The following is a 56,420-nucleotide window of genomic DNA, read 5'->3' on the forward strand; positions in this document are numbered from 1 at the left end:
CCCCGGACGCCGTCGGCGCGCGCCGGGTCGGGCACGGCCGCGGGGTCGAGAACGGCCGAATAGCGCCCGACCGCGTCCCGGGCCGCGGTCAGTTCGATCTCCGTGCCGCCCACGCCGCCGTGGCGCAGCAGCAGCACGACCTCCTGGAGCGGTCCCTCGGTGTGGGTGAGCCCCGCGGTGCCCGACAGACGCAGGCGGCCGTCGCTCCAGCGCGGCAGTGCGGGCGTCTGGTGCACGACGACGCGGGCGGCGGCCGGGACGTCGTGGCCGGCCGGGTAGTGGCAGACGCGGTCGACGGCGACGGTGACGCTCTCGCCGTCCGAGGGGGCGCTCCGGCGCAGGACGCAGGCTTCGCCGTCACCGGCGCTGCGGCCGTGCGCCTGGTCCGCGCCGCTGTCCTCGGCCGCCGCCACCAGGTGCTCCAGGGCGTCGGGGGCGAGGCGGTCGGCGGGGTCGAGGAGCAGGACGTACGCGCCCTGTGCGTGGCGGGACTCGTGCTCCTGCGCGGACTCCGTGACGACGCGTATCTGCGTCCGGTGCGGTGCGAGCGCGGTCACCCAGTCGGCGCCGGGGCCCTCGCCCCGTACGACGGCGACCACATCCACCTCTCGCGGCGCGAGCGTCTGGGCGAAGAGCGACGAGAAACAGCCGTCCAGCAGGGTGGGGTCCGCGTCGCCGGGCACCGGGACGATCACGCTGACACGAGGAGCCACAGAGCAACACCTTCCGAGGGCCGGGCCACCCTCGTACCGGTAGTGCGCGGGTCCGCCTTGGCGAAACATAAGGCCCGGAAGCCCCTGTTGAGGAGAGTTTTCGAACAATTGAGTTGCGGGCGTGCGGTCCGTGCGTGGGGTAGGGTGCGGCACATGTTCGCGCAGAAGACCCAGATCCAGAACTGGTGGTGGACCGCTCATCCGGCGGCCCACTGATCGCGCGTACATCCACTGACGCAGAGGCCGCCCCAGGAGGGCGGCCCTTTCTGTTTCCCGGCCGTTCCTCCGGCTCCACACCCGGAAGGAACCCCCGATGTCTCTCCCCCACTCCGTGCTGTCCCGTCTCCTCGACGACGACTGCCCGCCCTTCGCACTGCTGCGCCGCCGCACTCCCGGACGCGACCTGGACACCGTCGAGGTGCTCATCGGCGCGGTGCACGAGGCCCAGCGGCTCGCCGACCTGCCGACCGGTGAAGACGGGCGTCCGGTGCTGGCGCTGATCCCGTTCCGCCAGATCAGGGAGCGCGGTTTCGACGTGCGCAACGACGGGACGCCGCTGAGCGTGCTGGTCGCGGACGAGACGCACGAACTCCCCCTGGAGGACGTGCTGTCCGCGCTTCCCTCGCACCGGGTCCGGGTGGAGGACGGCGGCTTCGACGTCGCCGACGAGGAGTACGCGAGGATCGTTCAACGAGTCATCGATTCGGAGATCGGCAGCGGTGAAGGGGCGAACTTCGTCATCCGGCGCACCTACACCGGTGCGATCCCCGGCTTCGGCAGGGCGGACGCGCTGGCACTGTTCCGGCGGCTGCTGGACGGGGAGCGGGGCGCGTACTGGACGTACGTCGTGCACACGGGCGAGAGGGTGCTGGTGGGCGCGAGCCCCGAGGTGCATGTGCGGATGTCCGGCGGGACGGTCGTGATGAACCCCATCAGCGGCACCTACCGCTACCCGGCCGGTGGCCCCACCCCCGACGACCTGCTGGACTTCCTCGCCGACCCGAAGGAGACCGAGGAGCTCTCGATGGTCGTCGACGAGGAGCTGAAGATGATGTGCACCGTCGGCGACATGGGCGGTGTGGTCGTCGGCCCGCGCCTGAAGGAGATGGCCCACCTCGCGCACACCGAGTACGAGCTGCGCGGGCGCAGTTCCCTGGACGTGCGGGAGGTGCTGCGCGAGACGATGTTCGCCGCGACGGTGACCGGTTCGCCGGTGCAGAACGCGTGCCGGGTGATCGAACGGTACGAGCCCCTCGGGCCGGACGGTGTGGGGCGCGGCTACTACGCGGGGGCACTGGCGCTGCTGGACCGCGACGCCTCCGGGGCACAGACCCTGGATTCGCCGATCCTCATCCGTACCGCCGACATCTCCCCGGACGGCCGGCTGCGGGTGCCGGTCGGCGCCACGCTCGTACGGCACTCGGACCCCGCGTCGGAGGTGGCCGAGACGCACGCCAAGGCGGCGGGCGTGCTGACGGCTCTGGGGGTACGTCCCGGACGCCCCCGGGACGAGGCCGTGCGGCCCCTGCTGGCGGAGGACGCGCGGGTGCGGGCGGCGCTGGACGGGCGGCGGGCGGGGCTCTCGCCGTTCTGGCTGCGGATGCAGGAGCGGGAGCGGACGCTGACGGGGCACGCCCTGGTGGTGGACGCGGAGGACACCTTCACGGCGATGCTGGCGCACGTACTGCGCTCGTCGGGACTGGAGGTCACCGTGCGGCGCTTCGACGAACCGGGGCTGCGGGAGGCCGCGCTGGCGCACCGGGGGCCGGTGGTGCTCGGCCCCGGGCCCGGGAACCCGGAGGACGCGGCGGACCCGAAGATGCGGTTCCTGCGGGCGCTCACGGCGGACCTGCTGAGCGGGCATGCGCACGGGGTGCTCGGGGTGTGCCTGGGGCACGAGCTGATCGCGGCGGAGCTGGGGCTGCGCATCGCGCGCAAGGAGGTTCCGTACCAGGGGGCGCAGGAGCGGGTGGTGCTCTTCGGGGTGCCGGAGACGGTCGGGTTCTACAACAGCTTCACGGCGGTGTGCGACACGGCGGAGGCGACCGAGCTGGCGGCGCACGGGGTGGAGGTCTCCCGCAACCACGGCACCGGGGAACTGCACGCACTGCGGGGGCCCGGTTTCGCCTCCGTGCAGTTCCATCCGGAGTCGGTGCTCAGTCTGCGCGGTGCGGCAGTGGTGACACGGCTGCTGGAGGCGTTCGTGCCGACAGGGGTGTGAAGGCCGACAGGGGTGTGAAAGCCGACGGGGGTGCGAGACCGGCGCCCCCGCACACCCCGCTCAGTCCGAGGCGGCGGGCACCAGGACGTTGTCGCTGCGGCGGCCGGCCAGGAAGTCGCCGACGTTCTGCACGGTCGCGTCGATGATCTGCTCCAGGGCGTCGACCGTGTAGTACGCCTGGTGCGAGGTGACCAGGACGTTGGGGAAGGTAACCAGGCGGGCCAGGGTGTCGTCCTGGACGACCTCCAGGGACTTGTCGAGGAAGAACAGGCCCGCCTCCGCCTCGTACACATCCAGGCCCACCCCGGCGAAGCGCCCTGCGCGCAATTCGTTCACCAGGGCCTCCGTGTCGACGAGGCCGCCCCTGCTGGAGTTCACCAGGATCGCGTCGTCCTTCATGGCGCGCAGGGCGGAGGCGTCGATGAGGTGGCGGGTGCTGGGCAGCAGCGGCACGTGCAGGCTGATCAGGTCGGCGGAGGCGAGGAGGTCGTCCTTGTCGACGTACTCCATGCCCATGTCCACGCACTCCGGGTTCGGCGCCACGTCCCAGCCGAGCAGGTGCATGCCGAAACCGTGGGCGATCCGGGTGAACGCCTCGCCGATCTTGCCGGTGCCGACGACGCCGACGGTGCGCCCGCGCATGTCGCGGCCGAGGAGGCCGTCGAGACGGAAGTCGAAGTCGCGGGTGCGGCCCGCCGCGCGCACCACACGGCGGTTGACGGCCATCGCGAGGGTCCAGGCGAATTCGGCGACGGAGAAGGGCGAGTAGTACGAGACGCGGGCGACGGTGAGGCCCAGCTCGCGGGCCACGTCCAGGTCGATGTTGTTGAAGCCGGTGGAGCGCTGGGCGATCATCCAGGTGCCGCCTGCGGCAAGGGTGCGCAGGACGCGGGCGTTGAGGTCGGCGTTGACGCTGGTGCTGATGATCTCGTGCCCGGCGGCGATGGGGGCGGTGTCCTCGGTGAGGAAGACCTTGAGGCAGTGCGCCTCGCCCAGAGCGGCGTCCGTGAAGGCCTTCTCGATCAGCGGCTGCTCGTCGGCCTGCACGCCGAATGCCAGAATTTTCACTGAATTCCCCAGTCGCGAGTGACTTGGCACGGATTCAGCAAATATCGCCGATTCGGGCGCACCCAGCCACTCGCGGCCGCGCAGGGGGGCTACGCCACGCACGAGGTCCCGGCCGCGCACGGGCTCTCAGCCGAAGAAGACCTCCGCCTCCGCATACATCTCCGGCGGCACCGTCTTCAGCTTCGCCGTGGCCTCCCCGATCGGCACCCGCACGATGTCCGTGCCCCGGAGCGCCACCATCGTCCCGAAGTCCCCGTCGTGCACCGCGTCCACCGCGTGCAGCCCGAAGCGGGTGGCCAGCCACCGGTCGAAGGCGCTCGGCGTGCCGCCCCGCTGGACGTGCCCGAGGACGGTCGTGCGGGCCTCCTTGCCGGTGCGCTTCTCGATCTCCTTGGCGAGCCACTCCCCCACGCCCGACAGCCGTACGTGCCCGAAGGAGTCCAGGGTGCCGTCCTTGAGCACCATGTCCCCGTCGCGCGGCATCGCACCCTCCGCGACGACCACGATGGGAGCGTACGAGGAGCGGAAGCGCGAGGTGATCCAGCCGCACACCTCCTCGACGTCGAAGCGCCGCTCGGGCACCAGGATGACGTTGGCGCCTCCCGCCAGCCCCGAGTGCAGGGCGATCCACCCGGAGTGGCGCCCCATCACCTCCACCACCAGCACCCGCATGTGGGACTCGGCGGTGGTGTGCAGCCGGTCGATGGCCTCGGTGGCGATGGAGACGGCGGTGTCGAAGCCGAAGGTGTAGTCGGTGGCGGAGAGGTCGTTGTCGATGGTCTTGGGCACGCCGACGCACGGGATGCCGTATTCGCCGGACAGCCGGGCGGCGACCCCGAGGGTGTCCTCACCGCCTATGACGACGAGCGCCTCCACCCCGCGCCGGGCGAGGGTCTCCCTGATGCGCCGCACGCCCTCCTCGCCCTCGGCGAGGGGGTTGGTGCGGGAGGAGCCGAGGATGGTGCCGCCGCGGGGCAGGATGCCGCGCACGGCGGCGACGTCCAGGGTCATGGTGCGCTGGTCGTCGAGCACCCCGCGCCAGCCGTCCCTGAAGCCCACGAACTCGTACCCGTAGTCCCGCACTCCCTTGCGGACGGCGGCGCGGATGACCGCGTTGAGCCCGGGACAGTCGCCGCCCCCGGTCAGAACTCCGACTCGCATGACGTGTCCCTTCGCCGCTGCCGGGCACTGGAACACACCACGCTAGAGCGGGCCGCCGGGGGCGTCGAGAGTGCGTCCGATCCGTCTCAGGAGCCGTCGAGGCCGCGCTCTATGGCGTACCGCACCAGTTCCACCCGGTTGTGCAGCTGGAGCTTGCCGAGGGTGTTCTGCACGTGGTTCTGCACGGTGCGGTGCGAGATGACCAGCCGTTCCGCGATCTGCTTGTACGAGAGTCCCTTGGCGACCAGTCGCAGCACCTCCGTCTCCCGGTCGGTGAGCTGCGGGGCACGCGGCTCGTCCGGGGCGGCGGGCGCCGGGTCGGAGGCCAGCCGGCGGTATTCGCCGAGCACCAGCCCGGCGAGACCCGGGGTGAAAACCGGGTCACCGACGGCGGTGCGAGAAACGGCGTCCGTGAGCTCCTGCGTGGACGCCGACTTCAGCAGGTAGCCGGTGGCACCGGACTTCACCGCCTCCAGAACGTCGGCGTGCTCGCCGCTCGCGGAGAGCACCAGGACGCGCAGCTCCGGGTCGGCGCCCACCAGTTCGCGGCAGACCTGCACGCCCGGCATGCCCGGCAGGTTCAGATCGAGCACCAGCACCTGCGGCGAGACCGCCTGTGCGCGGCGCACGGCCTGCGGGCCGTCACCGGCGGTGGCGACCACGTCGAACCCGGCGGCGGCCAGGTCGCGGGCGACGGCGTCACGCCACATGGGGTGGTCGTCGACCACCATCACACGCACCGACTGCCTCTGTTCCTCTGTCACTTCAGTCGCTGCTTCCGTGCTCTGTTCGTTCATCGTTTCGCCTTCCCCCGTGGAACCTTCAGTTCTACTTCCGTGCCCTGTCCCGGGACCGAGAGCAGTTCGGCGCTCCCGCCCAGGTCCCGCAGCCTGCCGCGGATCGACAGGGCGACGCCGAGGCGTCCCTCCCCCTCGGCCTGCGCAAGCCTGCCCTCCGGGATGCCGGGACCGTCGTCCCGTACGGTCACGATCACTTCGCCCGGCTCGTCCTCGACCAGGATCCAGGCCTGGGCGCCGTCGCCGGCGTGCCTGCGCACATTGTCCAGGGCGGCGCTGACGGCCGCCGCGAGCTCCAGGGCGGCGGCGGGCGGCAGCAGCACCGGCGCGCCGGGCTCGGCGAAGGAGACCTTCGCCCCGGCGTGCGGGGCCAGCAGCGCGCGCAGATCCACCGGCCCGCTGTCCTCCCGTACGTCTCCTGCGCCGTCGGGGGCGTCCACCTCCACGACGCGTACCACCGCCCCCTGGGAGGCCTCCTCGGAGGCCCGCATGGTGGGCACCAGGCCGCTGGAGACGAGGGTGCGCAGGGCGACCTCCTGCTCGCCGGCCATGCGGCCCAGTTCGGCCGCCTCGCCGCCCAGCGCGGTGCCCCGGCGCTGCACCATGGCGAGCACCTGGAGGACGCTGTCGTGGATGTCGCGGGCGAGGCGCTCGCGCTCCCTGGTCGCGGCCTCGATCTCCAGGGCGCGCGCGAGGGTGGCCTCCGACGCACGGGCCACCTCGACGACGTAACCGATGGCGATGGAGGCGACCCACACCAGGAGCACGTTGTGCAGGGTGTCCCTGCTGGGCGTGCCGCGCTCCACCAGGTTGGCGGCAGCCACCAGGGAGGAGGCGAAGGCGGCCCAGCGCCAGCCGCCCTTGATGGCGTACGCGAGCACCGAGCCGGCGGTCCATATCGTCGGCAGGGTGGGCCCGTCGATCAGCTGCGCCTCGAAGTTGGCGAGCGGGGTGAGCAGGATGCCCACCAGGGCGACGGTGAGGTCGGCGACCAGGAAGCCCTTGGTGCAGCTGGCGGCGTTCGCCACCCTGGGGAGCGTGGCGAGCGTCCAGACGGCCATCACCGAGAGGTAGGAGATCGCCACCCAGGGGCGCTCGAACTCCTCCCGCGTGAAGACGTACAGCAGCACCGCGTACAGCATCGTCAGGACGCGGTAGCCGGTGAGCGCGCGCCACAGCGGCTGCTCGACCGACATCCGTACGACCCGCGAGCGCTGGGTCTTGGCCATTTTCCCCACCCCTGGACGGAAGACCTCTGCGCAGACCCCTGCGAAGAGGTCTGCGCAGAGGTCCTCGTGAACCTCTGCGCAGACTTTCCCACGGACGACGCCGTGGGCCCCCGGAACGTTCCCCGCTTACGCGGAACGTTCCTCCTTCGCAATCTTCTCGGCCTTCTGCGCCTTCTCCAGCTCCGCCTGGGCGGCCTTCTCGGCCTTTTCGAGTTCCGCCTTCTCCGCCTTGGCGGCCTTCTCGGCCTCGGCGATCTGCCGCTTGGCGGCGGTGGCGTAGATGTCGACGTACTCCTGGCCGGAGAGCTTCATGATCTCGTACATGACCTCGTCGGTCACCGAGCGCAGGATGAAGCGGTCGCCGTCCATGCCCTGGTAGCGGCTGAAGTCGAGCGGCTTGCCGATCCGGATGCCCGGGCGCATCAGCTTCGGGACGACCTTGCCGGGCGGCTGGATCTTCTCCGTGTCGATCATCGCGACGGGGATGACCGGGGCGCCGGTCGCCAGCGCCACGCGCGCGAGGCCGCCGGGCTTGCCGCGGTAGAGACGTCCGTCCGGGGAGCGGGTGCCCTCCGGGTAGATGCCGAAGAGGCCGCCGTTCTCGATGACCTCGATGCCCGCCTTGATCGCCGCGTCGCCGGCGCCGCGCGCACCGGAGCGGTCCACCGGGAGCTGGCCGACGCCCTTGAAGAAGGCTGCGGTGAGCTTGCCCTTCACACCGGGGGTGGTGAAGTACTCCGCCTTGGCGATGAAGGTGACCTTGCGGTCCAGCACGGCGGGCAGGAAGAAGGAGTCCGAGAACGACAGGTGGTTGCTCGCGAGGATCGCCGGCCCGTCGGCGGGAATGTTCTCCAGGCCCTCCACCCAGGGCCTGAAGGCGAGCTTCAGGGACCCTCCGATGGAGAACTTCATTGCGCCGTAGATCAACGTGTGCCTTCCCTTGTCTGTCGAAAAGACCATAACCCGCGTCCGGCCTGCGCTCTCGTGGGTGGGCCGGACGGCCGTCCCGGTGGCCCGTACGGCGCACGTCCTCTCCCGGTCGCAGGGGCGACGGATCTGGTCGGTGTCAGTCCGGTCGCGTACGGTGAAGTCACCCTCAGTACCCGTTGTGCGGTGCCCTCTCCCGGGGGCGCCGGTGGGTGCCCTTTCCCTCGGGGCGTCCGTTGTGCTTGCCGTCCCGTCCTTCCTCACGAACAGGAGACCCCGGTGCCGGTCCTCCCTGGAGCCGAGCCGTTCCACCACGAAGGCGGAGAGGTGGGCGTCCTCCTCTGCCACGGCTTCACCGGTTCCCCCCAGTCGCTGCGCCCCTGGGCCGACCACCTGGCGGAGCGGGGGCTGACGGTGTCCCTGCCGCTGCTGCCCGGCCACGGCACCCGCTGGGAGGACATGCAGGTCACCGGCTGGCAGGACTGGTACGCCGAGGTCGACCGCGAACTGCACGCCCTGCGCGAGCGGTGCTCGCAGGTCTTCGTCTTCGGCCTGTCCATGGGCGGCGCGCTCACGCTGCGCCTGGCCGCCAAGCACGGCGACGCGGTCAGCGGCATCGTCCTGGTCAACCCGGGCAACAAGGTGCACGGCCTGGCCGCCCACGCCCTGCCGGTGCTCCGGCACTTCGTACGGACGACCACGGGCGTGGCCGACGACATCGCGCTGGAGGGCGCGCACGAGGTCGGCTACACCAAGGTGCCGCTGCACGCCGCGCACTCCCTGCGGAATTTCTTCCGCCTGGTCGACGGTGAGCTGCCGCAGGTCACGCAGCCGATGCTGCTGCTGCACAGCCCGCAGGACCATGTGGTGCCGCCCGCGGACTCCGCCCGGATCCTCAGCCGGGTGTCGTCCACCGACGTCACCGAGATCCTGCTGGAACAGAGCTACCACGTGGCGACGTTGGACCATGACGCGGAGCGGATTTTCGACGAGAGTTACGCGTTCATCGGCCGCCTCGCTCCGAGCGTCGGGAAGAAGGGGAGCACTGCTGGTGGCTGAACACAACGCGGAGCGCGCGGACCGCGAGGAGGAGCGGGAGCCGGAAGCCGTCACGGAGGGCGTGAAGGACGACGCCGCCACTCCTCTGGACGAGGCCGCCGTCTGGGAGGCGATCGTGGCCGGTTACGGGGACGAGCCGCCGGACCCGCCGGGGGCCAAGCCCTTCAAGTCGGTGGACGATCTGGCGCGGCTGGAGGAGGGGGTGAACGGCGACCGGACCTCCTCGGACGCGGCGGACGTACGGCCGCTGGGCAGCTCGATCACCTTCGCCCCCGGTGTCGGCACGGCCGGGCCGCGGGACTTCGCTCCGGCGGAGCCCAAGGACGACGACCTGGACGACTCCGACGAGGGGCATTTCGTGCCGCCGGACCCGGAGCTTCCGGAGGCCGACGTCACGTCGAAGTTCGCCTGGCTCGCGGTGATCGGCGGGCCGGTGCTGATGCTGCTCGCGGTGCTGCTGGGGTGGGACATGACCTGGTGGCTCCAGGTCCTGGGCATCGGCGGCTTCCTGGGCGGGTTCGCGACGCTGGTGGGGCGGATGACACGGGACTCCGACGAGGAGGACGAGGACCCGGGGCGGGGCGCGGTGGTCTGACCCGCCCGCAGGCGTGCACGGCGAAGGGCCGTCCCCGGGACCGGGGGCGGCCCTTCAGGTGCTCGCGGGGATCCGCAGCGCCGCCAGTACCGGCAGGTGGTCCGTCGCCGCGCGGACGTCCGCGTCCGGGAGCGGTGGCACGCCGCAGCCCAGCACCTCCACCCCCCGCGTCGCGAAGATCGCGTCGATGCGCTGGTGCGGGGTCGCCGGTTCGGAGGTGTACTCGCCGCCCCACGGGGCCACCGCCCAGCAGTCCTGGAGCTCGCCCGCCAGCAGGCGGAAGGACGCGCCGTCCGGGCGGTCGTTCAGGTCGCCGCCCGCGATCGCGTGCGTGACGCCCATCCCGGCGAGCTGTTCCAGGAGCAGGCCCGCCTGGGTGCGGCGTTCGTCGCCCTGGAGGCTGAGGTGGCAGCTCAGCACCCCCAGGCGCGCACCCCCGACCCGTACGACCGCTGTCGCGAAGCCCCGCTGGTGCAGTCCCGGGGTGCGCGGCAGCAGCACGTCCTCGGTGCGTTCGACACTCGCCCGCAGGGAGCACATGAGGAGCGGGCCCGCCGCCGTGGCGCCGCCGCTCAGCAGCACCAGGTCGCTGTGGGCCGCCAGCCAGGCGGCCTTCTTGCGCCAGCGGAAGAAGCGGGGGGCCTCCTGGATCAGTACGAGGTCGGGCGCGCAGGCCCGGATCACGCGGGCCAGTGCCTCGCGGTCGTCGCGCATGGAGCGGATGTTGTAGCTGAGGACACGGACGACGGCCGAGCCGTCGGGCTCCGTACGGGACGGGGGCAGCGGGTCGATCACCGAGCGGTCCGAGGGAGACAGGGGGTCCGACTGAGACATGCGGGTCAACATAGACCGGTGCCCGCCGTGTCCTGAAGAGGACGCGGCGGGCACCGGGCACACGGAGCGGGGCTCAGCCCTGGCGGGCGAGGTCCGCAGCGCCGACCAGACCGGCCTTGTTGCCGAGCTGGGCCGCCAGCACCTGCGCGTGCGGCCGCCACTGGCCGCCGATCAGCCAGCGCCGGAAGGACTTGCGGATCGGGTCCAGGACGAGTTCGCCCTCGTCGGAGACGCCGCCGCCGACGATGAAGGCGGACGGGTCGAAGAGCGAGGCCAGGTCGGCCAGGCCCGCGCCGGCCCAGCGGGCCAGCTCGCGGAAGGAGTCGACCGCGACCGGGTCGCCCTGCCGGGCGGCGGCGCTGACGTGCTTGCCCTCGATGCCCTCGACGGTGCCGTCGCCGAGGGAGAGCAGGATTTCGGCGTTCTCGGGGGTCGCGTTGGCGCGCTGGCGGGCGTAGCGGACGAGCGCGCGCCCGGAGGCGTACTGCTCCCAGCAGCCCTGGCTGCCGCAGCCGCACAGCAGACCGTCCGGGACGACCCGGATGTGGCCGAACTCGGCGGCCACGCCGAAGCGTCCGCGGCGCAGCTTGTTGCCGATGATGATGCCGCCGCCGAGACCGGTGCCGAGCGTGATGCAGATGACGTCGTCGTGGCCCTTGCCCGCGCCGAACTTGTACTCGCCCCAGGCGGCCGCGTTGGCGTCGTTCTCGACGACGACCGGCAGGCTCACGCGCTGCTCGACCTTGTCCTTGAGCGGCTCGTGGCGCCAGTTGATGTTCGGGGCGAAGAGCACGGTGGCGCGCTTGTCGTCCACATACCCCGCGGCGCCGATGCCGACGGCCTCGATCTGGTGGTTCTTGCTGACCTCGGAGACCGCCTTGGAGATGGCGTCGACCATTTCCTCGGGCGTCTGCGGTGTCTTCACCTTGTACGTTTCGAGGATCTGTCCCTCTTCGTCGACCACTCCGGCCGCGATCTTCGTGCCGCCGATGTCGACGCCGATGGTGAGTCCCATGTGTCCCTCAGTTTTAGGTCGAGCCCTGCGCGGAGCCGGAGACAGGCTCCCTCGGCCACCGTACCCGAGGAGGGGTCTCAGTCGAGGTCGATGTGTTCACCTTTTGAACGGTCGTCAGGGTCATCCGGACCGGATTGCGACGACTTGGCCGAATTGTCAGTGCGGTTCGGGGTCTTCGCGGCGTCCGATGCGTTTTGGGTCCAACGCTGCTCGTGCCCGGCCACGACGGACCGGTAGGCGGCCAGAAGTTCGTTGCCTGCCGCCGCCAGATGGTCGAAGACCTGCGGATTGCGCTCCACCACCGGCTCGACCACTGCCTTCGCCTGCTGAACGAACTGGTTGGCCACGCTCTGGGCGGCCATCCCGAACAGCGGCGACTGGAGGGAGGAGACCTTGTCCGCGACCGCGTCCATCAGCCTGCGCAGCTCCTCGGCGGCGGAACCGGTCTGCGGTCCGTACTGTGCGCGGCGGCGGGCCCTCTCGGCGGCGAGGTCCTCCTCGCACGCCGTCGCCCAGGCGTCGTCGTCGTACGCGTGGGCCGCGCCGGACTCGTCGGGGCGGTCGGTGGCTTCGCTCATGGCGCACTCCTGCGAGGCGGGGCGGGAAACGGGTCCGTACGCCCTCGACGTTACCCGAACAGCGGTACGCCGTTCAGGGCCTCGCCACCATGTGTACGCGGCCGGTCCAGCACCCGTACGCCGCCGCTCCGGCACCGCTGCCCAGGCACCCGTACGCCGCTCAACGCCCCTGCGGCCACAGCCCCGGGTCCGGTGTGAAGCGCACCCGCAGCACCCCGTCGGTGAGCGCCGCGCCGGAGACGGTGCACCGGCGCAGCGCCGACGGCAGCGGCAGCAGGCGCCGGAACGGTCCGACGGTGAGCACCAGTTCGTCCCCCCGGCGCACGAGCCCCAGCTCCTGCTTCGTGGCGCCCGGCAGCGGCAGGTGCCACACCAGTACGCCGTCCTCGGCGAGCCGGTCCTCGACGGTGTGCGCGGCGACAGGGGCGCCCGGGACCGGTGCGTGCGCGAGCCGCGCCAGTTCCTGCGGCCCGTGCGGTGCGCGTCCCAGGTGGGGCAGTTCTCGCACCTCAAAGAGGTGTGCGTTTTCGTGCACCTCTTTGAGGTGCGTCTGCTGCTCCGCCGAGAGGGCGGCCAGCCAGGGGTCCGGGGAGGCGGTGGGCAGCACCCGGTTGGCGACGACCGCGTCCAGGGCGAGTCCGTTCAGCGCCAGCCCCAGGCGCGCGGTGCGCAGCGCCTCGGCGGCTCCCGGCCCCGGCTCCACCACGAGCCGCACCGACAGGGCGGGGCTCTCCAGCACGGTCTGGGTGGTGGCGAGTTCGGCCTCCCAGCGGGCGGTGGTCTCGTACAGCCACTGCGCGGGCATCGGCACCCCGGCGAGCTGCGCCAGCATCGGGCGCAGGGAGCGTGCCGCCTGCCGCTCGGGCGGCAGCAGCCGCCGCAGGTAGCGGCGAAGCTGGGCGGGCAGGGCAAGGGCGGCCAGGGCGCTGTGCGTGGGCGGCATGTCGACGACGATCAGGTCGCAGGAGGCTGCGTCGGCCGCCGTCGTGCGCAGGGCGCGCAGCAGGGCGAAGGGTTCGCTGCCCGGGAGTTCGGTCAGCTCGTCGGCGTCCAGCGGGGAGGCGCCGAGCAGGTCCAGGGCGGTGCCCGCGCGCTCCTGGAGGGCGACCAGTTCCCGGCGGAAGTCGTCGGCGGCGTCGATGCGGGCGACCCGCAGCCCCGGTGCCGCCTCCAGAGGTGTGCGCGGGTCGCCGGGTATCGCCCCGGCGGGGAGCCCCAGGGCCGCGCCCAGGGTGTCGTCCCGGTCGGTGCCCAGGAGCAGCACGCGCGCACCGGCGCCGGCTGCGGCGAGGGCGGTGGCCGCAGCGACAGTGGTGCGGCCCGCCCCACCGGCCCCGGTGATCAGAACCGTGCGTACCGCGCCCGTGCCTACCGTGCTCACCTTCGTGCCCCCGCGTCCCCGTGCCCCTGTGCCTGTGGTCCGCCCGCTCAGCCCTTGGGGCCGGACTCGACGCGCTTCTTCAGGCCGGCCAGGGCGCGGTCGATGATGACCTTCTCCGCCTTGCGCTTGATCATGCCGAGCATGGGGATCTTGACGTCGACGGTGAGCCGGTAGGTGACCTCGGTGGCGCCGTTCGCGGCGGGCGCCAGGTGGTAGGAGCCGTCGAGGGAGCGCAGCATCTGCGACTTCACCAGGGTCCAGCTGACCTCGTTCTCGCCGGTCCAGGTGTAGGCGAGGGTGTGGTCGTCCTTGATGGCGCCGGCGTCGAGCACCAGGCGGACCTTCTCGGCGCGGCCGCGGTCGTCGGTGGCCAGCACCTCGGCCTCCTTCACCTCGCCCGTCCAGTCGGGGTAGCGGTCGAAGTCCGCGATCACACCCATGACGTCGGCCGGCGCCGCCTCGATGGTGATGCTAGAGCTGGTGTGTTCCGCCATCGCGATGGCTCCTCACGGTCCGGACTGGGGCTGGCTGACTGGTGTGTGCGGTGTGAAGGCTATCGCGACCGGCTCCTTCACCACTCCAGCACCCGGGCCGTCACCACTCCAGCACCCAGGGCCGTCCCGTCGACGCGAAGTGCCCGACGTTCACGCACTCGGTGGCGCCGATCCGCATCCGGGCCGCCAGCGGCTGGTGCACGTGCCCGAAGAGGGAGTACCGGGGCCGGGTCCTGCGGATGGCGTCCAGCAGGGCGCGGCTGCCGCGCTCGAACCGGCGCGCCACCGTGTCGTACACCAGCTCCGGGACCTCGGGCGGGATGTGCGAGCAGAGCACGTCGACCTCGCCGAGCGCCTCGACCTTGGCCGCGTACTCCTCGTCGCTGATCTCGAAGGGCGTGTTCATGGGGGTGCGCAGCCCGCCGCCGACGAAGCCGAAGACCAGGCCGCCGATCTCGACGCGCTGGCCGTCGAGCACCGTGGTGCCGGGGCTGACGGTGCCCGGTCCGGCGTACTCCGGCCACAGCGTCGGCATGTCGACGTTTCCGTACGTGGCGTACGTCGGCGTGGGGAAGGCGGCGAACAGCTCCGCGTACTGCTTGCGCACCGCCGCGAGGGTGGCCGCCTTGCGGTCGATGCCCTCCCACAGACTGCGGCTGAAGTCGCGCGCCTCGTCGAAGCGGCGGGCGGTGCGCAGCTCGACGATGCGGTCGGCGTTCGCGGTGCCGAAGAGGTCGGGGAAGATGCCGCGCGAGTGGTCGGCGTAGTCGAGGAAGAGCACGAGGTCGCCGAGGCAGACCAGGGCGTCCGCGCCGTCGCCCGCCCGGGCGAGGCCCTCGGCGTTTCCGTGCACGTCGCTCACCACATGAACTCGCATGCCGACCAGCCTAGAACCAGGCCCTGCCACTGAGCAGGGCCGGTCCGCGAGCCACCGGGATACGGCCGGACCTGCGGTTACTTCCGAGTCGCCCACAGCGTGGACTACTGTGCGCGAAGCACCGGCCGAACAGTGTGACGCAGCGTACATCTGGCCGGGACCCCCTATCGGGAACCGAGTACTGGTGGGTAACGTCCGGGCAGTCCAGTCGTGCTCATCCCCCACTGAGCACCTGCCCGACCTTGGACCGCAGCCGGCGACACGCTGACGTGGCGACCGGTGCCTGATGAGGAGCAGCAGTCTTGCGCGAGTTCAGCCTTCCGGCTCTGTACGAGGTCCCTTCGGACGGCAATCTGACGGATCTCATCCGCCGCAATGCCGCTCAGCACCCCCACACCGCGGTCATGGGCCGCAAGGTCGCGGGGACGTGGACCGATGTCACCGCCACCCAGTTCCTGGCCGAGGTGCGTGCCGCCGCCAAGGGTCTGATCGCCGCGGGCGTGGAGCCGGGCGACCGGGTCGGCCTGATGTCGCGCACCCGCTACGAGTGGGTGCAGCTGGACTTCGCGATCTGGAGCGCGGGCGCGGTCACCGTGCCGGTGTACGAGACCAGCTCCGCCGAGCAGGTGCAGTGGATCCTGGGCGACTCCGGGGCCGTCGCGGTGCTGGTGGAGGGCGAGGCCCACGCGGACGCCGTGGAGTCCGTACGGGAGCAGCTGCCCGCCCTCAAGCAGGTCTGGCAGATCGAGGCCGGGGCCATCGAGCAGCTGAACGCGCTCGGCGCGGACGTCTCGGACGAGACGGTGGACGAGCGCAGCGCGGTCGCCGGCGCCGACGACCCGGCCACCATCGTCTACACCTCCGGCACCACGGGCCGCCCCAAGGGCTGTGTGCTGACCCACCGCAGCTTCTTCGCGGAGTGCGGCAACGTGGTGGAGCGCCTGAAGCCGCTGTTCCGCACGGGCGAGTGCTCGGTGCTGCTGTTCCTGCCCGCCGCGCACGTCTTCGGGCGGCTGGTGGAGGTGGCGTCGGTGATGGCGCCGATCAAGCTGGGCTGCGTACCGGACATCAAGAACCTCACGGACGAGCTGGCGGCCTTCAAGCCGACGCTGATCCTCGGGGTGCCGCGCGTCTTCGAGAAGGTCTACAACTCGGCGCGCGCCAAGGCGCAGGCCGACGGCAAGGGCAAGATCTTCGACAAGGCCGCCGACACGGCGATCGCCTACAGCCGTGCGCTCAGCACGCCGCAGGGCCCGGCGTTCGGTCTCAAGCTCAAGCACAAGGTCTTCGACAAGCTGGTCTTCAGCAAGCTGCGCGCGGTGCTCGGCGGCAAGGGCGAGTTCGCGATCTCCGGCGGTGCGCCGCTGGGCGAGCGCCTGGGCCACTTCTTCCGCGGCATCGGCTTCACCGTCCTGGAGGGCTACGGCCTCACCGAGTCCTGCGCCGCGACCGCGTTCAACCCGTGGGACCGGCAGAAGATCGGCACGGTCGGCCAGCCGCTGCCGGGCTCGGTGGTGCGCATCGCCGACGACGGCGAGGTGCTGCTGCACGGCGAGCACATCTTCAAGGGGTACTGGAACAACCCCGCCGCCACCGCGGAGGCGCTCACCGACGGCTGGTTCCACACCGGTGACATCGGCACCCTCGACGAGGACGGCTACCTCGCGATCACCGGCCGCAAGAAGGAGATCATCGTGACGGCGGGCGGCAAGAACGTCGCCCCGGCCGTCATCGAGGACCGCATCCGGGCGCACGCGCTGGTCGCGGAGTGCATGGTGGTCGGCGACGGGCGCCCGTTCGTGGGCGCGCTGGTCACCATCGACGAGGAGTTCCTCGGCCGGTGGGCGGCCGAGCACGGCAAGCCCGCGAACTCGACGGCCGTCTCGCTGCGCGAGGACCCGGACCTGCTGGCCACCGTGCAGCGCGCGGTGGACGACGGGAACGCGGCGGTCTCCAAGGCGGAGTCGGTGCGCAAGTTCCGCATCCTGCCGACCCAGTTCACCGAGGAGGCGGGCCACATCACGCCGTCGCTGAAGCTGAAGCGGAACGTGGTGGCGAAGGACTTCGCGGACGAGATCGAAGCGATTTACGGCGCGTAGGCGAGGCCATCTACGGCGCGTAGCCAAGGACTTGACGTAAGGGGCGGCCTCCGGGAGGTCGCCCCTTACTTATGCCCGTACTACAGCAGCGTCTTCAGCTTCTCCGCGAGCAGGTCCCAGCGCCACTTCTCCTCGACCCACTCGCGCCCCCGCTCCCCCATCCGCCGCCGCAGATCCGCGTCCTGCAACAGCGTCACGATGCGCTCGGCGGACTCGGCGGGCTCGCCGCCGCGCACCACCCACCCGGTCTCCCCGTCCAGTACGGCGTCGGGCGCACCGCCCGAGTCGCCCGCCACCACCGGCAGCCCGGTCGCCGAAGCCTCCAGGTAGACGATGCCGAGCCCCTCGACGTCCAGGCCGCCCCTGCGCGTGCGGCACGGCATCGCGAAGACGTCACCGGCACCGTAGTGCGCGGGCAGCTCCGCCCAGGGCACCGCCCCGGTGAACCGCACGGAGTCCGCGACGCCGGTCTTCTGTGCCAGGGCGTGCAGTTCCTTCTCGTACGGTCCCCCGCCGACGACCAGCAGCACGGCGTCCGGCACCGCGCGCAGCACCTGCGGCATGGCTTCGATGAGGGTGTCCTGCCCCTTGCGCGGCACCAGCCGCGACACGCACACCACGACCGGACGCTCGGTGAGGCCGAGCCGCGCGCGCACCGTGTCGCCGCCCGAACCCGGGTGGAAGGTCTTCTCGTCCACGCCCGGCGGCAGCTGCACCATCCGCGCGGCGGCCTCGGGGGTGAGCGCGGCGGCGATCCGGGAGCGCGTGTACTCGCCCAAGTAGGTGATCGTGTCGGTGCCCTCGCCGATCCGCCGCAGCAGTTGCCGGGAGGCCGGGAGCTGCGCCCAGCCCGCCTCGTGCCCGTGCGTGGTGGCCACCAGCCGCCGGGCGCCCGCGCGGCGCAGCGCCGGTGCCATCAGCCCGAGCGGCGCGGCCGCCCCGAACCACACCGAGGTGCACCCGTGCTCGCGCAGCAGCTGTGTGGCGCGCCGGGTGACACGGGGCGTGGGGAGCAGCATCGTGGTGCGGTCGCGCACCACGGTGAAGGGCTGTTCCGCGTCGAAGGCGGCGGTGGCCTCCGCACCCTCGCGTCCGCGCTTCCAGGTGGAGGCGTAGACGACGACCTGCTCGGGGTCCAGGCGCAGCGCCATGTTGTGCAGGAACGCCTGGATGCCGCCGGGGCGGGGCGGGAAGTCGTTGGTCACGATCAAGGTCTTGTCCATCGTGGCCGACAGTACCGGGACACCTCCCGCAACCGCTCGACCAGTACCGGGCGGCTCCGCGTCATCGCTCCGGGACCTGTGCGCCCTGCATCATGACCCTGTAGACGCCCGCCACCGGACAAGGATGGTCATGACAGCGAGCGGCATTGGACATCGGACTCCTCCCGCCCTGCCCGTCGCCCCCCTGGCGGTGTGGGCCGTCACCCGCACCTTGCTGCTGCTGTGCGTGTTCAAGGTCCTCACCTTCCCCGGCCCCGACGTCACCAGTGACATCTCGGTCATCTACCAGGGCTGGTACGAGGTCCTCAAGGACGGCACCTTCCCGCTCGACGACATCACCTGGCAGTACCCGCCGGCTGCCGCCCTCGCGGTGCTCTCCCCCGCGCTGCTGCCGTTCCTGGGCTACGCCTCGGCCTTCTTCGTGCTGGCGTTCCTCGCGGACGCCGTGGTGACGGGGCTGCTGCTGTACGCGGGCCGCCGCCCCGGCAAGCGGATGGCGGGCGCGTGGGTGTGGATCGCGGGGATCGCACTGCTCGGCCCCACGTCGTACGCCCGCTACGACGTCATGGTCACCGGCGTCGCGGTGGCGGCGCTCCTCGCCGGGGCCCGCAGGCCGCGCCTGATGGGGGCGCTGGCGGCCGTGGGGGCGATGTTGAAGGTCTGGCCCGCCCTGCTGCTCGCGGGGACCGCACGCGGCCGTACGACGCGTGCCTCGTGGCCGGCGTTCGTGCTGACCGCGCTCGGGCTGGTGCTGCTGTTCACGGTGTCGATGCCGGGGGCGCTCGCGTTCCTGACCTTCCAGCGGGACCGGGGCACCGAGGTGGAGTCGCTGGGCGCGATGGTCTTCCACGTGGCCAGGCACTTCGGCTGGGAGGGCGAAGTGCTGCTGAACTACGGCTCGGTGGAGTTCCTGGGACCGTACGTCTCCGTGGTGAGCACCGCCGCGATGGTCCTCACTGTGCTCGTTTTCGGGTGGCTGCTGGTGTGGCGGCTCAAGGCGCGGCTGTTCACCGCGTCGACGGCGTGCGACGCCGCGTTCGTGGCGGTGCTGCTGTTCACCACGACGAGCCGGGTGATCAGCCCGCAGTACATGCTGTGGCTGGTCGGACTCGCGGCCGCCTGCCTGGTGTTCCGGGGCAGCCGGATGGACCGCCCCGCCCACCTGGTGCTCGCGGCCACCCTCGTCACCTGCCTCGAATTCCCCATCTGGTTCTCGCACGTGGTGGCCAGCGACGCCCTGGGGGTGTCCCTGCTGTTCGTACGCAACGGGCTTCTGGTCGCCGCGACGGTGCTGGCGTGCCGCACACTGTGGCGGCACACCGTCACGGAGGCCGCGCACGCACCGCACGCACTGCCCGCACAGCGTCATGTGCCCGCCGACCGCAATCAGCGTCAGACGAGCGCGTCCCGCACATAGCTGCGCCAGCGCGCGGTGAACTCCTGCGGGGTGGTGCCCAGATGGCGCTGGAGCGCCGCCTCCACCGCCCCGTCCCGCTGCGGATGGGCGCCGACGGTGCGGTAGAACTCCAGCAGCGTCGCCGCGTCCCTGCGCTCCACGATCATCCGGCAGGCCAGCCAGCCGCCCTCGTACGCCCCTGCCAGCCGGTCCGCGTCCCCCGCGAAGCGGAAGTCCTCGTCGGCCGGGAGCGCGGCGGGCGGCCCCTCGCTCCGTACGGTGCGCTGGAGTTCGGGGGCGATCTGGGCCGGGGTGCGGTCGCTGTCGCGGTACGCCACCCAGTCAGCGAAGCCCTCCGACAGCCACATCGGGGTGGCTGCCGTGGTGTCCGTACGGGTGGCCACGTGCGTCGTCTCGTGGGTGAGGACGACCTGTCGGCCGACGGCTCCCAGCACGTCGTACGCCTCGGGGTTGACGATGACGCGGTCCGCGGAGGTCCGCCGCCCCCGGTCGCTCGCCCCGGTGGTGACAGCGGCGATCCCCCGGTATCCGGCGGCGGGCTCGCCCAGCAGCGCACCCATCGCGTTCAGCGAGGGCGGCACCAGGAGCACCGTCTTCAGCTCTTCCTCGCGCGTCCAGGTGCGGGCGACGGCGTCGGCCGCACCGTCGGCGGCCTCCGCGATCCGGCGCAGGCGATCGGTGCTGTGCCCGGTGCCGAGGACGACGGAGCGCCGCCCCCGTGCGACGGTCACCGGCCCCTGCTGCCAGAGTTCCTGCGCGCCGCTGCGACCGGGCCGGTCCCCGGTGACGTACCACTGGCCGTCCTCGCGCACGAGGTCGACGCGGTGGGCGGAGACGGCGGGCACCGCGTCGTAGCCGTCGATGCGGTACCGCAGCTCGACCCGCGCGGTGACGGCGCTGACGCCGGTGCGGTCGAGTCCGGTGAGCCGGTAGTGCCAGTCCTTCAGCGGCACTCCGGCGAGGTGGTCGAACTCCTCGCCCTGCGTGGAGCGCAGCCCCTGCGCTCCCGGGGCGAGGACGTCGAGGAACGCGGCCCGGTCGCGGGTCAGCAGGGCGGCGGCCCGCCGGTCCAGCAGCCGCCGCACATCACGGGAGGCGGTGTCGGCGGGGGCGGACGGCAGGGCGCAGGAGGCCGCCAGCAGCCCGCCCAGGGCGAGCACCGCCCGCCGTCCGTACCGTGTGCCGCCCTCGTGCGCCGCCATCAGGGAATCGTACGCAGAGAAGATCGGCACACAGGAGCAGAACCCACGGACCCGGCCTACGAGACCCGTCAGACCCGGGTCACCGAGGAGATCGGCATCATGCCGACCGGGTCGTAGCGCACCGGGGCCCCGGGGTAGGGGGCGTGCACGACCTGCCCGTTGCCCATGTACATCCCGATGTGGCTGGCGTCGTCGCGGTAGGCGACGAGGTCGCCGGGCTGCGCCTGGTCGAGGGAGACCTGGCGGCCCGCGTACCGCTGCGCCTGCGAGGTGCGCGGCAGGGAGACGCCGGCCTGCCCGTAGCTCCACTGCATCAGGCCCGAACAGTCGAACCCGGAGGGCCCGTTGGCGCCCCAGACGTACGGCTTGCCGACCGCGCCCCGTGCGGCGAGCACGGCGGCGGCGGCCCGCGAGGAGGCGGGCATCGCACCGGACATCTCCGGCAGCTCCGCGCGCCCGCTGCGGTTCGCCCGGTCGAACGCGGCGCGCTCGGGGGCGGGCAGCGCGTTGAGCATCCGGCGGGCCTCGGCCAGCTTGTGCTCGACGGCGCGCTTGTGGCGCGTGACGACGCTGCGGCTGCGCTCCAGTTCGCCGAGCTTGCGGGAGGCCTCGGCGCGCTCCTGGCCCACTTTGCGCTGCGCCTCGGTGAGTTCGTGCAGCTTGCCCGTGTTCAGGGCGCTGATCCGGTCGAGGGCGGCCGCCTTGTCGAGGTAGCCGTCCGGGTTCTCCGAGAGCAGCAGCGAGACCGTGGGGTCGACCCCGCCCGACCGGTACTGGGCGCCGGCGAGCTGGCCGAGGACGCCGCGCATGCGGTTGATGCGCTCCTGGCCGCGTGCGGTGCGCTCGCGGGCCTGGGCGACCTCCTTGCGCAGGGCGGTGGCGCGTTCGTTGGCCTTGTTGTACTGCTCGGTCGCCTTCTCGGCCTGCTCGAAGAGCCGGTCGACGGTGGCCTGGGTGGCTGTCGGCGTGCCCGCCGGGTCGGCGCTGGCGGGGGTGGCCCCGAGGGCCGCTGCCGCGGTGGCCGCGGCGGCGGACAGGACGGTGACCCGGGTGCTCTGTGTGAGCCCGGACTGCGAGGGACGACGGTGTGACGCCACAGGAAGCCGCACTCCTTCCACTGCTGGGAGACAGCACCCTGCCGCCCGGGGCGGGCGGACTGCTCGACGGGAGCTGCGCGAGCAGACAGTAGCGGCACGCTCACAGGGCGACCAACGACCCCAGGAAGCACACAGACCCCCCGCACAGCACGACGCCCCGCCTGATGACCAGGTCATCGGCGGGGCGGGCAGTCAGCGAGGGAGGCCGCAATTCGCCCGAACGGGCGGTGTGTTCGGCGTCGGCTGCTGGGTATTGCGGGCGTGTCGTATTCGGGAGACCTACAGACGCAGCACCCGGGAAGCCGCGGCCTCAGCCGCCGACGCGCACTCCGTACATGAAGGAGCCGAGGTAGCGCATGTCCTCGACGCGCACACTGGCGCCGGGCTTGGGCGCGTGCAGCGACATGCCGTTGCCGGCGTAGAAGCCGACGTGGGCCAGGCCGCTGAAGAAGACCAGGTCGCCGGGGCGCAGGTCGCTCTTGTTGTAGATCTTCGGGCCGTCGTTGACCTGGGTGTACGTGCTGCTGCCGACCGTGCGGCCGACCTGCTTGAACGCCCAGTAGACGAGCCCGGAGCAGTCGAAGGCGTTCGGGCCCTTGTTGCCCCAGTCGTAGGGGGCGCCGATCTTCGTCCTGGCGGCGGCCATGGCCTGCGCGCCGATTCCGGAGCCGGCCGAGATCTCGCCGAGCTGGGAACGGTCGTTGGCGTCCCGGCTGGCCCGGTCCTCCTGGTCCGACATGGCGTCGCGCTCGGCCTGGGTGAGCGTGTTGAGCAGCTTCTGCGCGTCGGCGAGCTTGCCCTGGATCGTCTTGCGCTTGTCGCCGAGCTCCTTGCGGACCGAGGAGAGGTCGGCGAGCTTGCCCGAGGCCTCCTCGCGCTCCTGCGCAAGGGTGCGCTGCTTGCTCTGGATCTTGCGGAGCGACTCGGCCTGCTTGGTGGTCAGCTGGTTCATCGCCGCGGCGCGGTCCAGGAACTGGTCCGGCTCGGAGGACAGGAAGAGCTGGAGCGAGGGGTCCACGGCGCCGGTGCGGTACTGCGCGGTCGCCATCGAACCGAGACCCTTGCGCAGGTCGTTGAGCTCCGCCTGGCCGCGCGCCACCTTCTCCTGGAGGTTCTTGACCTGCTTCTCCAGGGTGCCCTGCTTCTCCTTGGCCGCGTTGAACCGCTCGGTCGCGGCCTCGGCCTCCTCGTGGAGCTTGTCGACCTTCGCCTTGACTTCCTTCTTGTCAGCCTTGGGCGCGGCGTTCGCCGACTGCGAGGTGAGGGCCACCGCTGCGGTGGCTGCGAGGGAGAGCACAGTCACACGGGTGCGGCTCGGCTGCTTGGGACGACGGTGGGACGCCACGAAGGCGAGCTCCTTCTTCCTCAGCCGCCGACCAGCGAGGTTGGCGGGCCCCTCGCCGATACTCCGGATGAGTGATCAACCGTGCGAAGGTTCGAGCCCAGACCTTAGTGACCTTCTTGTGATCAGTTCAAATCCTCATAGGAAAAATCTCGCCCTTGAGACGCATAATTTGCTTGCGTCACACGCTGCGTCATGAGCAGTTGACGGAACGCCAGCCCCAAGAGCCTTCAATACGGTCATCGGGGACGCAAGTTGGGCATCCCCGCCCGCACCGCCCGCAACAGTGCGGAAGGGCTCAGGCCCGCGAAAGCCTCTTGAGGAGCATCGCGGAAGCCACGGGCCGCGCACCGGACTTGGCGACGCCGTCGGCCACCTCGCGGTCGGTGGAGACCACCACGACCGGCCGCCCGTCCGGCTCCGCACGCACCAGCTGGCGGATCAGCTCGTCGGCGGTGACGCCCGCCTTGCTGAACAGCACCCGCACCCCGCGCGGCGGCGCGAGCAGCACCGGCGCCGCCAGCTCCGCACCGTCGAAGACACACGTCACCTCGGCGCCGGAAGCCGCCGCCAGCATGGACAGACCGCCAAGGAGGCGCAGCCGCTGCTTCTCCAGCGGCATCGTCGGATAACCGGTCTTGGTGACGTTGTAGCCGTCGACCACCAGATGCGCCTGCGGCAGCGCCAGCAACTGGTCCAGGACCGCCGGATCGGTGTCCGACAGGGCCCTGGCCGCGATGTCCTTGGGCGACATCCGCCCCGGCTCGACCGCGTCCACGGTGTCCGCGGGACGCCCCGCCGACGGCGGCAGCGCCAGCTCCCTGCGCAGCCCCTGCGCAGCCTCCAGCACGGTGTCCAGGAGCAGCCGCAGCCGCATGTCCTCGACGCTGCGCCCTTCCCGTACGGCACGGCGTCCCGCCTCGACGGACGCCTCCGCCTCGCCGAGCCTGGCCCGCAGCCGCCTCGACTCCGCCTCGGCGGCGGTCACCTGGGCGGCGGCCTCGGCTCTGATGCCGTCGATCTCGGCCTGCGTCCTGCGCAGGGCGGCCTCGCCCCGCTTGACGTCGCTGAGGGCGCCGCGCAGCTTGCGCTGGGCGGCCTCGGACTCCTTGCGGGACGCGTCCAGTTCGGCGCGCAGCCGCTCGGTCTCGGTCTTCGTACGTTCCCGGGCCTCGGCCAGCTCGGCGCGCAGCTGCTCCAGTTCGCGCTGGGCGGCTTCGTCGGCGCGCTCGGCGTCCGCGCGCTGGGCCTCCTCGCCGGCGGCGGCCACCAGCTTCACCCAGCCCACCGGGCGCAGTACGTAGGCGGCGGCCGCCACGTCCACCGGGTCGGCGGCGGCGGGCGGCGACCCGGCCTCCAGCGCGCTCGCCAGCTCGGGCTGCGCCTCACGCAGCCGTTCGCCGATGCGCTGCCGGAAGACCGGGTCGCTCTCCAGTGCCGCCGCCATCGCGTTGCCCGCGAACTTGGCGCGTCTGGTGGGGGTGAACCGGGCGTACTGCCGCAGAGCGGCGGGCAGTTCCGCCACCGTCAGGCCGCCGAACGCGTCCGAGACCAGCGTCACGACCCGACGCCGCACCCCCTCGGGCAACGGGCGGTCGAGCACCTCTGCGACGTCGTCGGCCGTACCGGCCCGGTCCGCGCCGCTCGCGGGCTCCACCATTGCCGTCACCCCACTGCCTTCCTACCCTCGCGGGCATGCTCCGCCGGGCCCGCCCACGAGAACTCCCTAGGAGTTCTGGGGGTCGGCGTCCGGCCTGTCCACCAATTCGATCTGGTCCACCGCGTTGCACCAGCGGCAACGCACGGACTCGATGGTCTCACTGACCACCTCGCGTTCCTCGACCTTCGACTCCCCGGCCAGGTCGAGGTGCACGTACTCGACCACCTTCGAGGAGCGGGTCACGTCGAAACGCGTGAGGTTTCCGCAGAGGGTGCAGCGCCACCGGGTCCCGGCAGTGGGCAGGGGAACCGTCGTCGTCATGCGTACCGGCCTCTTCCTATTCCTTCGCACACGTCACGCGTGTGTCGTACGTCGTTGCCGCGGTGCGCCGTCGAACTGCGGATGCCCTGCGCGCAACCCTACGGCCTTACCGGTACCCCGCGCCGAGGGCGGCCGACCCTTGAGACCGGGGTGACACGGGCGAGAAGGCCCGGGCGGCCCGCACCCGGCGAGCCAGCCCCGCCCGAACGGCCCGTTGCGTCATGCTCGAACCGTGATCCCCATGAGCAAAGTCACGGCCGGTCGAGCGCGGGCGCAGTGGCGGGAGATCAGCCGGGGGCCGGTCGTGACGTACACGGTGATCGGCGTCTGCTGCGTGGTCTTCCTGCTCGGCCCCGCGTCCGGCTTCAATCCCGCCTACGGCACCGGGGAAGCGCTCCTCGCCGCACAGAGCGCCTACTTCGAACGCTGGGGCGTGGTCCCCGCGGAACTGGTCACCGGCGCCGGACACACTCTGCTCACCCCGTTCACCGCCCTGTTCGTGCACGGCAACTGGCTGCACCTGCTGGGCAACATGCTCTTCCTGTACGTCTTCGGGGCGATGACCGAGGAACGCATGGGCCCCCTCGCGTACGCCCTCTTCTACGTGGTCTGCGGCTACCTCGCCCTCGTCGCGTACGCCCTCGTGCACGCCGACTCCCACGAGACCCTGGTCGGCGCGTCCGGGGCGATCTCGGCGGTGCTGGGCGCGTTCCTGCGGCTGTTCCCGCACGCCCGGGTCACCAGCCTCTTCCCCTTCCTGCTCTTCCTGCCGCTGCGCTTCCCCGCGTGGATCGTGCTGATCTTCTGGTTCGTGCTCCAGTGGCTGGCCGCCCAGGGCCTGGGCGAGGGGGCCGGGGTGGCGTACCTCGCGCACGTGGTGGGCTTCGGCGGGGGGTTCCTCTACGCGTGGGCGCGTTATCGGCGTACGACTACAGTTACGAGCGCAGCAGCACCACCGGCCACCGAGGGAGAAAGCCAGCCGTGATCACCGCGATCGTGCTCATCAAGACCAGCGTGGACCGCATCCCCGAGATCGCCGAGTCGATCGCCGCGCTGGACAGCGTCAGCGAGGTCTTCTCCGTCACCGGTACGTACGACCTGATCGCCATGGTGCGCGTCGGCCGGCACGACGACCTGGCGGACATCATCCCCGGCTCCATCAGCAAGATCCCCGGCGTCGAGGGCACGGACACGCACGTCGCGTTCCGCACGTACTCGCAGCACGACCTGGAGGCCGCGTTCGCGATCGGCCTGGACGGCTGACCACTGCTCGGTACGGCTGTGGCCCGCCCCCTGCGTGAGGGGGCGGGCCACAGCCGTACCGTACGAAAGCCCCAGCCGTACCGTACGAAGCCTCAGACGGCCGGGACGCAACGACCGCCCTCGGTGCGGTAGTTCCACTGCGCACCGTTGGCGACGAGCTCCTTGACCGCGCCCACGAACCGCTCCACGTGCTCGTCGGGCGTGCCCGCGCCGAAGCTGACGCGGATGGCGTTGAGGGAGCGCTCGCCCGGCTCGGCCTCCGGCGCGCCGCACTCGCCCGGGTCCTGCGGGTCGCTGCCGAGCAGGGTGCGCACCAGCGGGTGGGCGCAGAAGAGGCCGTCGCGCACGCCGATGCCGTACTCGGCGGAGAGCGCGGCGGCGAAGTGCGAGCTGTTCCAGCCCTCCACGACGAAGGAGATGACGCCGACGCGCGGGGCGTCGTCGCCGAACAGCGAGAGCACCTTCACGGCCGGGACCTCGGCGAGGCCCTCACGGACCTTGCGCACCAGCGCCTGCTCGCGCCGGACCAGGTTGTCGAAGCCGGCGTCGGTGAGCGCCTTGCAGGCGGAGGCGATCGAGTACACGCCGATGACGTTCGGGGAGCCGGCCTCATGGCGGGCGGCCGTGGTGTGCCACTCGACGTCCACACCGCCGTCCGCGCGCCGGGCGACCTTCTTGGACGCGCCGCCGCCCGCGAGGTAGGGCTCGGCGTCCTGGAGCCAGTCGGCACGTCCGGCGAGCACGCCGGAGCCGAAGGGCGCGTACAGCTTGTGGCCGGAGAAGGCGACCCAGTCGACGTCCAAGTCCCGTACGGACACCGGGTGGTGGGGTGCGAGCTGGGCGGCGTCCAGCACGATCCGCGCACCGTGGGCGTGGGCCGCGGCGGCCAGCTCGCGCACCGGCCAGATCTCGCCGGTGACGTTGGAGGCGCCGGTCACGCACACCAGCGCCGGGCCGTACGGGTCGCGGTCGGCGAGCGCCCGCTCCAGCGTCTCGACGGCCTGGGCCGGGGTGCGCGGGGCGTTCAGGTAGGTGACGTTGGCGTCCTGCCAGGGCAGCAGCGAGGCGTGGTGCTCGGTCTCGAAGACGAACACCTGGCAGTCGGCGGGCAGGACGGCCGCCAGGAGGTTCAGCGAGTCGGTGGTGGAGCGGGTGAAGACGACCTGGTCACTGTCGCGGCAGTCGAGGAACTCGTGGACGGTCACCCGGCTGTTCTCGAACAGGTCGGTGGAGAGCTGCGAGAGGTACCCGGCGCCCCGGTGCACGCTGCCGTAGTACGGGGCGTACGCGGCGACGTCGTCCCACACCCGCTGCAGGGCCGGGGCGCTGGCCGCGTAGTCGAGGGCCGCGTACGTCACTTCGCCCCCGGTGACCAGCGGCACGGCCACGTCCCGCCCGAGGACGGGCAGCGGCGCACAGCAGGGGTCGGCGCACTCGGCGGCGCAGGCGTCGGCGGAGACAGCGGCGGCGGTGACGGTGGCGACGGGCGATGCAGACATGACGAAACTCCTGGCAGGACAAGGCGGAATGGCTTCAGTGAGTCCCGTACGGAATCTGACGAAGGCTCAACTGCCTTGTCTGGTACGGGAGTTGCCTCGACGCTCCGGATACAGGTGTGCCCGGGGCGGAGGTGAAGGTGAAACGGGGCCGAGCGGCCCTATCGCATTCGCTTGCTCACGAGACTGCTCCCTTGAGGACCAGGACCCCAGGGGCGCGCCACTCCGAAAGGAGTGCGCAGGGGTCCGCGCTTGCCGTAGACCTCGCTGCCTACGACCTGGTCTTCACCCGGGGCACCCCGCCACGGACGGAGGGTTGCCGGACAGCGGGCCGGGGCCGTAGTCGCTGTCACTCATGACCTGTTCAGCATCCTGCCACACGCACGATCACATGCAAGAGCGCAGTCCGGTTTCTGAGACGTCCGGACTGCGCTCTGCGTCACACTGTGCGGGTTTTCAGGCGTTGCTGGCCCGCACCCAGCGCTCCAGGGCCGCCTGCGCGCCCCCGGAGTCCAGGGACTCGCGCGCCTTCTCCAGACCTGCCGCGATCTCCTCGTTCAGCGAGCCGCCGCCCGGGTTCAGCGCGACCAGCGCCGCCGCTGTGTTGAGCAGCACCGCGTCCCGTACGGGCCCCTGCTCGCCCGCGAAGAGCCTGCGGGCCACCTCGGCGTTGTACGAGGCGTCCGCGCCCCGCAGTGCCTCCACGGGGACGAGTTCCAGGCCGACCTCCCGCGGGTCGAAGGCCTCCTCGCGCACTCCCCCGTCCCGTACCACCCAGACCCGGGAGGTCGCGGTGGTGGTCAGCTCGTCGAGGCCGTCGTCGCCGCGGAAGACGAGGGCGGAGTTGCCCCGTTCGGCCAGGACGCCGGCGACGATGGGGGCCATCTTCGCGTCGGCCACGCCGACGGCCTGGGCGCGCACCCGGGCCGGGTTGGTGAGCGGGCCCAGGATGTTGAAGGTGGTCTGCGTGCCCAGCTCCTTGCGGGCCTTGGCGGCGTGGCGCAGCGCCGGGTGGAACTTCACGGCGAAGCAGAAGGTGATGCCCGCCTCGTCGGCGACCTCGGCCACCCGGCGGGGCGTCAGGTCCAGGTTGACGCCCAGCTTCTCCAGGACGTCGGAGGAGCCGCTCGCCGACGACGCGGACCGGTTGCCGTGCTTGACGACCTTGGCACCGGTGCCGGCGATGACGATCGCGGACATGGTGGAGATGTTGACCGTCTTGGCCATGTCGCCGCCGGTGCCGACGATGTCGACACTGGGCCCCGGCACCTCGATGAGGTTGGCGTGCTCGTACATCGCCCGTACCAGACCGGTGACTTCCTGCACCGTCTCGCCCTTGGCGCGCAGGGCGATGGAGAAACCGGCGATCTGCGCGTCGGAGGCCTCGCCCGTCATGATGCGGTCCATCGCCCACGCGGTGTCGTCCGCGCCGAGGTCCTGGCCCTGCATCAGGGCGGTGAGGATGCCCGGCCAGCCGCGGGCCGCCACGCTGTCGCCGCCGACTGGGGTCACAACGTTCATGGTCCGCTCCAGGGTCCACGCGCCCGGTGAAGGGCTTGCCGGTAAGGGATGGGGCCACCCTATCCAGCCCCGGCACGCGCGAAGAGCCCCGTCCGGGGTCCGGACGGGGCTCTCGCTGTGGCGAACAGTCGCCGGTTCAGTTCACTTCACTGGACCGGCCGGGGATCAGTGGTGGCCGTGGCCGCTGGTGATCTCCTTGTACTCCTCGGCGGTGGGCTTGGCGATCTGGTTGCCCTCGCCGTACATGCCCTTGCTGAGCTTGACGCGCAGCTTCTCGGCGGGGCCGACCTTGCGCGTCACGCCGTTCTCGTCCTCGGCGGGACCGATCTCGGCCGGCGCGTACTGCTCGTGCGCCGTGAGCGTGTGCAGCTTGTTCGCGTCGAGGGGCTCGTGCACCTCGATGAACTCACCGTGCGGCAGGCGCTTGATGATGCCCGACTCGCGTCCGTGCAGCACCTTCTCGGCGTCCCTGCGCTGGAGGCCCAGGCAGATGCGCTTGGTGATGATGAACGCCAGGACCGGACCGGCGAAGAAGCCGATGCGCACGAACCACGAGATCGCGTTGAGCGAGAGGTGGAAGTGCGTGGCCCACAGGTCGTTTCCACCGCCGACGAGGCCGATGAAGTAGACCGTGATCCAGGCGACACCGAACGCGGTGCGCGTCGGGTTGTTGCGCGGACGCTGCGCGATGTGGTGCTCGCGCTTGTCGCCGGTGACCCAGGACTCCAGGAACGGCCACACCGCGATGACGGCGAGGATCACACCGAAGAGCGTCAGCGGGATGAACACACCCAGGACCAGCGTGTGGCCCCAGAGGTTGATCTCCCAGCCCGGCATGACACGGATCAGACCCTCGGCGAAGCCCATGTACCAGTCGGGCTGGGCGCCGGTGGACACCTGGTCCGGACGGTAGGGACCGAGCGCCCAGACCGGGTTGATCGTGAACGCCGCCGCGATGATCGCGATGATGCCGAAGACCAGGAAGAAGAAGCCTCCGGCCTTGGCCATGTAGACCGGCAGCAGCGGCATGCCCACCACGTTGTTGTTCGTGCGGCCGGGGCCCGCGAACTGGGTGTGCTTGTGGTAGAAGACCAGGATCAGGTGAGCCACCATCAGGCCGAGCATGATGCCCGGCAGCAGCAGGATGTGGATCGAGTAGAACCTGGCGACCATGTCGTGGCCGGGGAACTCTCCGCCGAACAGGAACATCGAGATGTACGTGCCGACGACCGGCACGGACAGGATCGCGCCCTGTGTGAAGCGGACACCGGTGCCCGACAGCAGGTCGTCCGGCAGCGAGTAACCGGTGAAACCGGTGAACATGCCGAGGACGAACAGCAGGAAGCCGAACAGCCAGTTGACCTCGCGCGGCTTGCGGAAGGCACCCGTGAAGAAGACGCGCATCATGTGCACGAACATCGCCGCGAGGAAGATCAGCGCGCCCCAGTGGTGGATCTGCCGGATCAGCAGACCGCCACGGACGTCGAAGCTGATGTCCAGCGTCGACGCGTAGGCCTCCGTCATGCGGATGCCGTGCATCGGGGCGTACGACCCGTGGTACACGACCTCGTTCATGGACGGGTGGAAGAACAGCGTCAGATACACACCCGTGAGGATGATGATGATGAAGCTGTACATGCAGATCTCGCCGAGCATGAAGGACCAGTGGTCCGGGAAGATCTTGCGCATGTTGGCCTTGGCGAGGGAGTAGATCCCCAGCCGGCCGTCCGCCCAGTCCGCCACCCGCTCACCGGCGGGCGCCTTCTGCTGCGGCTTGGATTCGGTAGTCGTCGCAGTACTCATCCGCGCTCCCAGAAAGCAGGACCGACGGGCTCGGCGAAGTCGCCCATGGCTTCGAGGTAACCCTGGTCGTTCACCTTGATCCGCAGCTGCGGCAGGGGGTGGCCGGCCGGGCCGAAGATGACGCGGGCGCCGTCGGACAGGTCGAAGGTGGACTGGTGGCACGGGCAGAGCACGTGGTGCGTCTGCTGCTCGTACAGGCTGATCGGGCAGCCGACGTGGGTGCAGATCTTGGAGTACGCGACGATGCCCTCGGCCGCCCACTCGCGCTGCTGCTTGTTCTTGATCTCGTCCGGCTGGATCCGGACGATCATCAGCGCGTCCTTGGCGATCTTCTGGTTGAACTCGTGGTCGTCCTCCTTCAGGCCTTCCGGCACGGCGAAGGTGAGCGAGCCCACGACGACGTCCTCGGCCCGCAGGGGCTCCATCGTGTTCTGGTTGATCAGACGCTTGCCCTTGTCCCAGGACGTCTCGCGGAGCTTCTTCTCCGGCAGCGGACCGAGGTCGCGCAGCAGCACGACGCCGGACAGCGGCACCAGGGCCAGCGCACCGAACATCGTGGTGCGGATCAGCTTGCGACGGCCGATCACCGACTCCTCGGCACCGGCCTTGAAGTCGGCCATGACCTTGGCCTTGACCTCGGGCGACGCCTGGATCGCGTGGCGCTCGTCGGCGACCTCGACGTCGGACATCAGGGTGCGGGCCCAGTGGACCGCGCCCGCGCCGATGCAGAAGAGGGCGATGCCGAGCGTCAGACCCAGCGAGAGGTTGAGCGCGCTCACGTGGCCCAGCGGCCACACGTACACGATCTTGTCGATCGGGAACGCGACGAAGGAGGCGATGAAGCCGATCGTCGCGATCATCGACAGCGTGAACAGGAAGGCGACGACGCGCTCGGACCGCTTGGCGGCCCGCTCGTCGAGGTCCTGGATACGCGGCTTGTGCGGCGGCAGGCCCGGGTCCGCGAACGGATCGTCCTTGGGCGCTACTTCGCCGTGCGCGTTGCCCTGCTCAGCAGGCAGGGCCTCTTCTGGATTCTCTTGGCTACTCATGACTTCTTGGCCTTAGCGGTGTGGGCCGCGACCCAGACGGCAACTGCGATGAGCGCACCCAGACCGAAGATCCAGGCGAACAGACCCTCGCTGACCGGCCCGAGGCCGCCCAGTCCGAAGCCGCCGGGGCTCGGGGTCTCTTCGCCGTTCACGGCCTTGACGTACGCGATGATGTCCTTCTTTTCCTTCTCCGGCATGGTGCTGTCCGGGAAGGAGGGCATGTTCTGCGGGCCGGTCTGCATGGCCTCGTAGATGTGCTTCGGCGAGACGCCCTCGAGGGAGGGGGCGAACTTGCCGTGCGTCAGGGCGCCGCCCTCGCCGGTGAAGTTGTGGCACTGCGCGCAGTTCGTGCGGAACAGTTCGCCACCCTTGCCGACGTCGGCGTTGCTCGGGTCGGTCTGGCTTTCGGTCGGCGTGATCGGGCCGGCGCCGAGAGAGGCCACGTACGCGGCGAGCTGGTCGATCTGCGCCTGCGTGTAGATGACCTTCTTCTTCGGCACCTGGGCGCCGGGCTGCTGCGCCGGCATACGGCCGGTGCCGACCTGGAAGTCCACTGCGGCGGAGCCCACGCCCACGAGGGACGGGCCGTCAGTGGTGCCCTGACCGCCGGTTCCGTGGCAGCTTGCGCAGCCGACGGCGTAGAGCTTCTTGCCCTCTTCGATGGCGAGGGACTGGGCGGTCTCGTCGGCCTGCGCCTTGCCCGCAGGCGCAAACGCGGCGTACAGCCCCCCAGTGGCCGCCAGCGCGAAGAGTAGGACGACGACCGCCGCCAGCGGATGGCGTCGTCGTGCGGAGAGCTTTTTCACGGATTACCCCGGTGTCAGGATCTTCTGCGTCGATGCGGGAAGTGTGTGCGGGCCTTGGCCCCTGGTTACTTGATCATGTAGATCGTGGCGAACAGGCCGATCCAGACGACGTCGACGAAGTGCCAGTAGTACGACACGACGATGGCGGCGGTGGCCTGCTCGTGGGTGAATCGCTTGGCCGCGTATGTCCGGCCGAGGACCAGCAGGAAGGCGATGAGGCCGCCTGTCACGTGCAGTCCGTGGAAGCCGGTCGTCAGGTAGAACACCGAGCCGTACGGGTCCGACGAGAGCGACAGGCCCTCGTGCTTGACCAGCTCGGTGTACTCGTACACCTGGCCGCCAATGAAGATCGCACCCATCACGAACGTGATGATGAACCAGGTCCTGAGCTTCTTCACATCGCCCCGCTCCGCGGCGAAGACGCCGAGCTGGCAGGTGAGGGAGGAGAGGACCAGGATCGAGGTATTGGTCAGCGAGAACGGGAAGTTCAAGGCCGAGGCCTTTTCCGCCCAGAACTCGGGACCGGTCACCGATCGCAGGGTGAAGTACATCGCGAAGAGGGCCGCGAAGAACATCAGCTCGGAACTCAACCAGATGATGGTTCCGACGCTGGTGAGGTTCGGTCGATTGACCGACGGGTGCGCGTGCCCGGTATCTACTGTCGTTGCTGTCGCCACGACCGACATTATGTCGGTCGCTTATCCCGCCCTCACCCCGGGGGGTGCCGTTCGGAGTGTCAAGAGGGTGTGTCCTGCCCGAACGGCCCATCGAAGGCCGGTGCGAACCGGTGTGGACGGAGGGTCTGACGGAGTAGCATCCGCGCATCGGAACCGGCCCCAGCAGCCGCCTGTAGAGCCCCGAAAAGCCCGAGATCACCGCGTAACCGGACGTCACGGAGGAACAATGCAGCAGCCGACCGCCACGGTGCTGGTCTACAGCGACGACGCCAACACCCGCGAACAGGTGCGGCTCGCGGCCGGTCGCAGGCCGGCCGCCGACGTACCGCCGGTCGAGTTCCTGGAGTGCGCGACGCTGCCCGCCGTCCTCAAGGCGCTGGACGCCGGCGGCATCGACGTGTGCGTGCTCGACGGCGAGACCGTCCCGGCGGGCGGCATGGGCGTCTGCCGGCAGATCAAGGACGAGGTCTTCGACTGCCCGCCCGTGCTGCTCCTCATGGGCCGCCCGCAGGACGCCTGGCTGGCCACCTGGAGCCGTGCGGAGGCCGCGGTGACGCTGCCGGTCGAGCCGGTGGAGTTCGCCGCCTCGCTGGCGGCCCTGCTGCGTTCCCGGCTCGCCGGGAAGGCTCCTGCCGTACGGGCCTGATCCCGCCGCGTACGGGCCCGTTCGCGTCCCGTACGGATGCGGCCGCACGCCGCTCCCCGCGCTCCCCGGGCCGTTCAGACCTGGGGGCGCAGGCGCGGGGTGTGGATGCGGTCGCGCTGCTCCTCGGTGACGGCGAGCAGCGCGCTGCCCTTGCGCCACTTCTTCCAGTCGATGTTCCAGTCCCCGAAGCCGTTGCCGAAGGGGTCCATGGTGTCGCCCCAGCTGCCGACGACCTTGACGATGTCGCCCTCGCGCACGGTGTCGAAGAACCATTCGGCGTTGCCGGTGGACATGCCCGTGCAGCCGTGGCTGACGTTCTCGTACCCCTGCGAGCCGGTGGACCAGGGCGCGGCGTGCACGTACTCGCCGCTCCAGGTCACGCGGGTGGCGTAGTAGACCGGCAGGTCGTAGGAGTCGCTGGTGCCGGTCGGGATGCCGATGCTGGTGCCGCGCATCCGTACGAAGTACTCCTTGCCCAGTACGACCTTGACGCCGTTGCGGGTGGAGTAGCCGGGCTTTCCGGTGGTCACCGGAATGGTGTTGATCACTTTGTCGTTGCGCTTGACCGTCATGTAGTGCGAGGAGGCGTCGGTGATGGCCTCGATCTTGTCGCCGATGGTGAGCTTCAGGGGCGTCACTGCGGCCCCGTAGAGGCCCCCGGCGACCTTGATGCCCTCCAGGTTGCTGTGCGCCCGCACAGTGGCTCCTGCGGGCCAGTAGGAGCGCGGGCGGTAGTGCAGGAGGTCGTCCTCCACCCAGTACCAGGAACCCTCGGCGGCGGGCTTGGAGTCGACCTTCAGGGCGCGCTCCACCACCGCGCGGGCGCGCGGGTCCTTGACCTTGGTGCTGAGCTTCGCGGTGATGGGCTGTCCGACGCCGTAGGTGCCCGCGTCGGGGCCGAACTCGACCTTCAGGCCCTTCTTCCCGGGGGCCGTCCTGAAACCGAGCCTGCGCACGCCGGGCGCGCCCTCCTGGTCCTCGGTGCTGACCTTGACCGTGTACTCGGCGCCCGCGGCCAGCGGGGAGGTGGAGTGCCAGCGGGAGCCGTCGGCGGAGAGCTCGCCGGCCACCTGGCGTCCGGCCGCGTCCGCGGCGACGACGTCGGTGATCCGGCCGTCCTTGCCGGTGGCGGTCATCTCCAGGGGCTTCTCCGGGTCGACGTCCGTGCTGCCGGGACGGCCGTTGAAGGAGATCTGCCGCGCCGCGTCGTACGGCGGGGAGGAGAGCGGGCTGCCCCCGGGCCCGCCGCAGGCGGTCAGCCCCGCCCCGAGGGAGGCGATCAGAAGGGTGCAGCTCAGGACCGTCCGGGCGCGGGGTGCGTGGCTCATGATCACACAATATGAAGCATCGTCAGATCGGGCGCGTTGGACACCGTCAAGTGACTGCAAACGAATGACCTCAACGAAAAAGGGGCCCGTGCCCCGGAGTGTGTCTCCGGGGCACGGGCCCCTCATCGAGGTGCCTCGTGAAGCCGAGTGCTACTGGGTGCGGTTCTCACCGCGGTAGAACTCGAAGACCCAGCCGAACAGGCCGACCAGGATCAGCGGCAGCGAGAAGAACAGCAGCCACCAGCCCATCGCGATGGCGAGGAAGGCGAACGCGCCGCCGATCGCCAGCGAGAGCGGCTGCCAGCTGTGCGGGGCGAAGAAGCCCAGCTCGCCGGCCTCGTCCGCGACGTCGGCCTGCTTGTTGTCCTGGGCCATCGCGTCGACCCGCTTGGCCGTGAAGGCCAGGTAGAAGCCGATCATGAGGCTCAGGCCGAAGGCCAGGACCAGTGCCGTGGTGCCCGCGGGCTCCTTGGACCACACGCCGTACACGACGGCCATGATCCCGACGAACACGCTCAGCCAGATGAAGAGCCAGCCTTGAATCTTCACTTGCCGGACTCCTTCGCGCTGAGGGCGAGCGGCTCAATACCGTTGTCGCGGTGGTTCTCCAGCTGGTCGATCGCGGAGATCTCCGGGTGGTGCAGGTCGAACGCCGGGGATTCGGACCGGATGCGCGGCAGCGTGAGGAAGTTGTGCCGCGGCGGCGGGCAGGACGTCGCCCATTCGAGCGAACGGCCGTAGCCCCAGGGGTCGTCGACCTCGATCTTCTTGCCGTACTTCGCGGTCTTCCACACGTTGTAGAAGAACGGGAGCATCGACAGACCCAGCAGGAAGGAGCTGATGGTCGAGATCGTGTTCAGCGCGGTGAACCCGTCGGCCGCGAGGTAGTCCGCGTAACGACGCGGCATGCCCTCGGCACCCAGCCAGTGCTGCACCAGGAACGTGCCGTGGAAGCCCACGAACAGCGTCCAGAAGGTGATCTTGCCGAGCCGCTCGTCCAGCATCTTGCCGGTGAACTTCGGCCACCAGAAGTGGAAGCCGGAGAACATCGCGAAGACCACGGTGCCGAAGATGACGTAGTGGAAGTGCGCGACGACGAAGTACGAGTCGGAGACGTGGAAGTCCATCGGGGGCGAGGCCAGGATGACGCCGGTCAGACCACCGAAGGTGAAGGTGATCAGGAAGCCGACGGCCCAGAGCATCGGGGTCTCGAAGGACAGTGAGCCCTTCCACATCGTGCCGATCCAGTTGAAGAACTTCACACCGGTGGGCACTGCGATGAGGAATGTCATGAAGGAGAAGAACGGCAACAGCACGCCGCCCGTCACATACATGTGGTGGGCCCAGACGGTCACCGAAAGGCCGGCGATCGCGATCGTCGCGGCGATCAGACCGATGTAGCCGAACATCGGCTTGCGGCTGAAGACCGGGATGACCTCGGAAATGATTCCGAAGAATGGCAGCGCGATGATGTACACCTCTGGGTGTCCGAAGAACCAGAAGAGGTGTTGCCAGAGAATCGCTCCGCCATTCGCGGCATCGAATACATGGGCACCGAATTTACGGTCCGCCTCCAGGGCGAACAGCGCGGCCGCCAGCACCGGGAAGGCGAGCAGGACCAGAACACCGGTCAGCAGCACGTTCCAGGTGAAGATCGGCATGCGGAACATCGTCATGCCGGGAGCGCGCATGCAGATGATCGTGGTGATGAAGTTGACCGAGCCGAGGATCGTGCCGAAGCCGGAGAAGGCCAGACCCATGATCCACATGTCGGCGCCGACGCCCGGCGAACGGACCGCGTCCGACAGCGGGGAGTAGGCGAACCAACCGAAGTCGGCCGCACCCTGCGGGGTGAGGAAGCCGGCCACCGCGATGATCGAGCCGAAGAGGTACAGCCAGTACGCGAACATGTTCAGCCGCGGGAACGCCACGTCGGGCGCACCGATCTGCAGCGGCATGATCCAGTTGGCGAATCCGGCGAACAGCGGCGTCGCGAACATCAGCAGCATGATCGTGCCGTGCATCGTGAACGCCTGGTTGAACTGCTCGTTCGACATGATCTGCGTGCCGGGACGAGCGAGTTCGGCGCGCATGAAGAGCGCCATGACGCCGCCGATGATGAAGAACACGAACGACGTGATGAGGTACATCGAGCCGATCGTCTTGTGGTCAGTGGTGGTGAGCCACTTGATCACAATGTTTCCCGGCTCCTTGCGCCGCACGGGCAGCTCGTTCTCGTACGAGTCGACTGCTGCCGCGGCACCCTTGGGTTCGTTGAGGATGCTCACAGTTTGTTCGTCTCCGCATTCCTGGCCGACTTGGTCAGCTCAATACCGGACGGGATGTATCCGGTCTGGCCCTTCTTCGCCAGGTCCTTGAGGTACTGCTTGTACTCCTCCGGGGAGACGACCTTGACGTTGAAGAGCATCCGGGAGTGGTCCACGCCGCAGAGCTCTGCGCACTTGCCCATGAAGATGCCCTCCTTGTTGGGGGTCACCTCGAAGGCGTTGGTGTGGCCCGGGATGACGTCCTGCTTCATCAGGAACGGCACCACCCAGAAGGAGTGGATGACGTCGCGCGACGTCAGCACGAACCGGACCTTCTCGCCCTTGGGCAGCACCAGCGTCGGACCCGGGTTCCCGTTCTCGGGGTTCCGGGTGCCGGGGATGCCGTAGTCGTAGACGCCCTCGGCGCCGTCCGGGAACTGCTTGGTGTAGCGGTCCGGAATCGCGCCGAGTTCCTTGGGAACGCCGGTCTTGAGGCCGGTCTTGGGGTCCGTCTGCGGACCGGTGGACTTGTTGCCGTCCACGTCCTCGACGTAGTTGAAGCCCCAGCTCCACTGATAGCCGACCACGTTGACCGTGTGCGTCGGCTTCTCGTCGAGATGCAGGAGCTTCGACTCGTCGCGGGCGGTGAAGTAGAACAGCACCGAGACGATGATGATGGGTGCGACCGTGTACAGCGCCTCGATGGGCAGGTTGTACCGGGTCTGCGGAGGTACCTCGACCTTGGTGCGGCTGCGCCGGTGGAAGATGACGCTCCACAGGATCAGGCCCCACACCAGCACGCCCGTGACGAGCGCAGCCGCCCACGAGCCCTGCCAGAGGGAGAGGATTCGCGGCGCCTCTTCCGTTACCGGGGTGGGCATCCCCAGTCGGGGGAAGTCCTCCCATGTGTACGAGCAACCAGAGGCGGTCGCCAGGACCACGCCCGCGGTCAGCACCTGGAGCAGCTTCCGCCGCATCGGGCGCCGCGACGAGCGGTCGGAGCCGTTGGGACTCACGTAGCGCCTTCCCGAGAGTCTCGCCCGCGCGTTGTATTGGCTGCGGCCGTCTGTCTAGGTCGGTCGCCGGCCCTGACGCGGGCAGGGGTTTGGATGTTTATGCGGACCAAACCCTACTGGACGCTATTTGGGGTCGCGCGGGGAGGGTGCCCAACGCGCCGCACCGCTCCCCGAAGGGGTGGCTCCGGCGCCGCTGCCGGACGGAAGCCGTGCCTCCGCCCGGGAACTGACGGACCCTCCTGAGACGGCGGTACGAGGCCGGCCGCACCCGGCGGCTAGCGTGGCCGCGTGCCCTACTTCGACGCCGCCTCCGCCGCTCCCCTGCACCCCGTCGCCCGCCAGGCGCTGCTTGCCTCCCTGGACGAGGGGTGGGCCGATCCGGCCCGGCTGTACCGGGAGGGGCGGCGGGCCAGGATGCTCCTGGACGCGGCCCGCGAGGCGGCGGCGGAGTCCGTGGGCTGCCGCCCCGACGAGCTGGTTTTCACCCCTTCGGGAACGCATGCGGTGCACACGGGAATTGCCGGGGCGCTTGCGGCGCGTCGGCGTGTCGGCCGCCGCCTGGTGCACTCCGCGGTCGAACACTCCTCCGTGCTCCATTCGGCCGACGCCCATGTGGCGGGCGGCGGGTCGGTGGCCGAGGTGCCGGTGTCGTCGTACGGCGCGGTGGACGCGGCCGATTTCGTACGGGAAGCGGCGGTGGAGGGGACCGCGCTGGCGTGCCTGCAGTCCGCCAACCACGAGGTCGGCACCCTCCAGCCGGTCGAGGAGGTCGCACACGCGTGCCGGGAGGCAGGAGTGCCGCTGCTGGTGGACGCGGCGCAGTCGCTGGGGTGGGGGCCGGTGGCGGGGCCGTGGTCGCTGCTGACGGCGAGCGCGCACAAGTGGGGCGGTCCGGCGGGGGTCGGACTGCTGGCGGTCAGGAAGGGTGTGCGGTTCGCGGCGCAGGGGCCGGCGGACGAGCGGGAGGCGGGGCGCTCCCCCGGTTTCGTGAACCTGCCCGCCGTGGTGGCGGCCGCCGCGTCGCTGCGGGCGGTGCGGGCCGAGGCGGACGCGGAGGCGGCGCGGCTGCGGGCGCTGGTGGAGCGGATCCGGGCGGGGGTGCGCGCGGGCGTGCCGGACGTGGAGGTGGTCGGCGACCCGGTGCGCCGGCTGCCGCACCTGGTGACCTTCTCCTGTCTGTACGTCGACGGGGAGAGCCTGCTGCACGCGCTGGACGCGGAGGGCTTCTCGGTGTCCTCCGGCTCCTCCTGCACGAGCAGCACGCTGACGCCCAGTCATGTGCTGCGGGCGATGGGGGTGCTCTCGGAGGGGAACGTACGGGTGTCGCTGCCGTGGGGGGCGGCCGAGGAGGACGTGGAGCGGTTCCTGCGCGTGCTGCCGGATGCGGTGGCAGGGGTACGGGGGGCGCTCGGGGCGCCCACGGAGGCGGGCGGCGGTGTTCCGGCCGGGGACTCGCTCGTGGTGGACGCGCTCGGGAAGCGGTGCCCGATTCCGGTGATCGAGCTGGCGAAGGTCATCGGTGACGTGCCCGTCGGCGGCACGGTGACCGTGCTCGCCGACGACACGGCGGCCCGCCTGGACATCCCGGCGTGGTGCGGGATGCGGGGGCAGGAGTACGTGGGCGAGACCGAGGAGGGGCGGTACGTGGTCCGCCGCACCCAGTAGTCCCCGTACCCGGTGGTCCCCCGCTCCCGCCCCCGTACCGGCGGGGCGGTCAGCCCAGGTGCTTCTGGACCTCGGTGGCGGCCTCGTCGCCGTACGCCTTGGTGAAGCGCTCCATGAAGTGGGCGCGGCTCAGGGTGTACTCCTGGGTGCCGAGGGTCTCGATGACCAGGGTGGCGAGCATGCAGCCGACCTGGGCGGCGCGCTCGTGGTTGATGCCCCAGGACAGGCCCGAGAGGAAGCCGGCGCGGAAGGCGTCGCCGACGCCGGTCGGGTCGACCTTGGCGTCCTCCTCCGGGCAGCCGACCTCGATCGGCTCCAGGCCGAGCTTCTCGATGCGCACGCCGCGCGAGCCCAGCGTGGTGACGCGGTGGCCGACCTTGGCGAGGATCTCGGCGTCGGTCCAGCCGGTCTTCGACTCGATGAGGCCCTTTTCGTACTCGTTGGAGAAGAGGTACGTGGCGCCTTCGAGCAGGGTGCGGATGTCGTCGCCGGACATGCGCGCGATCTGCTGCGAGAAGTCGGCGGCGAAGGGGATGGTGCGCGAGCGGCACTCCTCGGTGTGGCGGAGCATCGCCTCCGGGTCGTCCGCGCCGATCAGGACCAGGTCCAGGCCGCCCACGCGGTCGGCGACGGACTTCAGCTCGATCTGGCGGGCCTCGCTCATCGCGCCCGTGTAGAAGGAGCCGATCTGGTTGTGGTCGGCGTCCGTGGTGCACACGAAGCGGGCGGTGTGCAGGACCTCGGAGATGCGGACCGATGCGGTGTCCACGCCGTGCCGGTCGAGCCAGGCGCGGTACTCGTCGAAGTCGGAGCCGGCCGCGCCGACCAGGATCGGCCTGGTGCCGAGCTGGCCCATGCCGAAGCAGATGTTGGCGCCGACGCCTCCGCGCCGTACGTCGAGGTTGTCGACGAGGAAGGAGAGGGAGACCGTGTGCAGCTGATCCGCGACCAGCTGGTCGGCGAAACGGCCGGGGAAGGTCATGAGGTGGTCGGTGGCGATGGAGCCGGTGACTGCGATACGCACGGCGGGGTTGCTCCCTGGGGGGATGACGGTTCGGAGAGGACGACGCTTCACGCTACCGGTTGAGTCCCGCTCGACCGAAGCGGCAAAACTACCCGATAGTAGGGCTTTTTAGTTGAGGTCGCAGGTGCATACGGTGCGAGGAGTCCGGGGTTTCGCACTTCGGCGGCCCCTTGAGCACGGGAGTTCCACGTATGCACGAGCAGAGCGTCACGGTCGCTTCCGGCAAGCCCCTCAGCGTCGAGGCCGACGGGGGCTGGGCCCAGTTGCACGGGGACTGCGCGCGCATGGTGCCGCACTGGGCGGTCCCGGCGACGGTCACCGAGAGCGTTCCCGCGTCCCTGATCCACGGGGTCGTGGTGCCCTCCGCATCGGCCCGGCTGGTGGGCGCGATGCCCGAGTACGGGGCCTGAGCGCGCCCCCTGAGGGGAACCGTGCGCGGGTGCGCGCCGTCACACCGGTGTCTCCTGTGAGGGAGGCATCCGGCAGTGGTGTGCACGAGGGAGCGATCCGGTGAGCAGCGAGCAGCAGGCGCAGACAGGTCCCCGGCGGCGGATTCCGCTCGTGACGGCCTCGGTGGCGGTCGCCGTGCTGCTCGTGGGCGGCGGGGGCGCGTACCTGGCGTCCGCCGCCGGTGACGGCGGCGCACCCAGCAGCCCGGGTGCGCCCGGCGGCTCCCCTCCCCCGCTGTCCCTGGGCAGCGGTACGGACGCCACTTCCGGCGGTACGGGGTCGGGGCCGGCCGGCATCGCCCCGGGTGAGCCGGACCCGTACGGGCGCGGCCCCGTCGTCTACCGGGCGACCGGCACCCTGCCGAAGGCCCCCGCGACGGCCCCGGTGTACCGGGCGCAGGGCGCGGTCGGCGCGGACGAGGTGGCCCGCCTCGCGAAGGCGCTGGGCGTCAAGGGCACGCCGAGGCTCACCGGCGGCTCCTGGCAGGTGGGTGCGCTGCCGGACGGCACCGGGTCACAGCTGCGGGTGACAGAGCGGGCCCCCGGCACCTGGACCTTCGCCCGGCACTCCCGGCCGAACGGCACCGGCAGCACGGACTGTCTGCGGGGCAAGCAGTGCACGTCGGGGACGCCGGTGGGCGAGGAGGCGGCGAAGAGGGCCGCCGCCCCGGTGCTCAACGCGCTCGGGCTGGACGGCGCGAAGCTGGACGCCACGCAGGTGCTGGGCGGCTCGCGGGTGGTCAACGCGGACCCGGTGGTCGGCGGTCTGCCCACGTACGGCTGGACGACCGGCATCCCGGTCGGGCCCGACGGCGACGTGGTGGGCGGCAGCGGGAACCTGAAGGCGCTGGCCAAGGGCGCCGCGTACCCGGCGATCGGGGCGGACCGGGCGATCGAGCTGCTGAACCGGGTGGCGCGCGGGCCCCGGCCCGGCATCGGGGGCTGCGCCGACCCCGTCCCCGTACGGGAGAAGGAGACGCCGGGCGCGACGCCGGAGCCGGGGCCGCCGGTGGGGAAGATCCTGCCGTGCGAGCCGCGCAAGACCCCGCAGCGGACGGTGAACGTCGCATCCGCAACCTTCGGCCTCGCAGTTCAGTACGCGGACGGGCAGCAGATGCTGGTGCCGTCCTGGCTGCTGCGGGTGGCGCCGGAGGGCGGCGGGGCGCAGGAGACGGTGACGTATCCGGCGGTGGACCCGAAGTTCCTGAAGGCGCCGGAGCCGCCGAAGCAGGATCCGGCCACGCCTGCGCCGGGGACGGTTCCGGACCGGAAGGTCGAGTCGTACACGACGGACGGGAAGAGGCTCACGCTCGGCTTCTGGGGCGGGGTGTGCAGCGAGTACGCGGCGAAGGCCGTGGAGGACGGCGGTGTGGTGAAGGTGCGGGTGGTGGAGACCAACCCGGACCCGAAGCGGATCTGCATTGCGATCGCGAAGAAGCTGACGGCTTCGGTGGAGCTGAGCAGGCCGCTCGACGGGCGTCAGGTGGTCGGCGAGGACGGGAAGGCCGTGCCGAAGGGCTGAGGCCCGGCGCGGACATGACGAAGGCGGCCGGCGCGGACCGTGAGGTCCGTGCCGGCCGCCTTTGCCGTCCTGCTAGTTGAACGAGTCGCCGCAGGCGCAGGAGCCCGTGGCGTTCGGATTGTCGATCGTGAAGCCCTGCTTCTCGATGGTGTCGACGAAGTCGATGGAGGCGCCACCCAGGTACGGGGCACTCATCCGGTCGGTGACGACCTTCACACCGTCGAAGTCCTTGATGACGTCGCCGTCGAGCGAGCGCTCGTCGAAGAAGAGCTGGTACCGCAGGCCCGAGCAGCCACCGGGCTGCACGGCGACGCGGAGCGCCAGGTCGTCGCGACCCTCCTGGTCCAGCAGGGCCTTCACCTTGGCCGCGGCGGCGTCGGACAGGAGAATGCCGTCGCTCACGGTGGTCTTGTCGTCCTGAACGGACATCTACATCTCTCCCGGGTTGTACGGACTGCTTGCCGACGGTTGCAACCGGCGGGGCCGCGGATTCATTCCGGGCCTGAGCGTGTGTGGTGCTTCTTTCATGCTCGCACACCGAAATCCGTGCGGGGCCGGGGTGGTGGGGCGGGAACCCGCCCCACGGGGACCGGGGCCGCCCCACCGGGAATTCGTCACACCGACGAGATCGGCATCGTCAAACTGACGTGAAGGGATTATCATAGATAACGTCGTTTTGACGAAAAGGCCCTTCGCTCCATCCTCCGGGCCGCTCTCGCATCTCGCAGAACAGAAAGGGTGCGTGTCGTGACCACCGCCCAGCCCCGCCAGGCCGTCGAGCTCGACGTCCAGCCCTCCCCCCTCGCCCTGCTGCTCCTCGGCCGTGAGGCCGACCCCCGGAGCGAGCGCGGTGTGGAGTGCCCCGGCGACCTGCCGTCCCCGTCCGACCCGGACCTGGTGGAGCGCGCCCGCGCGGCCAAGGAGAAGCTCGGGGACAAGGTCTTCGTCCTCGGCCACCACTACCAGCGCGACGAGGTCATCCAGTTCGCCGACGTGACCGGCGACTCCTTCAAGCTCGCGCGCGACGCCGCCAACAAGCCGGAGGCGGAGTACATCGTCTTCTGCGGCGTGCACTTCATGGCCGAGTCGGCCGACATCCTCACCTCCGACGACCAGAAGGTCGTGCTGCCGGACCTGGCGGCGGGCTGTTCGATGGCCGACATGGCCACCGCCGAGCAGGTCGCGGAGTGCTGGGACGTGATCACGGAGGCGGGCCTCGCGGACACCGTCGTGCCCGTCTCGTACATGAACTCCTCCGCCGACATCAAGGCCTTCACCGGCAAGCACGGCGGCACCATCTGCACCTCGTCCAATGCGAAGAGGGCGCTGGACTGGGCCTTCGAGCAGGGCGAGAAGGTGCTCTTCCTGCCCGACCAGCACCTGGGGCGCAACACCGCCGTCCGCGACATGGGCATGTCCCTGGACGACTGCGTGCTCTACAACCCGCACAAGCCGAACGGCGGGCTCACCGTCGAGCAGCTGCGCAACGCCAAGATGATCCTGTGGCGCGGGCACTGCTCGGTGCACGGCCGGTTCTCGCTGGAGTCCGTGGAGGACGTACGGGCGCGGATTCCGGGTGTACGGGTCCTGGTGCACCCGGAGTGCAAGCACGAGGTCGTCGCGGCGGCGGACGAGGTCGGCTCGACGGAGTACATCATCAAGGCGCTGGACGCGGCCCCGGCCGGTTCGAAGTGGGCGATCGGCACCGAGCTGAACCTGGTGCGGCGGCTCGCGAACGCGCACCCGGACAAGGAGGTCGTCTTCCTCGACAAGACGGTCTGCTTCTGCTCGACCATGAACCGCATCGACCTCCCCCACCTGGTGTGGACCCTGGAGTCGCTGGCCGAGGGCAACCTGGTCAACCGGATCGAGGTCGACCGGGAGACGGAGAGCTTCGCGAAGCTGGCGCTGGAGCGGATGCTGGCGCTCCCGTAGCGGACCGGCGGACCACGGCGTTCCCGTAGCGGTCCGGGGACCGATGAGTTTCGCTGAGGGGAGCAGTCAACCCTTCAGAACGGCACGACACCGGAAGAAACGAATCGGTCCAAGGAGCGCACCCAGATGCTGTACATGATCCAGATGAACGTCGACGCCGCCGAGTGGGACCGCGTGATGTCGGGTTACTCGCAGGAGGACATGCAGGCGATGTTCGCCCACATGGAGGCCCTCAACAACGAGCTGACCTCGGCGGGCGAGATGGTCGAGGCGCGCGGGCTCGGCGGCCCCTCCCTGGCCAAGACGGTACGGGCAGGATCCGACGGGAGGCCGCAGGTCACCGACGGTCCTGCGCACAAGGGCGGGATCCTCGCCGGTTACTGGGTCGTGGACGTGAAGAGCGAGGAGCGGGCGTACGAGATCGCCGCGCGCGCCTCCGCGTGTCCCGGCCCCGGCGGCAAGCCGGGCAACGACCCGGTCGAGGTGCACGCGATCCCGGGTGACCCGACGGCCTGACGGCGGTACGCACATGAGTAAGGGGCGCCCTCCTGGAGGACGCCCCTTACTCATGCTTCAGGCAGGATCAGACGGTCGCGGGCTCGCGGTCGTCGTCCTTCGCCTCGGTGCCCGTGTCGGGCTTCTTCGGGCCTTCGCCCTTCTTGGCCGCCTTCTTCGCCGCCCGGCGCTCCTTGCGGAGCTCCACCATGGCGTACAGCGTCGGGACCAGCAGGAGCGTCAGCAGGGTCGACGTGATCAGACCGCCGATCACCACGATGGCGAGCGGCTTGGAGATGAAGCCGCCCTCGCCGGTGATGCCCAGTGCCATCGGCAGCAGCGCGAAGATCGTCGCCAGTGCCGTCATCAGGATCGGGCGCAGACGGTGGCGGCCACCCTCGACGACCGCCTCGACGACGCCCATGCCCTGGGCCCGGTACTGGTTGATCAGGTCGATCAGCACGATCGCGTTGGTGACCACGATGCCGATGAGCATCAGCATGCCGATCATCGCCGGGACGCCCATCGGGGTGCCGGTGGCGAGCAGCAGACCGATCGCGCCGGTGGCGGCGAACGGGATGGAGACCAGCAGGATCAGCGGCTGGATCAGCGACTTGAAGGTCGCCACCAGCAGCATGAAGACGATCGCGACGGCCGCCAGCATGGCGAGGAAGAGCTTGCCGAAGGTGTCGTCCATGTCGGAGGAGACACCGCCGATGGAGACGCTCGCGCCCTGCGGCAGTTCCTTCTTGACCTCGTCGATCTTCTTGGTGAGCGCGGCGGTGACCGCACCCGTGTTGTCGCCGACCGGCTTGGCGGTGACGGTCGCCGAACGCGCGCCGTCGATGCGGGTCATGGAGACCGGGCCGTCGACGAGCTTGACGTCGGCGAGCTGGCCGAGGGTGACACCCGGCCCGAGCGGCAGCTTCTTCAGCTCGTCCATCGTCGTCGCGGGCTTCGCGGCCTTGATGACGATGTCGCGCTCGGTGCTGTCCAGCATGGCCTTGCCCGCCGGGGTGCCCCGGACGGCCTGGGCGACGACCGCGCCGAGCGCCGCGTCGTTGAAGCCCGCCTCGGCGGACTTCTCGGTGCCCTTGACGGAGATGCGCGGCACCGAACGGGCCAGGTCGCTCTGCACGTCGGTGACGTCCTTGAGCCCGGCAACGGCCTTCTGCACCTGCTCGGAGGCCTTGGCGAGGGTGGCCGCGTCGGACGCCTTGACGACGACGCTCAGGTCCTGGCCGCCGAAGCCGCCGCCCGCGCCGACCTTGGTCTCGCCCGCGCCCTTGAGGCCGGCGAGCTTGTCCTCCAGCTCCTTGGTGACCGCCTCGGTGTCCTCGGCACTCTTCAGGGTCAGCTGGTACGAGGCCTGGTTGGCGCCGGAGCCGCCGCCGAAGGCCGCCATCATGCCGGACGAGCCGACGGTGACCTGGTAGTCCTTCACCTTGTCGACCGACTCGATGACCTTCTCGACCTTGAGCGCGGCCTCGTTGGAGGCGTCCAGGCTGGTGCCCGGCTCCAGCTTCTGGGTGAGCGAGAGGGTGTCCTGCTCGCCCTGGTCGAAGAAGTTGGTCTTGAGCAGCGGGGCCATGGCGAAGGTGCCGACCAGGACCACCAGGGCGATGGCCAGGCTGACCAGGCGGCGCTTGGTGGCGAAGCGGAGGACGGGAACGTACATCCGCGTCAGACGGCTGTTGTTCTCCTTCTCCTCCGCCTTGCGGCGCAGCTCCTCGGGGTCGACGCCCTCGGACCCCTTGGGGGCGCGCAGGAACCAGTACGAGAAGACCGGCACGACGGTGAGCGAGACCAGCAGCGACGCCAGCAGCGCGGCCGTGACGGTGATCGAGAACGAACCGAAGAGCTGTCCGACCATGCCGCCGACCAGGCCGATCGGCAGGAACACCGCGACGGTGGTCAGCGTGGACGAGGTGACCGCGCCGGCGACCTCCTTCACGGCGGTGGTGATCGCGGTGTAGCGCTCCTCGCCGTACGAGAGGTGACGCTTGATGTTCTCCAGGACGACGATCGAGTCGTCGACGACGCGGCCGATCGCGATGGTCAGCGCGCCGAGGGTCAGGACGTTGAGCGACAGGTCCCTCGTCCACAGCACGATCAGCGCGAGGACGACCGACAGCGGGATGGAGATCGCGGTGACCAGCGTCGAGCGGATCGACGCCAGGAAGATCAGGATGATGACGACCGCGAAGGCGAGACCGAGCGCGCCCTCGGTGGTCAGGCCGGAGATCGACTTCGAGACGGACGGGCCCTGGTCGAAGACCGTGGTCAGGGTCGCGCCGGAACCGAGGCTGTCGCGCAGCTCGGGCAGCTTGTCCTTGACGGCCTGGGAGATCGCGACGGCGCTGCCGTCCTGGTCCATGGTGACCGAGACGGACAGGCTGGGCTTGCCGTTGGTACGGGTCAGGGAGGTGGCCTGGGCGGGCTTCTCCGCGACCTTGGCGACGTCGCCGAGGCGCACGGGCTTCGGCGGGATGGCGTCACCCGGCTTGGCCTGACCGGAGACCCGCAGGTCCTCGATCTGCTTCAGCGAGGTGAGGGTGCCGCCGACCTGCACGGTGCGGGACTTGCCGTCCTCGGCGAACGCGCCGGCCGGGACCGTGATGCCCGCCTGCTGGAGGGCCTGGCCGAGCGTCATCGCGTTGAGCCCGGCGGCGGCCAGCTTGGCGTCGTCGGGGGTGATCGCGACCTGGAGTTCCTGGACGCCGGCGACGGTGACCTGGCTGACGCCGTCGATGTTCTGCAGGACCGGGACGACGGTGCGGTCCAGCTGGTCGGCGAGCGCCTGCTGGTCCTTGTCGGAGGTCACGGCCAGGGTGACGGTCGGCAGGTCGTCGGTGGAACCGGCCACGACCTGCGGGTCGACGTCCTTGGGCAGCATCGCCCGGGAACGGTTGACGGCCTGCTGGACGTCGGCGACGAGCTGCTTGGAGCCCTCGTCCCCGTAGTCGAACTGGGCCATGATCACGGCGGAGCCCTCGCTCGCCGTGGAGGTGATGGACTCGATGCCGTCGACGGCCTTGAGGGAGTTCTCCAGCGGCTCGACGACCTGCTTCTCGACCACGTCCGGGGCGGCGCCCTGGTACGGGGCGATCACGGACACCATCGGGAGCTCGATGGTCGGCAGCAGTTGCTGCTTGAGCTGCGGAATCGCGATCGCGCCGAACACGATCGCGACGATCGATATCAGCCCGATCAAGGCCCGTTGGGCGAGGCTGAACCTGGACAGCCAGGACATGGGTGGGGTCTCTCTTCCGTGGCGCTCGGTGGCGAGGGTGGCAGGCGGGACCGCTCCGCCGCGGGGTGCGGGCCGGGGGTCCCGATGGTCCGATTCATACGATCCGGCATCCGCGGGGTGGTCTTTGTCGGCCCCAGGTGCCTTTCTGGGTGGGGGTGTACCGCGCCTGGAGTACGTGGGGGTGTGCTTGTGCTCCACCCGTGGGCGTACGGGTGGGGCTCGGCCGGTGCTTGGGGGTGCGGGCAGGGGGCGGTGCCGGGGTGGCCCGGTATCGGGCGGGCCGCCCCCTTGCCCGCCCGTCCCGCCCCGGGGGGGGGCGGCCCCGCCGCCCAAGGGGGCTCGGCGGAGAGGGAGGATTCAGTCCGTGCGGGGGCGGACGAGGCCGGATTCGTAGGCGAAGACGACGAGTTGGGCGCGGTCGCGGGCGCCGAGTTTGGCCATGGCGCGGTTGACGTGGGTCTTGACCGTGAGGGGGCTGACGACCAGGAGTTCGGCGATCTCGTCGTTGGAGTTGCCGCCCCCGACGTGGACGAGGACCTCGCGCTCGCGGACGGTGAGGGTGGCCAGGCGCGCGGCGTGTTCGCCGTCGGGGGCGGGCTGCGGGGCCTGCCCCTCGCCCTGGGCCAGGAAGGTGGCGATCAGCCCTTTGGTAGCGGCGGGCGACAGGAGGGCTTCACCACCGGCGGCGATCCGGATGGCGTTGAGGAGTTCGTCGGGCTCGGCGCCCTTGCCGAGGAAGCCGGAGGCCCCCGCCCGGATCGACTCGACGACGTACTCGTCGACCTCGAAGGTCGTGAGCATCACGACGTGCACGGTGGCCAGTTCGGGGTCCGCGCCGATCGCGCGGGTGGCGGTGAGGCCGTCGGTGCCGGGCATCCGGATGTCCATGAGGACGACGTCGGGCCGGTGCAGCCGGGTCAGCTCCAGGGCCTGCGCCCCGTCCGCCGCCTCCCCGACGACCTCCATGTCGGGCTCGGAGTCGACGAGTACGCGAAAGGCGCTGCGCAGGAGGGCCTGGTCGTCGGCGAGGAGGACCTTGATGGGCGGCAGGGGCGGCAGGGCCGCCTCGGGCGTGGTGCTCATGCGTGCTTCTCCCCCGGGCCGGGCTGCGGTGGGCGGGCCGTGGCTGCGGCCGTGGTGCCGGTGGCGTGGGTGCCAGTGGCCTTGGTACCGGCCGTGACCGGCAGGATCGCATGCACCCGGAAGCCGCCGCCGTGGCGGGGGCCCGCGGTGAGGGTGCCGCCGAGCGCGGTGACGCGTTCGCGCATGCCGATGAGGCCGTGGCCGCCGCTGTCGGCGGGGGGCGGGTTCTCGGTGCCGTTGTCGAGGACGGTCACCTCCACCTCGTTGCCCACGCGTACGACGCTGACCTCGGCCTTCGCGTCGGGGCCCGCGTGCTTCTGCACGTTGGTGAGGGCCTCCTGGATGATCCGGTACGCGGCCAGGTCGACGGAGGCGGCCAGTTCCCCGTCGTCGGTGCGGGCCAGGGCGACGGGGAGTCCGGCGTGGCGGAAGGTGTCGAGGAGTCCGTCGAGGACGGCGAGGCCGGGGGCGGGTTCGGTGGGGGCGGAGGGGTCGCCGGACTGGCGGAGCAGGCCGACGGTGGCGCGCAGCTCGTTGAGCGCGGAGCGGCTGGCCTCGCGGACGTGCGCGAGGGCCTCTTTGGCCTGGTCGGGGCGCTTGTCCATGACGTGTGCGGCCACGCCCGCCTGGACGTTGACCAGGGCGATGTGGTGGGCGACGACGTCGTGCAGGTCGCGGGCGATGCGCAGCCGTTCCTCCGCGACGCGGCGGCGGGCCTCCTCCTCGCGGGTGCGTTCGGCGCGTTCGGCGCGTTCGCGGATGGCGTCGATGAAGGCCCGCCGGGAGCGGACGGCGTCACCGGCGCTCGCGCCGATGCCGGTCCAGGCGAAGAGCCCGAGATTCTCCTGGGCGTACCAGGGCCCGTCGCTGAACAGCATGGCCGCACCGGTCAGCACGACCATCGTCAGCAGGCCGATGCGCCACGTCGTGGGCCGGTCGGTGCGGGCGGCGACCGTGTAGAGCGCGACGACCGCGCTCATGGCGACGGGGGCGGGCGGGTCGGTGGGCGCGAGGGCGAGGGCGGCGACGGTGAGGGTGCTGGTGATCGCGAGCACCGGGAGGGGGCTGCGGCGGCGGTACACCAGGGCTCCGGCGGCCAGCACCATGAGCACGATGCCGCGGGCGTCAGGGGTGCGGGTGCCGAAGGAGGGACCGTGCATGCCGTCGTGGGGGTCGGCGAACGAGCCGACGACCATGCAGGCGAGGACGATCGCGGCGAGGGCGGCGTCGAAGGCGAGGGGGTGGGAGCGCAGCCAGGTGCGGGGGCGGGCCATGCGGGGGCTGCGGGTCATGTCTTTACGGTACGGGGGCCTGGGCGGCCGGCGGGTGGGGTGCGGGCCGTGCTGGGGTGGGCCGGGGGGTGTCGGGGCTTGGCCGGTGCCGGGTGTGCGGGCAGGGGGCGGAACCGGGGTGGCCCGGTATCGGGCGGGCCGCCCCCTTGCCCGCCCGTCCCGCCCCCGGGGGGCGGCCCCGCCGCCCAAGGGGGCTACGGCGTGGGACATGGCTGAGCCCCCGGCACCGGGAAGGGTGGCGGGGGCTCGGCCGTGGAGTGGGAGGGGTCCTGGGGTCAGCCCGGGATCAGGCCGTCGTCGGAGAGCATGGCGCGGACTTCCTCCAGCGTGGAGTCCGGCGAGGGCAGGATCAGCTCGGAGGGCTCCAGGGAGTCGTCCGGGAGCGGGGTGCCGAGCGAGCGGACCGCCTCCAGCAGCGCGCCCAGCGTGCGCCGGAAGCCCGGTCCGTCCCCGATCTCCATCTCGGCCAGCAGTTCGTCGTCGAGCTTGTTCAGCTCGGCGAAGTGGCTGTCGGCCAGGTCGAGCTGGCCCTCGCCCATGATCCGTACGATCACGACACGTCTCCTGTCAGAAACTCAGGGCCGGACTACTGCTTGTCGAAGCGGGGACGGGACTGGTCCTGGACCTGGTGGCCCTGCTGACCGGTGCTCTGCCCCTGTCCGCCCTCGATCGCCTGCTGGGACGGGCCGCCGGCCAGTTCCTGCTTCATCCGCTGGAGCTCCAGCTCGACGTCCGTACCGCCGGAGAGGCGGTCCAGCTCGGCCTGGATGTCGTCCTTGGCGAGCCCGGACTGGTCGTCCAGGGCGCCGGAGGCGAGCAGTTCGTCGATGGCCCCGGCCCGCGCCTGGAGCTGCGCGGTCTTGTCCTCGGCGCGCTGGATCGCGACGCCGACGTCGCTCATCTCCTCGGAGATGCCGGAGAAGGACTCCGCGATCCGGGTCTGCGCCTGGGCGGCGGTGTAGGTGGCCTTGATGGTCTCCTTCTTCGTACGGAAGGCGTCCACCTTGGCCTGGAGGCGCTGGGCGGCGAGCGTCAGCTTCTCCTCCTCGCCCTGGAGGGTCTGGTGCTGCACCTCCAGGTCGGACACCTGCTGCTGCAGCGCGGCACGGCGGGACAGTGCCTCGCGGGCGAGGTCCTCCCGGCCGAGCGCGAGCGCCTTGCGGCCCTGGTCCTCCAGCTTGGAGGACTGGCTCTGCAACCCGTTGAGCTGCAGTTCGAGCCGCTTGCGCGACGTCGCTACGTCGGCGACCCCGCGGCGTACCTTCTGCAGCAGTTCCAGCTGCTTCTGGTACGAGTAATCCAGCGTCTCCCGCGGGTCTTCGGCCCGGTCAAGGGCCTTGTTCGCCTTCGCGCGGAAGATCATCCCCATACGCTTCATGACACCGCTCATGGGCTTCGCGCGCCCCCTTCTGACGGACTCCGGCTCCTGGCCACTCCAACGGACCCAACACTACGGGCCCTGTCTCCATTACCGCACTGTTCCGGCGTCGATGCGCTCCTCCTCCAGGACGACTGTGTGCGCCCCGGCTCAGGCGTAGGGAGTAGAGCCGACCCTGGTACGCGTGTGCGAGGGGACCCGCACGGGGCCGCCGTGGGCCGTATGGACGCAGGTGTTGCCGGATCGTTCCCCCTGACGCTGGGGTCCCTGCGCGGCAACCCGTACCCTTGGGTTTTGTGTTCCGTAGCCGTGCCAACTCCAGCGCTGAGAAGACCGCCGCCACCGACAAGGTGACGGCCGACCTCTCCAAGCAGCCCCGTGACCCGCAGGCGCCCAAGGGGCGTCCCACCCCCAAGCGCGCCGTCGCGCAGTCGCAGCGGCGTACCGCCGCGACGCCTCCGGCGAACCGCAAGGAGGCGATGAAGCGCCAGCGGGAGGCCCGCCGCGTCGACCTCGCGAAGCAGCGTGAAGCGCTCGCGAGCGGCGACGAGCGGTACCTGCCCGTCCGCGACAAGGGTCCGGTGCGCAAGTTCACCCGTGACTTCGTCGACTCGCGCTTCTTCGTCGCGGAGTTCTTCCTGCCGATGGCGGTGATCATCCTCGTACTGAGCATGATCCAGGTCGGCAACCTCCAGACCATCGCGCTGCTGCTGTGGATGATCGTCATCGTCCTGATCGTGATCGACTCGATCGGTCTGGCGATCCGCCTGAAGAAGCAGCTGAACGCCCGCTACCCGGACGAGCCCAAGCGCGGTGCGGTCGCCTACGGCCTGATGCGCTCGCTCCAGATGCGCCGCCTGCGCCTGCCGAAGCCGCAGGTCAAGCGCGGGGAACGGCCCTGAGCACGGACACCCCCCACGCTTCGGGAGCCCCGTCGACCGCCTCTCCGGCGGGTTTCGACGGGGCTTCCGCCGCATGGTTGGCAGGGCTGGGGCCTGCCCGGCGGATCAGGCCGCATGGAGTGACCATGCCCTTCCGGCACCGCCGAGCGGGGTCTGGTGCGTGCAGCTGCAAGGCGGAGGATTGAGACATGGCGGAGCCATGGCGATTGACGACAACGCCGCAGATGTGCGTGCCAGGGCACGCGACCGCGGCAGGATCCGCCGGGCAGGCCCCAGGGGGCCTGCGCAACACGGTGCGGCAGGAGCTGGTCGCCCGGCAGCTCGACGAGCAGATATCCGCGCGCTTCCCCGTCGGGCAGCGGCTGCGGATACTCGACGTCGGGATGGGCCAGGGCACCCAGGCGCTGCGGCTCGCCCGCGCCGGGCACCAGGTGACGGGGCTGGAGTCCGACGCCGAGATGCTGGCCACCGCCCGCCGGGCCCTCGCGGTCGAGCCGGCCGGCATCCGTGAACGCGTCCGGCTGATGCACGGCGACGGCCGCGACACGGGTGTCCACTTCCTGCCGGGCAGTTTCGACGTCGTGCTCTGTCACGGCGTGCTGATGTACGTCGCCGAGCCCGACGCCCTCGTGGCGGGGCTGGCCCGGATGCTGGCCCCGGGCGGGCTGCTGTCCCTGCTCGTACGGAACGCGGACGCGCTCGCGATGCGGCCCGGGCTCGCCGGGGACTGGGCGGGGGCCCTCGGGGCGCTCGACACCCAGACGTACACGAACCGGCTGGGACTGACCGTGCGGGCCGACCGGCTGGACTCGCTCACCGCGACGCTGGCCGGGATCGCGGCGCCGCTGCGGGCCTGGTACGGGGTGCGGGTCTTCACCGACAACGTGCCGAACGGCGCGGCCCCGCTCGCGGCGGAGGAGCTGGCGCGGGTGCTGGAGCTGGAGGACCGGGCGGGGCGCACGGATCCGTACCGGCGGGTGGCGGCGCTGCTGCATCTGTGCGGGGTGCGGGGCTGAGTCCGGGGGCCGTGCATCTTCGCGGCGCGGTCAGGTGAAGCGGCTCCCTTTGCGTCCGCTTCAACGTGACCACCACAACGGAGAAGCACCCCTCCGCGTCCGGCGGGCCGCTGAGCCCGGCCGGCACCGCGAAGCTCCCCGCGCGCGAGACCTGGCGGGAGCTGTACAAGCACTTCCGGCCGCACCGCTGGAAGGTCGCGCTCGGTTGGCGGAGGGGGCGGGTGAGTTCCCGCCCCCTGAGCCTTCGGGCTAGCCCTCCGCGTTCAGGCTCATCGGGCCGTAGATCTTGGTGCCGTCCTCCGAGAGGGTCACCTGGGCCGCGCCGCCCTCCAGGAGGTCCTTCCAGACTTCGCCGAGCCAGGACTCCGCGTCGCCCTGCGTCGTGAACTCCTCCGGCTCGACCGCCGGTTGTACTTCCGTTCCGTCGGCCGTCTCGAACCGCCACGTCCACGCCATGTACGCCTCCCGGGTCGTCTCGATGCTGCTCGCAGCGTAGCCGGGCGCGCAGCCCGCACAAGGACACGGGAGGATCGGGGCGTGGAAACGACTCTGCTCGGCACTGCCGCCCCCGACGGACTGCCCCGGCCCGACTGCCCCTGCGCCACCTGCGCCACCGCCCGGGGCGACCGGGCGCGGGCCGCCACCGCCCTGCTGGTGGACGGTGCGCTGCTGCTGGATCTGACGCCGGGGGCGGCGCTCGCGGCCGCGCGGGCGGGGCAGTCGCTCGGGGGCGTACGGCAGGTGCTGCTGACGCATCCGCACGACGGGCCGCCCGTGGAACTGCCGCCGGGACTCCCCCGGGCCGGACGGGTGCCGGACGGACAGGAGTTGACGCTGATCAGCGGGCACCGGGTGCGGGCGGTGCCGATGGACTCGCCGGGGACGGGGTACGAGGTGACCTCCCACGAGGGGGACCGGCTGCTGTACCTGCCTCGGGGCGGGGCCCCTGCCGGGGAGGGCGGGGTGCGGCCGTACGACCTGGTGGTGATGGACGTGCTGGGGCGGCCCGACGCGCTGGCGAAGCTGCGGGCCTGGGGGGCGGTCACCGGGGCGACGGACGTCGTCGCCGTACATCTGGATCATGACGTTCCGGCGGGTGCGGAGACCGCGCGGCGGCTGGCCGCGCTCGGGGCGCGGGCCGTGCCGGACGGGACGACGCTGACGCTGGGCGAGTACCAGGAGGTGCCGGACCTGCCGCGGCGGACGCTGGTGCTGGGCGGGGCC

Annotated in this window: 53 protein-coding genes and 1 riboswitch (2 of these 54 cut by a window edge); of the genes, 17 read left to right on the forward strand and 36 right to left on the reverse strand. The window is 70.8% G+C overall.

Features of this window, described 5'->3' with window-relative positions:
• On the reverse strand, positions 1-713 hold the 5' portion of the coding sequence (locus IE269_RS06400; protein ID WP_189821746.1) for a glycosyltransferase family 2 protein. The gene continues 562 nt to the left of window position 1, outside the view; 713 of the gene's 1,275 nt are visible here — the first part of the coding sequence; the start codon lies at positions 711-713; its stop codon lies beyond the left edge, outside the window.
• A 153-nt stretch (positions 714-866) separates the two neighbouring features.
• Here IE269_RS06400 and IE269_RS43715 point away from each other — a divergent pair, with 153 nt between their 5' ends.
• Together IE269_RS43715 and IE269_RS06410 are read left to right on the forward strand one after the other, a co-directional pair.
• On the forward strand, positions 867-929 hold the full coding sequence (locus tag IE269_RS43715; protein WP_368861143.1) for a trp operon leader peptide: 63 nt from the start codon (positions 867-869) through the stop codon (positions 927-929).
• 97 nt (positions 930-1,026) lie between these two features.
• Complete coding sequence (locus IE269_RS06410) at positions 1,027-2,934, forward strand: anthranilate synthase family protein (protein WP_189821748.1); 1,908 nt, start codon at positions 1,027-1,029, stop codon at positions 2,932-2,934.
• A 60-nt stretch (positions 2,935-2,994) separates the two neighbouring features.
• On the opposite strand, the gene IE269_RS06415 is transcribed toward IE269_RS06410, so the two are convergent.
• The 5 genes from IE269_RS06415 to IE269_RS06435 all read right to left on the reverse strand — a co-directional run bounded on the left by IE269_RS06415 (position 2,995) and on the right by IE269_RS06435 (position 8,116).
• Positions 2,995-4,002, reverse strand: coding sequence for a 2-hydroxyacid dehydrogenase (locus tag IE269_RS06415; protein WP_189821749.1), 1,008 nt, complete (start codon positions 4,000-4,002; stop codon positions 2,995-2,997).
• 126 nt (positions 4,003-4,128) lie between these two features.
• Positions 4,129-5,163 (reverse strand): 6-phosphofructokinase, encoded by a 1,035-nt coding sequence (locus tag IE269_RS06420; RefSeq protein ID WP_189821750.1) that lies wholly within the window; start codon positions 5,161-5,163, stop codon positions 4,129-4,131.
• Positions 5,164-5,249: 86 nt separating this feature from the next.
• Positions 5,250-5,960 carry a response regulator gene (locus IE269_RS06425; RefSeq protein WP_189821751.1) on the reverse strand — a complete coding sequence of 237 codons (711 nt, stop codon included), beginning with the start codon at positions 5,958-5,960 and terminating at the stop codon, positions 5,250-5,252.
• The gene (macS, locus tag IE269_RS06430) at positions 5,957-7,189 is read right to left on the reverse strand and encodes a MacS family sensor histidine kinase (protein WP_189821752.1); all 1,233 of its coding nucleotides are present in this window, start codon (positions 7,187-7,189) and stop codon (positions 5,957-5,959) included. Before macS ends, IE269_RS06425 begins: the two co-directional genes overlap by 4 nt.
• A gap of 126 nt (positions 7,190-7,315) precedes the next feature.
• Positions 7,316-8,116 (reverse strand): lysophospholipid acyltransferase family protein, encoded by an 801-nt coding sequence (locus tag IE269_RS06435; protein WP_229897812.1) that lies wholly within the window; start codon positions 8,114-8,116, stop codon positions 7,316-7,318.
• A gap of 279 nt (positions 8,117-8,395) precedes the next feature.
• On the opposite strand from IE269_RS06435, the gene IE269_RS06440 reads away from it, so the two are divergent.
• On the forward strand, positions 8,396-9,175 hold the full coding sequence (locus IE269_RS06440; protein ID WP_189821753.1) for an alpha/beta hydrolase: 780 nt from the start codon (positions 8,396-8,398) through the stop codon (positions 9,173-9,175).
• Positions 9,168-9,770, forward strand: coding sequence for a hypothetical protein (locus IE269_RS06445; protein WP_189821754.1), 603 nt, complete (start codon positions 9,168-9,170; stop codon positions 9,768-9,770). Before IE269_RS06440 ends, IE269_RS06445 begins: the two co-directional genes overlap by 8 nt.
• Positions 9,771-9,824: 54 nt before the next feature.
• Here IE269_RS06445 and IE269_RS06450 read toward each other — a convergent pair whose 3' ends face one another.
• The 6 genes from IE269_RS06450 to IE269_RS06475 form a co-directional block, all read right to left on the reverse strand.
• Positions 9,825-10,604: an endonuclease/exonuclease/phosphatase family protein gene (locus tag IE269_RS06450; protein WP_189821755.1), complete on the reverse strand. Its 780-nt coding sequence runs from the start codon at positions 10,602-10,604 to the stop codon at positions 9,825-9,827.
• Positions 10,605-10,677: 73 nt separating this feature from the next.
• Positions 10,678-11,619 carry an ROK family glucokinase gene (locus IE269_RS06455; RefSeq protein WP_189821756.1) on the reverse strand — a complete coding sequence of 314 codons (942 nt, stop codon included), beginning with the start codon at positions 11,617-11,619 and terminating at the stop codon, positions 10,678-10,680.
• 77 nt (positions 11,620-11,696) lie between these two features.
• Positions 11,697-12,197 (reverse strand): DUF5304 domain-containing protein, encoded by a 501-nt coding sequence (locus tag IE269_RS06460; RefSeq protein WP_189821757.1) that lies wholly within the window; start codon positions 12,195-12,197, stop codon positions 11,697-11,699.
• A 160-nt stretch (positions 12,198-12,357) separates the two neighbouring features.
• The gene (locus tag IE269_RS06465) at positions 12,358-13,578 is read right to left on the reverse strand and encodes an ArsA family ATPase (protein WP_189821758.1); all 1,221 of its coding nucleotides are present in this window, start codon (positions 13,576-13,578) and stop codon (positions 12,358-12,360) included.
• Between the two features lie 47 nt (positions 13,579-13,625).
• Complete coding sequence (locus tag IE269_RS06470; protein ID WP_189821759.1) at positions 13,626-14,072, reverse strand: SRPBCC family protein; 447 nt, start codon at positions 14,070-14,072, stop codon at positions 13,626-13,628.
• 100 nt (positions 14,073-14,172) lie between these two features.
• Positions 14,173-14,949, reverse strand: coding sequence for a metallophosphoesterase family protein (locus IE269_RS06475; RefSeq protein ID WP_189821760.1), 777 nt, complete (start codon positions 14,947-14,949; stop codon positions 14,173-14,175).
• A 302-nt stretch (positions 14,950-15,251) separates the two neighbouring features.
• Between IE269_RS06475 and IE269_RS06480 the strand changes: the two genes are divergently transcribed.
• Positions 15,252-17,048, forward strand: coding sequence for an AMP-dependent synthetase/ligase (locus IE269_RS06480; protein ID WP_189821761.1), 1,797 nt, complete (start codon positions 15,252-15,254; stop codon positions 17,046-17,048).
• A gap of 80 nt (positions 17,049-17,128) precedes the next feature.
• Here IE269_RS06480 and IE269_RS06485 read toward each other — a convergent pair whose 3' ends face one another.
• On the reverse strand, positions 17,129-18,271 hold the full coding sequence (locus tag IE269_RS06485) for a glycosyltransferase family 4 protein (protein WP_189821762.1): 1,143 nt from the start codon (positions 18,269-18,271) through the stop codon (positions 17,129-17,131).
• A gap of 130 nt (positions 18,272-18,401) precedes the next feature.
• On the opposite strand from IE269_RS06485, the gene IE269_RS06490 reads away from it, so the two are divergent.
• Entirely contained in the window at positions 18,402-19,688 is a 1,287-nt protein-coding gene (locus IE269_RS06490; protein WP_189821763.1) for a glycosyltransferase family 87 protein, read from the forward strand.
• On the opposite strand, the gene IE269_RS06495 is transcribed toward IE269_RS06490, so the two are convergent.
• From IE269_RS06495 to IE269_RS06515, 5 genes are all read right to left on the reverse strand, one after another.
• Entirely contained in the window at positions 19,664-20,890 is a 1,227-nt protein-coding gene (locus tag IE269_RS06495; protein WP_189821764.1) for a hypothetical protein, read from the reverse strand. The genes IE269_RS06490 and IE269_RS06495 overlap by 25 nt on opposite strands.
• Positions 20,891-20,958: 68 nt before the next feature.
• Positions 20,959-21,987: a C40 family peptidase gene (locus tag IE269_RS06500; RefSeq protein WP_189821765.1), complete on the reverse strand. Its 1,029-nt coding sequence runs from the start codon at positions 21,985-21,987 to the stop codon at positions 20,959-20,961.
• A gap of 310 nt (positions 21,988-22,297) precedes the next feature.
• Positions 22,298-23,332 carry an NlpC/P60 family protein gene (locus tag IE269_RS06505; protein WP_189821766.1) on the reverse strand — a complete coding sequence of 345 codons (1,035 nt, stop codon included), beginning with the start codon at positions 23,330-23,332 and terminating at the stop codon, positions 22,298-22,300.
• 295 nt (positions 23,333-23,627) lie between these two features.
• Entirely contained in the window at positions 23,628-24,989 is a 1,362-nt protein-coding gene (locus IE269_RS06510; RefSeq protein WP_189821767.1) for an NYN domain-containing protein, read from the reverse strand.
• A 66-nt stretch (positions 24,990-25,055) separates the two neighbouring features.
• Complete coding sequence (locus tag IE269_RS06515; RefSeq protein WP_189821768.1) at positions 25,056-25,310, reverse strand: hypothetical protein; 255 nt, start codon at positions 25,308-25,310, stop codon at positions 25,056-25,058.
• Between the two features lie 241 nt (positions 25,311-25,551).
• On the opposite strand from IE269_RS06515, the gene IE269_RS06520 reads away from it, so the two are divergent.
• Together IE269_RS06520 and IE269_RS06525 are read left to right on the forward strand one after the other, a co-directional pair.
• A complete protein-coding gene (locus tag IE269_RS06520; protein ID WP_189821769.1) occupies positions 25,552-26,295 on the forward strand; it encodes a rhomboid family intramembrane serine protease in 744 nt (247 codons plus the stop codon).
• On the forward strand, positions 26,292-26,573 hold the full coding sequence (locus IE269_RS06525; protein WP_189821770.1) for an Lrp/AsnC family transcriptional regulator: 282 nt from the start codon (positions 26,292-26,294) through the stop codon (positions 26,571-26,573). The genes IE269_RS06520 and IE269_RS06525 overlap by 4 nt, the downstream gene beginning before the upstream one ends.
• A 92-nt stretch (positions 26,574-26,665) precedes the next feature.
• Here the strand turns inward: IE269_RS06525 and IE269_RS06530 are convergent, their stop codons facing one another.
• The 6 genes from IE269_RS06530 to ctaE all read right to left on the reverse strand — a co-directional run bounded on the left by IE269_RS06530 (position 26,666) and on the right by ctaE (position 33,934).
• Positions 26,666-28,072 carry an aminotransferase class V-fold PLP-dependent enzyme gene (locus tag IE269_RS06530; RefSeq protein WP_189821771.1) on the reverse strand — a complete coding sequence of 469 codons (1,407 nt, stop codon included), beginning with the start codon at positions 28,070-28,072 and terminating at the stop codon, positions 26,666-26,668.
• Positions 28,073-28,312: 240 nt separating this feature from the next.
• A riboswitch (SAM riboswitch) is annotated at positions 28,313-28,430 on the reverse strand.
• Positions 28,431-28,525: 95 nt separating this feature from the next.
• Positions 28,526-29,590, reverse strand: a complete 1,065-nt coding sequence (gene trpD / locus IE269_RS06535; RefSeq protein WP_189821772.1) for an anthranilate phosphoribosyltransferase — start codon at positions 29,588-29,590, stop codon at positions 28,526-28,528.
• 165 nt (positions 29,591-29,755) lie between these two features.
• On the reverse strand, positions 29,756-31,393 hold the full coding sequence (gene qcrB, locus IE269_RS06540) for a cytochrome bc1 complex cytochrome b subunit (protein WP_189821773.1): 1,638 nt from the start codon (positions 31,391-31,393) through the stop codon (positions 29,756-29,758).
• Positions 31,390-32,442 carry a cytochrome bc1 complex Rieske iron-sulfur subunit gene (gene qcrA, locus IE269_RS06545; RefSeq protein WP_189821774.1) on the reverse strand — a complete coding sequence of 351 codons (1,053 nt, stop codon included), beginning with the start codon at positions 32,440-32,442 and terminating at the stop codon, positions 31,390-31,392. Before qcrA ends, qcrB begins: the two co-directional genes overlap by 4 nt.
• Positions 32,439-33,248, reverse strand: a complete 810-nt coding sequence (gene qcrC, locus IE269_RS06550; protein WP_189821775.1) for a cytochrome bc1 complex diheme cytochrome c subunit — start codon at positions 33,246-33,248, stop codon at positions 32,439-32,441. The genes qcrA and qcrC overlap by 4 nt, the downstream gene beginning before the upstream one ends.
• 65 nt (positions 33,249-33,313) lie before the next feature.
• Positions 33,314-33,934, reverse strand: coding sequence for an aa3-type cytochrome oxidase subunit III (ctaE, locus tag IE269_RS06555; RefSeq protein ID WP_189821776.1), 621 nt, complete (start codon positions 33,932-33,934; stop codon positions 33,314-33,316).
• Positions 33,935-34,151: 217 nt separating this feature from the next.
• On the opposite strand from ctaE, the gene IE269_RS06560 reads away from it, so the two are divergent.
• Complete coding sequence (locus IE269_RS06560; RefSeq protein ID WP_189821777.1) at positions 34,152-34,571, forward strand: response regulator transcription factor; 420 nt, start codon at positions 34,152-34,154, stop codon at positions 34,569-34,571.
• A gap of 74 nt (positions 34,572-34,645) precedes the next feature.
• Here the strand turns inward: IE269_RS06560 and IE269_RS06565 are convergent, their stop codons facing one another.
• From IE269_RS06565 to ctaC, 4 genes are all read right to left on the reverse strand, one after another.
• Positions 34,646-35,899: a L,D-transpeptidase gene (locus IE269_RS06565; protein WP_189821778.1), complete on the reverse strand. Its 1,254-nt coding sequence runs from the start codon at positions 35,897-35,899 to the stop codon at positions 34,646-34,648.
• A 150-nt stretch (positions 35,900-36,049) separates the two neighbouring features.
• A complete protein-coding gene (locus tag IE269_RS06570; protein ID WP_189821779.1) occupies positions 36,050-36,448 on the reverse strand; it encodes a cytochrome c oxidase subunit 4 in 399 nt (132 codons plus the stop codon).
• Positions 36,445-38,187, reverse strand: a complete 1,743-nt coding sequence (gene ctaD, locus IE269_RS06575; RefSeq protein WP_189821780.1) for an aa3-type cytochrome oxidase subunit I — start codon at positions 38,185-38,187, stop codon at positions 36,445-36,447. Before ctaD ends, IE269_RS06570 begins: the two co-directional genes overlap by 4 nt.
• Positions 38,184-39,182 (reverse strand): aa3-type cytochrome oxidase subunit II, encoded by a 999-nt coding sequence (ctaC, locus tag IE269_RS06580; protein WP_189821781.1) that lies wholly within the window; start codon positions 39,180-39,182, stop codon positions 38,184-38,186. The genes ctaD and ctaC overlap by 4 nt, the downstream gene beginning before the upstream one ends.
• 288 nt (positions 39,183-39,470) lie before the next feature.
• Here ctaC and IE269_RS06585 point away from each other — a divergent pair, with 288 nt between their 5' ends.
• Positions 39,471-40,847, forward strand: coding sequence for a cysteine desulfurase/sulfurtransferase TusA family protein (locus IE269_RS06585; protein WP_189821782.1), 1,377 nt, complete (start codon positions 39,471-39,473; stop codon positions 40,845-40,847).
• Positions 40,848-40,896: 49 nt separating this feature from the next.
• Here the strand turns inward: IE269_RS06585 and IE269_RS06590 are convergent, their stop codons facing one another.
• A complete protein-coding gene (locus IE269_RS06590) occupies positions 40,897-41,871 on the reverse strand; it encodes a carbohydrate kinase family protein (protein WP_189821783.1) in 975 nt (324 codons plus the stop codon).
• Between the two features lie 191 nt (positions 41,872-42,062).
• Here IE269_RS06590 and IE269_RS06595 point away from each other — a divergent pair, with 191 nt between their 5' ends.
• Both IE269_RS06595 and IE269_RS06600 read left to right on the forward strand, forming a co-directional pair.
• Entirely contained in the window at positions 42,063-42,281 is a 219-nt protein-coding gene (locus tag IE269_RS06595) for a hypothetical protein (RefSeq protein ID WP_189821784.1), read from the forward strand.
• 100 nt (positions 42,282-42,381) lie between these two features.
• On the forward strand, positions 42,382-43,842 hold the full coding sequence (locus tag IE269_RS06600; RefSeq protein ID WP_189821785.1) for a hypothetical protein: 1,461 nt from the start codon (positions 42,382-42,384) through the stop codon (positions 43,840-43,842).
• Positions 43,843-43,914: 72 nt separating this feature from the next.
• Here the strand turns inward: IE269_RS06600 and IE269_RS06605 are convergent, their stop codons facing one another.
• The gene (locus IE269_RS06605; protein ID WP_189821786.1) at positions 43,915-44,271 is read right to left on the reverse strand and encodes a HesB/IscA family protein; all 357 of its coding nucleotides are present in this window, start codon (positions 44,269-44,271) and stop codon (positions 43,915-43,917) included.
• 309 nt (positions 44,272-44,580) lie between these two features.
• On the opposite strand from IE269_RS06605, the gene nadA reads away from it, so the two are divergent.
• Positions 44,581-45,777 (forward strand): quinolinate synthase NadA, encoded by a 1,197-nt coding sequence (nadA, locus tag IE269_RS06610; protein ID WP_189821787.1) that lies wholly within the window; start codon positions 44,581-44,583, stop codon positions 45,775-45,777.
• Between the two features lie 126 nt (positions 45,778-45,903).
• Positions 45,904-46,293, forward strand: coding sequence for a YciI family protein (locus IE269_RS06615; RefSeq protein WP_189821788.1), 390 nt, complete (start codon positions 45,904-45,906; stop codon positions 46,291-46,293).
• Between the two features lie 67 nt (positions 46,294-46,360).
• Here the strand turns inward: IE269_RS06615 and IE269_RS06620 are convergent, their stop codons facing one another.
• From IE269_RS06620 to IE269_RS06640, 5 genes are all read right to left on the reverse strand, one after another.
• Positions 46,361-49,525, reverse strand: a complete 3,165-nt coding sequence (locus tag IE269_RS06620; RefSeq protein WP_189821789.1) for an efflux RND transporter permease subunit — start codon at positions 49,523-49,525, stop codon at positions 46,361-46,363.
• A 357-nt stretch (positions 49,526-49,882) separates the two neighbouring features.
• Positions 49,883-50,608 carry a response regulator transcription factor gene (locus tag IE269_RS06625; RefSeq protein ID WP_189821790.1) on the reverse strand — a complete coding sequence of 242 codons (726 nt, stop codon included), beginning with the start codon at positions 50,606-50,608 and terminating at the stop codon, positions 49,883-49,885.
• Complete coding sequence (locus tag IE269_RS06630) at positions 50,605-51,900, reverse strand: sensor histidine kinase (protein ID WP_189821791.1); 1,296 nt, start codon at positions 51,898-51,900, stop codon at positions 50,605-50,607. Before IE269_RS06630 ends, IE269_RS06625 begins: the two co-directional genes overlap by 4 nt.
• Positions 51,901-52,175: 275 nt before the next feature.
• On the reverse strand, positions 52,176-52,454 hold the full coding sequence (gene pspAA, locus IE269_RS06635) for a PspA-associated protein PspAA (RefSeq protein ID WP_189821792.1): 279 nt from the start codon (positions 52,452-52,454) through the stop codon (positions 52,176-52,178).
• A 32-nt stretch (positions 52,455-52,486) separates the two neighbouring features.
• A complete protein-coding gene (locus tag IE269_RS06640; protein ID WP_189821793.1) occupies positions 52,487-53,290 on the reverse strand; it encodes a PspA/IM30 family protein in 804 nt (267 codons plus the stop codon).
• Between the two features lie 284 nt (positions 53,291-53,574).
• Between IE269_RS06640 and IE269_RS06645 the strand changes: the two genes are divergently transcribed.
• On the forward strand, positions 53,575-54,180 hold the full coding sequence (locus IE269_RS06645; RefSeq protein WP_189821794.1) for a DUF3043 domain-containing protein: 606 nt from the start codon (positions 53,575-53,577) through the stop codon (positions 54,178-54,180).
• A gap of 224 nt (positions 54,181-54,404) precedes the next feature.
• The gene (locus IE269_RS06650; RefSeq protein WP_189822084.1) at positions 54,405-55,196 is read left to right on the forward strand and encodes a class I SAM-dependent methyltransferase; all 792 of its coding nucleotides are present in this window, start codon (positions 54,405-54,407) and stop codon (positions 55,194-55,196) included.
• Positions 55,197-55,445: 249 nt separating this feature from the next.
• Here IE269_RS06650 and IE269_RS06655 read toward each other — a convergent pair whose 3' ends face one another.
• Positions 55,446-55,652 carry a hypothetical protein gene (locus tag IE269_RS06655; RefSeq protein WP_189821795.1) on the reverse strand — a complete coding sequence of 69 codons (207 nt, stop codon included), beginning with the start codon at positions 55,650-55,652 and terminating at the stop codon, positions 55,446-55,448.
• Between the two features lie 81 nt (positions 55,653-55,733).
• On the opposite strand from IE269_RS06655, the gene IE269_RS06660 reads away from it, so the two are divergent.
• A protein-coding gene (locus IE269_RS06660) for a bifunctional adenosylcobinamide kinase/adenosylcobinamide-phosphate guanylyltransferase (RefSeq protein WP_189821796.1) crosses the window boundary here: on the forward strand, positions 55,734-56,420 show its 5' portion. The gene runs 507 nt beyond the window's last position; 687 of the gene's 1,194 nt are visible here — the first part of the coding sequence; it begins with the start codon at positions 55,734-55,736; its stop codon lies beyond the right edge, outside the window.

Source organism: Streptomyces spiroverticillatus (assembly GCA_014650415.1).
Taxonomy (GTDB): Bacteria; Actinomycetota; Actinomycetes; order Streptomycetales; family Streptomycetaceae; genus Streptomyces; species Streptomyces spiroverticillatus.

What these genes read in the sequence shown, in the direction of transcription:
- trpD (WP_189821772.1), bottom strand. Translation starts at nt 29,590, where the DNA reads ATGAACGTTGTGACCCCAGTCGGCGGCGACAGCGTGGCGGCCCGCGGC.
- macS (WP_189821752.1), bottom strand. Translation starts at nt 7,189, where the DNA reads ATGGCCAAGACCCAGCGCTCGCGGGTCGTACGGATGTCGGTCGAGCAG.
- IE269_RS06475 (WP_189821760.1), bottom strand. Translation starts at nt 14,949, where the DNA reads ATGCGAGTTCATGTGGTGAGCGACGTGCACGGAAACGCCGAGGGCCTC.
- IE269_RS06530 (WP_189821771.1), bottom strand. Translation starts at nt 28,072, where the DNA reads ATGTCTGCATCGCCCGTCGCCACCGTCACCGCCGCCGCTGTCTCCGCC.
- IE269_RS06450 (WP_189821755.1), bottom strand. Translation starts at nt 10,604, where the DNA reads ATGTCTCAGTCGGACCCCCTGTCTCCCTCGGACCGCTCGGTGATCGAC.
- IE269_RS06565 (WP_189821778.1), bottom strand. Translation starts at nt 35,899, where the DNA reads ATGAGCCACGCACCCCGCGCCCGGACGGTCCTGAGCTGCACCCTTCTG.
- IE269_RS06495 (WP_189821764.1), bottom strand. Translation starts at nt 20,890, where the DNA reads ATGGCGGCGCACGAGGGCGGCACACGGTACGGACGGCGGGCGGTGCTC.
- IE269_RS06515 (WP_189821768.1), bottom strand. Translation starts at nt 25,310, where the DNA reads ATGACGACGACGGTTCCCCTGCCCACTGCCGGGACCCGGTGGCGCTGC.
- IE269_RS06595 (WP_189821784.1), top strand. Translation starts at nt 42,063, where the DNA reads ATGCACGAGCAGAGCGTCACGGTCGCTTCCGGCAAGCCCCTCAGCGTC.
- IE269_RS06560 (WP_189821777.1), top strand. Translation starts at nt 34,152, where the DNA reads ATGCAGCAGCCGACCGCCACGGTGCTGGTCTACAGCGACGACGCCAAC.
- IE269_RS06655 (WP_189821795.1), bottom strand. Translation starts at nt 55,652, where the DNA reads ATGGCGTGGACGTGGCGGTTCGAGACGGCCGACGGAACGGAAGTACAA.
- IE269_RS06630 (WP_189821791.1), bottom strand. Translation starts at nt 51,900, where the DNA reads ATGACCCGCAGCCCCCGCATGGCCCGCCCCCGCACCTGGCTGCGCTCC.
- IE269_RS06485 (WP_189821762.1), bottom strand. Translation starts at nt 18,271, where the DNA reads ATGGACAAGACCTTGATCGTGACCAACGACTTCCCGCCCCGCCCCGGC.
- IE269_RS06410 (WP_189821748.1), top strand. Translation starts at nt 1,027, where the DNA reads ATGTCTCTCCCCCACTCCGTGCTGTCCCGTCTCCTCGACGACGACTGC.
- IE269_RS06510 (WP_189821767.1), bottom strand. Translation starts at nt 24,989, where the DNA reads ATGGTGGAGCCCGCGAGCGGCGCGGACCGGGCCGGTACGGCCGACGAC.
- IE269_RS06460 (WP_189821757.1), bottom strand. Translation starts at nt 12,197, where the DNA reads ATGAGCGAAGCCACCGACCGCCCCGACGAGTCCGGCGCGGCCCACGCG.
- IE269_RS06620 (WP_189821789.1), bottom strand. Translation starts at nt 49,525, where the DNA reads ATGTCCTGGCTGTCCAGGTTCAGCCTCGCCCAACGGGCCTTGATCGGG.
- IE269_RS06650 (WP_189822084.1), top strand. Translation starts at nt 54,405, where the DNA reads ATGTGCGTGCCAGGGCACGCGACCGCGGCAGGATCCGCCGGGCAGGCC.
- IE269_RS06520 (WP_189821769.1), top strand. Translation starts at nt 25,552, where the DNA reads ATGAGCAAAGTCACGGCCGGTCGAGCGCGGGCGCAGTGGCGGGAGATC.
- ctaE (WP_189821776.1), bottom strand. Translation starts at nt 33,934, where the DNA reads ATGTCGGTCGTGGCGACAGCAACGACAGTAGATACCGGGCACGCGCAC.
- IE269_RS06455 (WP_189821756.1), bottom strand. Translation starts at nt 11,619, where the DNA reads ATGGGACTCACCATCGGCGTCGACATCGGCGGCACGAAGATCGCGGCC.
- IE269_RS06425 (WP_189821751.1), bottom strand. Translation starts at nt 5,960, where the DNA reads ATGAACGAACAGAGCACGGAAGCAGCGACTGAAGTGACAGAGGAACAG.
- IE269_RS06625 (WP_189821790.1), bottom strand. Translation starts at nt 50,608, where the DNA reads ATGAGCACCACGCCCGAGGCGGCCCTGCCGCCCCTGCCGCCCATCAAG.
- IE269_RS06615 (WP_189821788.1), top strand. Translation starts at nt 45,904, where the DNA reads ATGCTGTACATGATCCAGATGAACGTCGACGCCGCCGAGTGGGACCGC.
- qcrA (WP_189821774.1), bottom strand. Translation starts at nt 32,442, where the DNA reads ATGAGTAGCCAAGAGAATCCAGAAGAGGCCCTGCCTGCTGAGCAGGGC.
- IE269_RS06605 (WP_189821786.1), bottom strand. Translation starts at nt 44,271, where the DNA reads ATGTCCGTTCAGGACGACAAGACCACCGTGAGCGACGGCATTCTCCTG.
- IE269_RS06640 (WP_189821793.1), bottom strand. Translation starts at nt 53,290, where the DNA reads ATGAGCGGTGTCATGAAGCGTATGGGGATGATCTTCCGCGCGAAGGCG.
- IE269_RS06420 (WP_189821750.1), bottom strand. Translation starts at nt 5,163, where the DNA reads ATGCGAGTCGGAGTTCTGACCGGGGGCGGCGACTGTCCCGGGCTCAAC.
- qcrB (WP_189821773.1), bottom strand. Translation starts at nt 31,393, where the DNA reads ATGAGTACTGCGACGACTACCGAATCCAAGCCGCAGCAGAAGGCGCCC.
- IE269_RS06490 (WP_189821763.1), top strand. Translation starts at nt 18,402, where the DNA reads ATGACAGCGAGCGGCATTGGACATCGGACTCCTCCCGCCCTGCCCGTC.
- IE269_RS06470 (WP_189821759.1), bottom strand. Translation starts at nt 14,072, where the DNA reads ATGGCGGAACACACCAGCTCTAGCATCACCATCGAGGCGGCGCCGGCC.